Raw genomic sequence first — 54,772 nt, forward strand, 5'->3', positions numbered from 1 at the left:
CAATTTTTCAAAATATTGTTAAGCCTTTTCTGAGCATGGTATTTTTCATGGTATTACCAATTAGCAGGAAAATAAGCCATTGAATATAAAAGATAAAAATGTCTTGTTTACAATAGAGTGGGAGTGATTTGCGGTACGTCGCGTCCTTTCGGGCGCGATCCGAAACACAGCGAAAACCCCGGCACTGCCGGGGTTTTTCATTTGCGACGGGCGGCAGGTTGCGTGCAGTGGGTGTCGTGGGGCCCGCTCGGTTCGCTACGCCCTTGTTTTCATTTCATGCAATTAAGAGTCGGAAGCTCAACATTCGACACCTTCAAACCCGTTATCAGAAGGAGGGCGTAGAGCCGCCAGCGCAGATTACGTCTGCTCGCCGAGATGTGCAGCAGGTGGGTGTGGATTTGCAGAGACTGGAGCGCGCCAATCGTGATGCGGTCGAAATCCCTATGGAGGGGAGGCCGGGAGCCCCGCGCTGGGGACGCTCAGGACTACCGCTTCCCCGCTCTGCAGCCACGCCTGCTCAAGGGCTTGCAGGAGGTCACGGGCGGCGATGGTGCGCCAGTTGTCGGGCAATTGCTGCCCGCTCTCGGTGCGTGTCTCGGGCAGATCCGAAGGCTGGGCTGGAACCAGGACGTAGTGGGCGCGCAGTGGGTTGTCCTGTACCCGTCGGTTCCAGCAGGGCCAGGGATTGGGGTTCGGCGGTGTAAACCACGCCCCAGCCCTTCGGATTCCTGCGCCCGCCGTTAGAGCCGGGCACCTTCACCGCTGAAGGCGGTCCCGGCGACGCGGGCGATGGTGATCCGCGACACCCTTCCGCATCAGGCAAACACCCCTTGCTCGATACGCCCGAGGGTGTCCAACAGGGACGGCGGTGTAACACCGCCGAGGGACGCGTTGGGGCCCTGGAGCCACTTCAGGGCGCTATCGGCCTCCTCGAAGACCGTCTTCGCGCGCTCCACCACGCGGGCGAAGTGCAACAACTTGGCCGGCTCTTCGGGGGAGAGGGCTCCCTCGCGCTTGCGCCTCGTCAGGGTGCGCTCCGGAATGGCCAGTGCGTGGGCCCGATCACTCTGCGTGATGCGCGTGATGCGAACCACCGCATCGACGCAAGCCGCGCCTGACACACCAGGGGGATCCAGTCCATCTGGCGGTGCTCATGGGGCGCTCTCGCGGTGAGAAGCCATCTGGCAGCCAACATGGTCAAAAGTGGCCGGAAAGTCCAGCGGACCCGTATCGAGGGCGCTGATCTCCAGGCCCAGCCCCGGAGCGCCGTCATCACGGGGACGCCTCGACGGGCGCACCCGGCGTGCCGGAAAACGGCGGGCCCAGGTGCGGGGTTGCCGCTCGTTCCAACAAAAAAACTTTGTTTACAAGGGATTTTTTTGAGGCGGGGAGGGGCTCAGAAGGGCTCTGGGTTGCCGATTGCCGTGATGTTGAAGCCCGCATCCACGTACATGATCTCGCCGGTCACGCCGCTGGCGAGGTCGGAGCACAGGAAGGCCGCCGTGTTGCCCACTTCCTCGATGGTGACGTTGCGGCGGAGCGGGGCGTTGTGCTCGTTGAGGGCCAGCAGGCGGCCGAAGCTGCCGATGCCGGAGGCTGCGAGGGTCTTGATCGGGCCGGCCGAGATGGCGTTGACCCGGGTGCCTTCCGGCCCCACGCTGACCGCCGTATAGCGCACGGCGGCCTCCAGGCTGGCCTTGGCCAGCCCCATGAGGTTGTAGTTGGGCATGGTGCGATCGGCGCCGAGATAGGTCATCGTCAGCAGCGCGCCCTGGCAGCCCTTCATCAGGGGGCGGGCGGCCTTGGCGAGGGCCACGAAGCTGTAGGCGCTGATGTCCTGGGACACCCGGAAGGCCTCGCGGGAGGCGCCTTCGAGGAAATCGCCCTCGAGGGCTTCGCCGGGGGCGAAGGCGATGGAATGCACCAGGCCGTCGAGGCCGTCCCAGTGCTGGCCGAGCTTGGCAAACAGGGCGGTGATCTCGTCGTCGCTCTGCACATCACAGGGAAAGACCAGCGAGCTGCCGAACTCGGCGGCCATCTTGGTGACGCGCTCCTCGAAGCGATCGTTCTGATAGGTGAAGGCGAGCTCCGCGCCCTCGCGGTGCATCGCCTTGGCGACCCCATAAGAGATCGAGCGGTTGGACAGCAATCCGGTGATCAGGATGCGTTTGCCGGCGAGAAAGCCCATCAAGAAGTTCTCCGTTGAGATGAGCGCCTGATTATAGCGGATGGCCCGGAAATTGCGCCGTCCGCGGGCCGCGGGGCAGCCCAGGGTGACGCCTTTGGCATATTGTGACATCCATCTGACGACGAAGCCGCCCCACAGTGCTAACATCCGGGGCCTCGCAAGTTTCAGCCGACCGATAGATGGACACTACGACCCCCACCCCGACCGCCTCCACCGAGATCCGCAGCGCCAAGGAGATGCTCAAGGCCCTGCGCGCCGCCTTCCCGGTGTTTGCGGAATTCAAGCCGCTGGCCATCGGCATCGACAAGCAGGTGATGGCGGCCCGCCCCGAGTTCGCCAAGAAGCTGCTGCGGCCGGCGATGGGTTTCCATACCCGGTCGATTCCCTACCTCAAGGCCATGCAGGGCGCCTCGAACCGCTTCAACCTCGACGGCACGCCGTCCGACGCCGTAACGGACGAACAGCGCGACCACGCGGCCCAGCTGCTGCGCGAGCACTTCCGCGCCGGCGCCGAAAAGCGTCGCGCCGAGAAGGCCGCCGCCGAAGCCGCTGCGGCCGAGCAGGAGCGCGCCCGCAAGCTGGCCGCCCTGGCCGACAAGTTCGGCCGCAAATAAGTCCCTCCAGGCGCTCCGGGCGGACGACCCGGGCGCCGTTCGATCAGCTTTCGCCGTCGCCCTGCGGCCCCGTTGGTGCGGGTGCCGCCGGTGGAGCGGTCGAGGTGGCCTGCCGCAGCAGCGTGAGCAGGCGTTTTTCGGCCTCTTCCGCCCGTTTCGTTTCCCGTCCGAGCTGCTGCGCCAGCATCGCAAGCTGGGCCTCCCGGCTGCCGAGCTGGGCGGCGTCCGCCACCTGGCGGGTTTGCTGCCGTGCCACTTCTTCCTCCAGCCCGGCCGCCCGGCGGGTGAGTTTCTCCATTTCGCCTTCCAGCTGCTGACGGGCCGACGCCAGCGCCGCAGCGCGGGTTTCCAGCGCCTCGTTCTTCTGCCGCTGGCCGGCCAGCGCGCCCTCCAGCCTCACCAGCTTCTGCTTCAACTCTTCCACCACCACCACGTGATCCTGGCGTAGCTGGTCGGTCTGGCGCATCAGATGTTCCCGCTCGCCCGCGGCGCGTTCCTGTTCCAGGCGGATTTCGTCCAGCAGGCGCTGCCGTTCGGCCACTGCGGCGTCGGCCAGTTGCTGCACCTGCGCGGCGTGCTCGGCCCGCAGGGTGTCGAGCCGTGCGGCGGCCTCTGCCAGCCGGGCGGTCTGCTCGGCGCGCTGGGCGATGAGGTCGGCGATCATGGCCTGGCGGGCCTGATCGGCGGCGTGCAGGGATTTCAGCTCGGCCGTCAGGCGTTCGGTTTCGGCCTGTTCGCTGCGCAGGCGCGCGTGGGCGTCGGCGGTGCGCTGATCGGCGGCCTGTGTGGCAGCGGCGAGTTCCCGCTCGCGTTCTTCAAAGCGTTGGCGCTGGGTGTCGGCCGAGGCGTTGGCGGCTTCGGCGGAGAGGGCCAGCAGGGCGTCGAACAGGCTGCGGGCCTTGAGCTGCAGGGCCTCGGGCCATTCTCCGAACAGCGGGTCGCGCTCCAGCGCCTGGCTGAGGGCGTGGGCTTCCCGCCACTGGCGGATGTAGGCCGACACGATGCGCGTCGAGCCCTTGCCGAGGTGCTGATGCACCTTCAGGTAGGTCGGGCTTTGGCCAGTTGCGGCCAGGTGGTTGCAGACGGCCTCGACCATCTCGTAGGTGACGGCGCTCGCCATGGCGGTTCTTTCCTTGCTTTGTTTCCGGTTCTTGCCGGTTTGCGGGTGCTGCTGCAGCCCGGCTGAGTGGGTGTTCAGATCGTTTCATATATTGCGTTATTGCGCAATTTTATTGCGTATTTATTTTAATAGTGTCGAGTTTGTTTGTTATCGATACAATTAACCATCTCATCAAAACTGGCGCGCATGTCTGAAGAAAGCAGGGCTTCGATGAATCCGCTGACCCCCATCAACGCCACGGCAGACGATGTCAGGCCGGGATTGCTGCCGGTCCCGGCGCATCTGCAGGGCGTGCGGGGTGCCCAGCGGGCGGCGTTGTCCGCCAACGTGCTGGGCGCGGACAACGACCACGAGGCGATCGTCGTCTGGCTGAACACCCGGGCCAAGAACGGCCACACCCGCAAGGCTTACCTGCAGGAGCTGCGGCGCTTCATGGCCTTCATGCTGTATATCCGTGGCCGTCCGCTGTCGAGCGCCAGCGTGGGCGATCTGGAGGCCTTCCGGGTGTGGCTTGCGGTGCCTTACCTGCCGTCCGAGGGCTGGCCGGCGGGCTACATGCCCTTCAAGCTTGAGACCGCCTCCGCCAACGGGCAGGCGCCGCGTCTGCGCGGGCTCGCCATTGGCAGCCGCCGCCGGGCCGACACGACGATCCGCAGCTTCTTCCGCTTTCTGCACGAGGGCGGCTACCTGGCCGCCAACCCTTGCATGAAGCTGGGCCGGCTCACCGGCGAGGAGATCTCCCTCGACGAGCTGGAGAAGCGCCAGCTCAGCCCCGAAGCCTACGCGCGGCAACGCCGTCGGGAGGCCATCGCCCTGGACAACCAGGATGGCGGCAAGGCTTTTCCGGTTGGGCTTTGGCGCTGGCTGCGCGGCTTTCTGGATTCCGACGAAAACACCTGGCAGATTCCGGATTCACCGGTTGCCGAGCCGCCCGGGCCCGGCCCGGTGAAGCGCTGGCCGCAGGAGCGCCGGGAGCGGCTGCGCTGCATCCTGTTGTTCAGCTACGCGGCGGCCAGCCGCCGGGCGGAGCTGGCCGAGACGACGATGAACGCCATCGTCCGCAGCGGCCAGCGCTGGGTCTGGAAGGTGATCGGCAAGGGCCGGACGGCCAGCGACGGCCCCGACCGGGTCACCCTGGACGAGCAGGCCCTGGATGCGCTGCTCCGTTACCGCCTGGTCCGTGGCCTGCCGGCTTATCCGTCGCCGGGCGAAGGCGAAATCCCGCTGATCGTCAAGTTGACGCCCAAGCGCCTGCGCCGCGACCGGGCCCTGAAAACCGGCGCGGGCGTGACGCCGGGCTACCTCAACACCGAGCTGCAGCGTTTCTTCAATTACGCCGCGCCCTTTGCCGAGCGTCACGACCCCGACTGGGGGCCCGTCCTGCGCCAGGCCGCGTCCCACTGGCTGCGGCACACCCGGGGCAGCCACTTCGCGCTGGGTCGGGTGTCGCTGGCGATGACCGCCGAACATCTCCGCCACAAGGACCCGCGCACGACCAGCAAGTACTACGTGCACCTGGACGACGAAGCCCGCGGCGAGGCCATAGACTCGATCTCCCGGCTGTTTGACGAGTCCTGAGCGCCCCCAGGGCCGGGCTCCGTGCCCAGGGCAAGGAAACGTGCGGCGCCCCGGCGTTCCCTTGAGCGCCGCGCAGCCGGGAGGTGGCAACTCAGCCCAGCAGGGCGAGCAGGGCCCGGGCGGTGGCTTCGGACGAGGCCGGGTTCTGCCCGGTCACCAGGCGGCCGTCGGTGACCACGTGCTCCTGCCAGTCGGCGGCGCGGGTGTAGTCGGCGCCGTTGGCCTTGAGCATGTCCTCGACCAGGAAGGGCACCACGTTGGTGAGCTCGACGGCGGCTTCCTCGGTGTTGGAGAAGCCGGTGACCCGACGCCCGCTGACCAGCGGCCGGCCGTCCTGGCCGCGCACGTGGCGGAAGACCGCCGGGGCGTGGCACACCGCCGACACCGGCTTGCCGGCCGCCGCGAGGGCCTCGATCAGGGCGCGGGAGGCCGCATCTTCGGCCAGATCCCACAGCGGGCCGTGGCCGCCCGGGTAGAAGACGGCGTCGAAGTCGTCGGCGCGCACGGCGTCCAGGCGCAGGGTGGCAGCCAGCTGGGCCTGGGCTGCGGCGTCGGCGCGGAAGCGGCGGGTGGCGTCGGTCTGGAAGCCGGGGTCATCGCTCTTCGGGTCGAGGGGCGGCTGGCCGCCGAGGGGCGAGGCCAGCGTGATGTCGGCGCCGGCGTCCTTGAAAACGTAGTAAGGCGCCGCGAATTCCTCCAGCCAGAAGCCGGTCTTGTGGCCAGTGTCGCCGAGGCGGTAGTGGGAGGTCAGAACCATCAGGATCTTCATTGGAGTTCCTTTGCGTGGGGATGTGAGTTTTCAGTGAGCGCCGGAGTTCAGCGCACGGCGTAGCGTTCGAGCCAGTGGGCGTAGGGCGCGGGCAGCACCCAGGAGGCGCGATTCACCTCCAGCGTGCGGGCCGCGTGGTAAGTCCAGTGGGGGTTGGCGAGGTGGGCGCGGCCGACCATCACCAGGTCGAGCTGGCCCTTGGCCACGGTCTGCTCGGCCAGCTGCGGGGTGTCGATGCCCCAGGCCGACGCGACCGGAATCCCGGCTTCGCGGCGCACCCGCTCGGCGATCGGTGCCAGGAAGGCCGGCGCCCAGGGAATCGTCGCGCTCGGCGTCGAGAAGCCGACGCTGACGCTCAGCAGGTCGAGGCCCGTTTGCTTGAACTTACGGGTGAGTTCGATGGAGTCGGCCAGGGTTTCCGCGTCGTGGCCGTCGAATTCGAGCACGCCGAAGCGGGCGGTGAGCGGCAGATGCTCGGGCCACACTTCGCGCACGGCGGTCAGTGTTTCCAGCAGGAAGCGGCTGCGCCCGGCCACGTCGCCGCCGTATTCGTCGGTGCGCTGGTTGGCGTGGCGTGAATAGAAGCTCTGGCCCAGGTAGCCGTGGGCGAAGTGCAGCTCCAGCCACTCGAAGCCGGCGTCGCGGGCCCGGCGGGCGGCGGCGACGAAGTCGGCGCGCACCCGGGCGATGTCGTCCCGCGTCATCTCGCGCGGCACCTTGGGCAGATGGGCGCCGAAGGCCAGCGGCGAGGGCGACAGGGTCGGCCAGCCGCGCGGGTCGGTGTCGGCGATGTGGTCGTCGCCTTCCCACGGGCGGTTGGCGCTGGCCTTGCGGCCGGCGTGGCCGATCTGGATGCCCGGCACCGCGCCGGCGGCCTTGATGGCCGCGGCCATCGGCGCCAGCGCCTCGGCCTGGGTGTCGTTCCACAGGCCCAGGCAGCCCGGTGTGATGCGCCCCTCGGGGGAGACCGCGGTGGCCTCGACGATGACGAGGCCGGCGCCGCCGCGGGCGAGGCTGGCCAGATGGACGCGGTGCCAGTCGTTGGCGAGGCCGTCGGTGGCCATGTACTGGCACATCGGCGGGACGGCGATGCGGTTGCGCAGGGTGACGTCCTTCAGCGTGAAGGGCTGGAACAGGGCAGACATGGGGCAGGTCTCCGTAAAATTAGACTGGTCGTCTAGAGTCAATCGAAAAAACGGCCGTCAGGCCGACAGCAGCGTGAGGCTGCTTTCCCAGGCCTGGGCCAGGGGGCTGTCGTCACGGCTGAGCTTGGCGAGCAGGCTGGCGCCCAGCCAAAGCTGGTAGAGGGTGCGGGCCGTGGCCAGGGGTTCAAGGGCCGGCAGGGAGCCATCGACCGCGCCATCGGCGATGCAGCGGGCCAGGCGGTCGATGATGCGCGTGGTGCCGTCCCGCAGGGTCAGGCGCATGGCTTCGGAGAGGTCGGCCACTTCGGCGCCAAGCTTGACCACCAGGCATTTGGCGTCGTCGCTGGCGCCGGACTGGCTGTGCTGCCATTGCCGCAGGTAGGCCAGCAGGCGTTCCCGCGCGCTGAGGCCCGGCGTTGCGAAAAGCCGGTCGATCTGGCCGAGGTAGCCGTCGAAATACGCCTCGAGCACCGCCTGGCCGAACAGCTCCTTGGACTTGAAGTAATGGTAGAACGAACCCTTGGGCACTTCGGCGGCCTGCAACAGCTCGTTGAGCCCGACGCTGGAAAACCCCTTGCACGCGACGATGCGCTGGCCGGTTTCGAGGATGTGCTGGCGAGTGTCGGCGTGACGGGTGTTCATGGATGCAAGCGTAAAGTCAATTAGACCAGTCGTCTAGTGTGTAAGGCGAAAAATTCAAAGCTGGTGTGGCGGGGCAGCGTTCGACCATGCCTTTTAATTCGAAGCTGGTGTGGCGGGGCAGCGTTCGACCGTACCTTTTGTTTCTGAAAATAGAAAATTTCAGAACACCTTAAAATGGGAGGGGGAGCCCCTCTGGCCGTGTTCTGGGCCGCCGGAGCCCGGTTTGCCTGGTCTGGTGCCGGTTTGATGCATTTCCGGTTTGATGCATTTCCGCCTGGAGCACCCGTCGCCACGGACTCCGCGGCGCTCGGGCTGCGCGTGCCGTGGCCGGTGGCGCGCAGTGCGTGGATTTCGCGCCGGTTCCGTTGGCTGCGCGCCTGCGCCGGACGACGGCGATGCGCCGTCCGGCGGTCGAGCCGTCAGGCGTGAAGCTGGTTGAGCTGCTGGGCGATGATGTCGTGGTTGAGCCACAGCACCGGGCCCGTGGGCGCCGACGATTCGCGCAGGATCAGCGGCCCGGTGGCCTCGAGCACCAGGGTGCTGAGCAGATCGGTGATCAGGGCCTTGCGGTCCTTGTGCATCTCGGCGATGGCGTCCGAGGTGCCGATGGTCAGGTCGGCCTGGGCCGGGTTGTTGGGCATCGGCCAGGCGGCAAAATCGCGGAAGCCCTGCATCACGTCGCTGGCGTGGAAGTCGGCGACCTTCTGCAACACGTCCTCGAGGCTGTGGCCGTCGGCCAGCAGATCGCGGCAGGCCTGCCACTGGGCGTCGGCCCAGGCGCCGCCGCCTTCCTTCTTGAGGGCATGGAGCAGCGAGATCAGCGGCAGCTCGACGCCGGCGAAGACGTCGGTGGAGTTGGTGCGGATCTCCGGGCAGTTGTACACCGTGGCCTTGACGCCCTGAGCCCAGGCGTCCCGGGCGATGCGCTCGAGGCGCATCTTGGCGTAGCCCTGGGTGTAGTTGGTGTAGGTCTGCCACTGGTAGGTGCCGCCCTGCAGGATCTCGGTGCCGTGGTAGCCGTAGGCCGAATAGCGCACCTGGCCGCCGGCGGCCTCGATGCGGGCGCGGATCGCCGCGCTGCCTTCGATGAGGTACTGGAAGCTGTTAGCCGACACTTCGTCGAAGTTCTGCAGGATCAGCTTGCCCAGGTCGCTGTCGAGCAGGGTCTGGGACGACATGAAGCGGTCGCCGCGGCCCTTGTAGATGCGGTTGGCGATCACCATGAAGACCTTGGCCTTGGGGATGCCGCCGGCCATGGTGTGGGCGAAGAACACATTGCGGCCCTCGCCGATCAGGCCGTCGAGTTGGGCCATCACCTGGGCCACGCCGTCCTTGAAGCGCTGGATGCCGACCTGGCGGCACTTTTCGATGTGGTCCCAGTCGAGCTTGTCGGTCTCCCAGGTTTTGAGCGTGAGCTTGCCGAGCAGATCGGTGGGCGTGGGCTCGCCGGCCGGAGCGTCGAGGTCGAAGCCGGCCATCAGCGGCACGTTGATGATTCTGCCGCCCAGGTTGGCTTCGGCGGCGGCCAGCTCTTCGGCGTCGAGGGGGCGCAGTGCGTTGTTTTCGTCGCGGCGGCCGACCGTGATGCCGACGATCTCCATGCCGGCCTTCCGCGCTTCATTGACCAGGCCGCTGGCGTAGCCGCGCCCGAAGAGTTCGCCGAACAGCACGAACACGTCGCCCTTGCGGAAGATGTTGGTTTGCGGAAGTTGTTTCAGGGAGGTGATAGTCATGAGCGTGTCTGGCCAGGGTTGAACGGAAAACCAGCCGCGATTCTATCCAGTTCGGCCCGCCGCGCCCAAATCGTGCTGCGCGTGCCGCGGGGTGAACCGCCCTGCCCTGGCCCTCGCCCGCTTCATTCGAGCACTTCGACGGGCATCCCCAGCACCAGCTCGGTCGAACCCTCGGCGATCACGTTCTGGCCAAACAGCACGCCCTCCGGGGTCTTGCGGAACTTTGCCAGGGTGCGCAGGGGCTCCTGGTCGAGGGCCTTGCGGCCGCTGTCGGGGTCGACGGTGGTGAACACGCAGCGCTCGCAGGGCTTGGCGAGGCGGAAGGTGGTGCCGCCGATGCGGATGCGCTTCCAGCCGTCCTCGGCAAAGGGCGCGGCGCCGGCGACCACCAGATTGGGGCGGAAGCGCGCCATGCTGAGCGGCCGGCCAAGGCGGGCCGACAACTCGTCCAGCGAGGCCTGGCCGATCAGCAGCAGCGGAAAGCCGTCGGCAAAGGTGAGCGGGACGTCGGGGGCGGTTTTCACCCGGCGGGCGGTGTCCGCGCCGATCCACATGAAGCGCAGGCGGGTGCCCAGGTAGGCCGAGATCCAGGCGTCGGCCGCGGTGGCGCCGCGCCAGGCCGGAAACTCGCTGCCCCAGACGATCGTGGGACAGGGCTCGGTGAAGGCGTCGTCGGGGACGAACAGGTCGTCACGCCCGGGCGCGTTCAGGGTGACGCCGCCGGGGCCTGGCTTCGCCGTCACGAGCACCAGCTCGGGGTGGGTGCGGCCGGTCACGAAGCGGCCATTTTCGTCCGCCACCATCCAGGTGCGGTCGTAGGGCAGCCCGGCCGGGCCCACGGGGCTGGCGGCAAGGGATTCGCCGCGCATGGACTTGACCGGATAACGGTAGAGGGCGGACAGGACGGGAGTGGCGGACATGGGGGCCTCGCAGGTCGAACTCGATGGGGTGGGCAGCTGGGAAAGGGATTATCCTTCCACCCTTGAACACCGGGCAAACGCCCACGAACCTGGAACGACCATGAATTACGAACAACACCTGGACGAAGTCACCACCCTCATCTACGAACGCTTCGGCCTCAGCGAAGACGCCGCGGTGAAGCTGGTGATGCGCGCCCAGGCCGACGGCTATTTCAGCGGCCACGACGACGACCCCTCGATCTGCACCCAGCTCCGCGCCGAACAGGACGCCAAGCGTGTCTTCAAGCTGTATGCCAAGCCGCCCGCACCGGCCGCCAAGCCGGCCCGCCGGGGCCCGCCGCGCTGATGCGCTGATGTGCCGGAGGGGTGCGTGAGACGGCTCGGCCGCCTGCTGTTCCTCGTCACGGGCCTGGCGGGCTTGCAGGCCTGCGCCGCGCCGCCGGCAACCGAGCCGGTGACGCTCCGGGTCATCATCGGTTTCACCGGGCCCGTGGACGGCGCCGCGCCGGCCACCCTGGCCCGCCTCGCCGCGCTGAGTGGCGCCGAGGTCGACTTTGTATCGTCCCTGTCGCCCCGCAGCCACGCCTACCGCCTGCGCTGCCCGCCGGACGACCCCGCCTGCGGCCGCGCGCTGGCTGCCCTCAAGGCGGCCCCTTCGATCGACTCCCTGAGCTCCGACACCATCAAGGACTTGCGATGACCCTCCGCCATGCCCTGTGTGCCGCCCTCCTCGGCGCCGGCACCCTGCTCGCCTCCCCTGCCCCCGCCGCCGACCTGGAAGCCCGGGTGATCGTCAAACTCAAGGCCGCTTCGCCCCTCAAGCAGGCCCAGGCGGCCAGCCGGGTGCAGAGCCTCGGCGCCCGCCTGGGGGTCAGCGCCAGGCTGCTCGGCCAGCCGGCGCCCGACCTGCAGGTGATGCAGGCCTCCGGCATCAGCTCGGATGCCCTCGCCGCCCGCCTCGCCCGGCAGGCCGACGTGGAATACGCGGTGCCCGACCGCATCAAGACCATCCGCGCGCTGCCCAACGACCCGCTCTTCGGCAGCCAGTGGTATCTGCAGGCGCCTGGCGCCACCCGGCCCGCGGCGATCGACGCCGTCGGCGCCTGGAGCCTCGGCGGCGGCAGCGCCAGCGTGGTGGTCGCCGTGGTGGACACCGGCGTGCGCTTCGACCACGAAGACCTGGCCGCGTCGCTGCTCCCGGGCTACGACTTCATCGCGGACGCCCTCAACTCCGGCGACGGCGACGGCAGCCGCGACGCCGACGCCTCCGATCCGGGCGACTACCTCTCCGCTGCCGATCTGGCCAACGCCGACCTGCGCAGCATGTGCGGCACATCGACGACCCGCAGCAGCTCCTGGCACGGCACCCAGGTGGCCGGCATCGTGGCGGCCCAGGCCAACAATGGCCTCGGCATCGCCGGTGCCGGCGGTGCCACCCGCGTGCTGCCGGTGCGCGTGCTCGGCAAGTGCGGCGGCTACGACTCGGACATCATCGCCGGCATGCGCTGGGCGGCCGGGCTCGCGGTGCCCGGGGTGCCCGCCAACCCGAACCCGGCCAAGGTCATCAACCTGAGCCTGGCCGGTGGCAACGGCTGCAGCAGCGCCTACGCCAGCGCGATTGCCGAAGTCCGCCAGGCTGGCGCCCTGATCGTGGCCGCCGCCGGCAACGAGACGAGCCCGGTCGAAGAGCCCGCCAGTTGCGCCGGGGTGCTGGCCGTCGCCGGCATCCGCCACGCGGGTACCAAGGTCGGCTATTCGAGCTACGGCCCGGAGGTCGGCATCAGCGCACCGGCGGGCAACTGCATCAATATCCTGCAGGGTGAGCCCTGCCTGTTCCCCTTCGTGAATGCCATCAACCTCGGCACCACCACGCCGGCGGCCAACGGCTACACGGGCATCTACGACGTCACCAGGGGCACCAGCTTCTCGGTGCCCCTGGTGGCCGGCACCGCCGCGCTGATGATCGCTGCCAACCCCGCCCTGGGCGAGGCGGAGGTCGCCAACCGCATCAAGCGCACGGCCCGCGTCTTCCCCGGCGACAGCAGTTTGCCGACCTGCCCCGAGACCACCAGCGATGGCCAGTGCAACTGCACCACCACCAGCTGCGGTGCCGGAATGCTCAACGCCGCCGCTGCGGTGGCCGCAGCGATCGACGCGGGGGCGCAGAATCCGTCGGTCGTCATCAGCGTGCCCGCCTCGCCCCGGGCCGGCAGCGCCTTCACCCTCGGTTCCGAACAAAGCCAGGCGGCCCCTGGCGCGGCCCTGAGCACCTGGGCGTGGTCCCAGTTGAGCGGCCCCGCCGGCATCCTGGGATCCAACACGCCCAGCACCACTTTCACGGCGCCGGTGGCTGGCACCTACATCCTGCGGCTCACGGTGACGGACGACGCCGGCCGCACCGGCGTGCAGGATGTCTCCATCGAGGTCGCGGCGGCGCCCAGCGGCTCGGGCGGCGGTGGTGGCGGTGCCAGCGACCCCGTCAGCCTGCTCGCCCTCTTCGCGCTGGCTGGGCTGGCAGCCCGCTGTCGCAGGGAGCGTTGATGCGCAACGCTGAACCGGAGGCAGGCTCCTGCCTCCCCGACGTGGCAAGCCGGCCTTGATCTGGGGGCTGTTTATTTATACAGTAAACGGATGCCCGATGGTGCTCCACCCGCCTTTGCCGAACTCTACTGCCGCTCCTGCTTCAGCTTCCTCACCGGCGCCTCGCACCCGGAAGAGCTGCTGAGCCAGGCGGCCAGCCTCGGCTACAGCGCGCTGGCGATCACCGACGAATGCTCGCTGGCAGGCATGGTGCGGGCCTACGCGGCCTGGCAACGGCAGCCGGAGGTGATCCAGCTCATCGTTGGCACCCGCCTGCAGCTGGCCGACGGGCCCCGGCTGGTCCTGCTGGCCACCGACCGCGCCGCCTACGGACGCCTCTCCAGCCTGATCACCCGCGGCCGCCGGTCCGCCGAAAAGGGTCGCTACCACCTCACCCGCGCCGACCTCAACGCCGGCCTGCCCGGTTGCCTGGCCCTGCTGCTGCCCCCCGACGATGCGGGCGACGACCCGCAGCAGCTGGCCCGCGACGCCCACTGGCTGGCCCGGCGCTTCCCCGGTGCTGCCTGGCTGGCCGCCCAGCGCCTGCTCGGCCCCGACGACGACGCCCGCAATGTCTGGATTGCCGATGCCGCCGCCAGTGCGGGCCTGCCGGTGGTTGCCACTGGCGCACCCCTGATGCACGACGCCTCCCGCCGCCGCCTCGCCGACGTGCTCACCGCCCTGCGGCACCGGGTCAGCCTCGACGAAGCCGGCACCCTGCTCGCCGCCAACGCCGAGCAGCGCCTCCAGCCCCGCGCCGTGCTGGCCCGCCGCCATCCGCCCGCCTGGCTGGCCGAGAGCCTGGCCATCGCCGCCCGTTGTCACTTCTCGCCCGGCGAGCTGCGCTACGAATACCCCGAAGAGATCGTCCCGCCCGGCCTCACCCCCAGCGCCCACCTGCGCGCCCTGGTCGGCCAGGGCCTGCGCCGGCGCTACCCGCCGGGGGGCGACGGCGGCGGGCGCATTCCGCCCGAGGTTCGCGAGCAGGCCCTCAAGGAGCTCGCGCTGATCGCCGAGCTGCGCTACGAAGCCTTCTTCCTCACGGTTGAAGACATCGTGCGCTTCGCCCGCAGCCGCGGCATCCTGTGCCAGGGGCGCGGCTCCGCGGCCAACTCGGTGGTGTGCTACGCGCTGGGGATCACCGAGGTCGAGCCGGGCCAGGCCAGCCTGCTCTTCGAGCGCTTCATCTCCCGGGAGCGGAACGAGCCGCCCGACATCGACGTCGATTTCGAGCACGACCGCCGCGAGGAGGTGATCCAGTACATCTACGCCAAGTACGGCCGCGACCGGGCCGCGCTGGCCGCCACCGTCATCCGCTACCGCCCGCGCAGCGCCCTGCGCGACGTGGGCCGGGCGCTCGGCTTCGACCCCGGCCAGCTCGAGCACATCAGCCGCCGGCTGGCCTGGTGGGACGGCGGCCAGGTGTCCCCCGAGCGGGTGCGGGAAGCCGGCCTCGACCCGGCCAGCCCGCGGGTGCGGATGCTCCTCGAACTCGCCAACCAGCTGGTCGGCTTTCCCCGCCACCTGTCCCAGCACGTGGGCGGCTTCATCATCTCCCGCGGGCCGCTGGCCGAGCTGGTGCCCGTCGAGAACGCGGCAATGGCCGACCGCACCGTCATCCAGTGGGACAAGGACGACCTCGAAACCCTCGGCCTGCTCAAGGTGGACGTGCTGGCCCTGGGCATGCTGTCGGCGATCCGCCGCAGCCTGGCCCTGGTGGCGCAGCGGCGCGGGCAGCCCTTCACGCTGGCCGACATCCCCCGCGAGCGCCCGGAGGTTTACGACATGCTCTGCCGGGCCGACGCGATGGGCGTGTTCCAGGTCGAATCCCGCGCCCAGCTGAGCATGCTGCCGCGGCTCAAGCCCCGCTGCTACTACGACCTGGTGGTGGAGGTGGCCATCGTGCGGCCCGGGCCGATCCAGGGCGGCATGGTCCATCCCTACCTGCAGGCCCGGGAGCGCATCGCCCGCCACGAGCCCATCCCCTACCCCCGGCCCGAGATCGAGCCGGTGCTGCGGCGCACCCACGGCGTGCCGATCTTCCAGGAGCAGGTGATGCAGCTGGCCATGGTGGCCGCCGGCTTCACGCCCGGCGAAGCCGACCAGCTGCGCCGCAGCATGGGCGCCTGGAGCCGCAAGGGCGACCTCCAGCGCTACCAGCAGAAGCTGATGGACGGCATGCTGGCCCGTGGCTACGCCCGCGAGTTTGCCGCGGCCCTCTGCCAGCAGATCCAGGGCTTCGGCAGCTACGGCTTTCCGGAGTCCCACGCGGCCAGCTTCGCACTGCTGGTGTATGTGTCGGCCTGGCTCAAGTGCTTCGAGCCGGCGGCCTTCCTGTGCGGCCTGCTCAACAGCCAGCCGATGGGCTTCTACGGCCCGTCCCAGCTGATCCAGGACGCCCGCCGCCACGGGGTTGAGGTGCGGCCGGCCGATGCCGCGGCCAGCGACTGGGAATGCACCCTCGAGCCCGGCCCCGACGGCCATCCGCCGGCCGCTCGCCTCGGCCTGTGCCTCGTCCGGGGCTTCAACGCCACCGCCGCCGGGCGTATCGGCCAGGCCCGTCGCGACGGCCCCTTCGAGTCGGTGGACGACCTCACCCGCCGCGCCGCCCTCTCCAGCGTCGAGCTGCGCACCCTCGCCGCGGCCGGCGCGCTGGCCAGCCTGGCCGGGCACCGGCGCCAGGCCCTGTGGGCCGCCGCCGGCAGCCAGGCGCCGCCCGGTGTCCTCCACGACGCGCCGGTCGTCGACCCGCCACCCCTCTTGCCCGCGCCCGCCGAAACCCACGACCTCGTCGCCGATTACGCCCGCCTGGGCTTCAGCCTCGGTCGTCATCCGCTGGCCTTTCTGCGCGCGCGGCTGGGGGCCGAACGCTTCTTGCCGGCCGCCGAGATCGCCGCCGCGCCCGACCGCAAGCTGGCCCGGGCGGCCGGCATCGTCACCTGCCGGCAGCGCCCCGGCACCGCAAGGGGTACGATGTTCGTCACCCTCGAAGACGAGACCGGCTGGGTGAATGTGGTGGTGCGGCCGGAGCTCCTCGAGGCCGAGCGGCGCATCCTGCTCGGCGCCCGCCTGCTGGGCGTGTATGGGCAGGTCACCCGCCAGGGCAGCGTGGTGCATCTGCACGCCAAGCGGGTCGTCGACCGCAGCCCCCTGCTCGGGGCGCTGGCCACCCACAGCCGGGATTTCCACTGACGGCGGGAATCCCGGGCCGCTCCGGGCGTCCAACCGAACAACCCGTCCAAGGAGCACTCCGATGAGACATCGCCTGGCCCTGCTGCTGCTTGCCACCCTCTTCGTGCTCGCCGGCTGCGGCGGCATGACGACCATCAAGACGAGCTGGCGCGACGGCGGCGACACGGCCGGCGCCCCGCGCAGGCTCGCCGTCTTCGTGGCGGTGAGCGACGAAAACCTGCGCAAGATGGCCGAAAACCGGGTCGTCCAGAGCCTGCAGCCGGCCCTCCCGGCCCAGGCGGCCCATCAGCTGGGGCTCGCGCCGCAGCTTGAGCAGGCCGAGGTGCGCGGCCGTCTCGTCGAGGCGGGCTTCGACGCCGTGCTGATGGCCCGCCTGGTGTCCGTGGACAAGACCCAGCGCCTGCTGCCGGCCCAGGACCCCCTGTTGTATCAACCGCTGTTCTGGGGTCGCCACCCCTACTTCTACCCCTTCAGCCCCCTTTACCCCTCCTACGCGACCAAGCCCCAGGTGGTCGAAGACACCCGGGTCATCGTCGAAACCCTGCTCTACCGCCTGCCCGAGGGCAGGCCGGTGTGGACCGCGGTGAGCGAATCCTTCAACCCCGCCTCGTCGAGCGAGGTGGTCGAAGACCTGATCCGGGTCATCGGCAGGCGCCTGCGCAGCGAGGGCCTGCTGCCCGGGCCGTGAAGCCGGGCCCCGGCGCGAACGGTGCGGCCCGGCGGGCAGGGTTCAGGCGCCGTCGGCCCCGGCCTGCTCCCGGCGCCGGTAGTGCGTCACCGCCGGCGCCACGATGAGGGCGCCGAGCAGGCCGACCACGAGCAGCGGCCACAGGATCGGCCGGTTCCATTCGGCGCGCAGCCGCTCCCGCGCGGCCACGTCGATGCGCTGGTACTTGAGGGTGTTGCGGACGATCTTGCCTGGCTTGCGGTTGTACAGCCAGCCGTGCTGCAGCGTGTAGGCCTTCTCGTAGAACCCCCACACCCATGGCGCGTCGTGCTGCAGGATCGCCAGCATGCGGGTGATGATGGCCTGCCGCGCGGGGCCGTCGGGCATCGCCTTCATGCGCTCGAAGAGCCGGTCGTATTCAGCGTTCTCGTAGTTGGCGGCGTTCTCGCCCTGGCTCTTCACCTTGCCCTGGGCGCCGTAGAGCAGGAACAGGAAGTTCTCGGGATCGGGGTAGTCGGCGTTCCAGCCCCAGTAGAAGAGCTGGGCATTGCCCTTGCGGATCTTGTCCTGGAAGCGGTTGTAGTCGGTGGCCCGCACCACCAGCTGCACGTCGAGCTTGCGGAACTGCTTGGCGAGCCAATCCACCGTCGATTTGTCGCCCATGCCCGAGCCCGTGGTGTCGAGGTACACCACCAGCGGTTCGCCGCTCTTCGCGTCGCGCCCGCCCGGGTAGCCCGCCTCGGCCAGCAGGCGGCGGGCTTCGTCCACCGACTTGCGCTGGGGCTTGCCGTCCACCCAGTCGTACACAAACGGGTTGATCCCCGCCTGCCCGGCCTGGTAGCCGGCAATGCCCGGCGGGATCGGGTGCATCGCCGGCACGCCGCGGCCGTTCTGGAACACCGAGATGAACTCCTCCTGGTCGATGGCGATCGAGATCGCCTGCCGCAGCTTGCGTGCCCGTTCGCTGCTGCCGCCGACCACCGGGTCGAGCATGTTGAAGCCCATGTACATCACCGTCGGCGCCACCGAGGTGTTGAGGCGGATGCCCTTGTCGGCCATCTCGTCGCTGAGGCTCACGTCGCCCTGCCCGCCCATCTGCACGGCTTGGTCAAAGTTGTCGGACGACACGCCGGAGGCGTCGTAGTAGCCCTGCAGAAACTTGTTCCAGGCCGGGATGCTTTCCTTCTCGCGGCTGAACACCACCTTGTCGATGAAGGGGATGGGCTTGCCGCAGTCGGCCAGCAGCCCGGCCCCGGAGTCGTCGGGCTCGCCCTCGCAGGGGTAGCTCTCGCCCCGGAAGTTGGGGTTGCGGGCCAGCACCATGCGGGCGTTGGGGTTGTTCTCGACCAGCATGTAGGGGCCGGTGCCGATGGGCCACCAGTCGAGGGTCAGGTTGCGCTCGGCCATGCCCGGCTGGGCGAAGAAGCGCTCGGCCTCGACGGGCATCGGCGCAAAGAAGGGCATCGCCAGCCAGTAGGGAAACTGCGGGTAGGTGCCCTTGATGTGCACCCGGTAGGTGTAGCGGTCGACGAGCTCGACGCCCGCCATCGGGTAGTTGCGCAGATCGATCCAGCCGCCGCCCTCGCCCTTGGCGCCGCGGGCCTTCTCGTCGGCCACCAGGCGGGCGTGGAGATCCTTGAGCCCGACGATGTAGTCGCCCATAAGTTCCAGCACCGGCGAGTGCAGGCGCGGGTGGGCGAGGCGCTTGATCTGGTAGATGTAGTCCTCGGCGGTGAGCTCGCGGGTACCGGTTTGGGGGAAGTCGGCGAGGCTGCGCTTGGTGGCGACCACCTCGGGCGGCAGGTCGAGGTAGAGCGGCTTGCCGGCCGCGTCCACCGCGAAGGCCGGGTGGGGCTGGTAGCGGATGCCGGGCTGGATGCGGATCTCGTATTCGCTGCGGGCGATGCTGGCCGGGTCGGCACCGGCGGGCAGCAGCCTGCCGGCGGCGTCGAACTGGCGCAGCGTGGGCATCTGGGCCGCGGCGGCCACCTGGAGCTGGAAGGGGCGTTTCAGGTAGTGGTACTGGAGCGGCGGCTCGTAGATCTGGTACAGGAAGGTCGCCTCGTCCTCGCTGTAGGACTGCACCGGGTCGAGGTGCTTGGGGCGCTGGCTGAAGGCGGTGTACAGGATGTTGCCGCCCCGCTCGGCCGCCGGATAGGGGTCGTTCCAGACCTGGCCGCAGCCGCTCAGCAGGGCCGCGGCCAGCACGGCGGCGAGCCGCCGGATCGGGGAAGAAGTGATTGCGCGCATGGCGCCCAGTCTACCGGATAGGCTCCGCCGGTGAAGGCGTTCGGGGCGCGAGTTTGGCGTGGGAGTGCGGAGCCGGACGCGGCCGGTCCCGTCCGGCAAGCTCAGGCGCTCTGCTTGCGGCGGGCCGCCAGTTCGGCCTGCATCTCGGCCACCAGGGCCTCGGCGCGCTGGGCGCGGGCGGTTTCGACGAGGCGGAGCTCTTCGACGGCGCGGGCGCGGGCCTCGGCGGCGGCCACCGCCGACTCCTTGCCGTGGGCGGCATCGCTGGCGATCTTGAGCTGGGCCTGCAGGCGCTCGATGCGGCCCTCGGCCGCGGCGAGGGAGGTTTCGATCTGGCGGGCCTTGGAGACGGCCTCCCGCAGTGCGGCGCGGGCCTCCTCGGTCTGCTCGCGCTGGCGGGCCTCCCTTTCTTCCCGGTTGGCGACCTGCTGGCGCAGGGCGAGCATCTCGGCGACCTTGTCCTGGCGGGCCTGCTCGATCTGCTTGAGCAGGGCCTCGCGCTCGCCGGCGCTGCGCTCCTGTTCTTCCTTGAGGGCCGTGGTGTAGCGCTCCCGGTCGTTCTGCAGCAGGCGGGTCAGGCGTTCGGTTTCGGCGGCGAACTTCTGGTCGCGTCCTTCGGCGGCTTCTTCCAGCAGCTTGACGCGGACCTCGAGGGCCTCCCGCTGGCGCTGGCTGTCCTGCAGCTGGCCGCGCAGCTCGGCGATCGTGGCGTCCCGCTCCTGGATGAGCTGTTCGCGGCCGGCGATCTGCTGGGCCGCCCCGTTGGCCGCGGCTTCGAGTTGCTGGATGCGGTCGTGGGCGGCCTGCAGCTGCACATTCACCGCCTCCCGTTCGGCCTCGAGGGCCTGGCGCTGGCTGGCCAGCACCTGGTCGGCCTGCTGCAGCGAAAGGGACCACACGTTGGCCATGAAGGCGTCGGCGGCCGACACCAGCTCGTCGGGCATGCCCGGAATGCTGCGCTGACGGAAGTAGGCGGCTCCGGTCTCCCGGCGCCACTGGTCGATGTAGCGCTGCACGACCTCGCTCGAGCCCTTGTTGCCGAGCTCGGAATAGACGAGGTTGAAGGAGGGGTTCTCGCCCTGGGAGAGCAACTGGAAACAGATCTGCTCGACAGCCTCGAAATTGACACTGCTGCTACGCGCCACGGACATCTCCCCGCCTCGGAAAAAATGCAAAAAACTGATACGAGGCATACCTTAGCATACGTATCCGGCCGGATAGCGTAATAGTCATGACGAAAGGTGAATTCGACACACTTTGACCCAACGCGCCGGGCGAGGTTCAGGCGGGTTCAGTCTTCCCGCTTCTCGCCGACCCAACGCAGGCGCTGTTTCTGTGCCTCGTCGTGCCAGCGCTCTTCCTCTTCGTGGATGTAGCGCTGGGTCGTGCGCGCGTCGGTGTGGCGGGCGTCCTTCTGCACGAAGCGTTCGTCGATCCCGCTGTCGAGCTTGGCGGTGATGCCCGTGTGGCGGCCCCAGTGGGCCGAGGCGGCGCGCAGCTTCTCCTTCTTGTGCTCGGCTTCCGGCGGCAGCAGGTCGGCCGCGGCCGCGAAGATCTTCTTGAGGATCTGGTTGAGGCGCCGGGCGGTGATCGGGCTGCCGTCCTTTACCGACACCAGCAGCGGTGTGGTGTCGTCCCGTCGCGGCACGGCGGAGAGGCCCAGGTGCTTGCGGTAGCGGATCAGGGCCTGCAGCATGTCGTCCGCCACCGGCACCTTGGCCTTCTTGCCACCCTTCCCCACCACGTGCCACCACCACAGGCCGCGCTCCTCGCGGAAGCTGTTCATGCGGTGGCTCTCGAGTTCGCCGGCCCGGGGCGCCAGCATGTAGAGGGTGGCCGCGATGAAGCGGGCCCGCTCGTATTCGTCGCGCCCGCGCTCCGCGTCCCGGGGCATGGCCTCGATGGCCGCCGTGACGGCCTGCCACATCTGCTCGTCGAGAAAGCGCTCGATCTTCTCCACCTCCTCGGTGCTGACCACCGCCCGCGGGCCACCGCCCGCGTCGGCGGACATCTTGCGGCGGCGCTGGCGGATCAGGCCCAGCGGGTTGCCCAGCAGATAGCCGGCGTCCACCAGGTAGCGCATCAGGGAGTTGATCGCGGCCATCGCGGTGAGCACGGCGCTCTCGCTGAGCGGGCCGACGAAGGGCCGCCACTTTTCGGACACCCGTTCGGTCTTCGGCCCACACCACAGGGCGGCCGGCTGCGGGTCGGCGAGAAAGTTGAGGTAGGCCTCGAAATCCTGCCGGTTGAGGCTGGACAAAGGCTTGCCCCGCTCGACCAGCGACCACAGCAACAGCCGCTCGCACTCCCGCTGGTAGATGCGCAGCGTGCCGGGCGAGCGGTCGTACTCCACGAGAAAGCAACGGATGGCCTCGGCGTCGCTGGCCGCGCTGATCTGCAGGCGGGCCGGATCGGCGCGGTTGTCGCCGGTGCGCCCGTCGAGCTCGGGAGGGATCGCGAGTTCGTCGAGGGGGCGCAGCGGAATGGCGGGGGCTGGGGAAGATTCGGCCTGGGGCCGGGCAGAGAAATTCGCGTCCATGGCCCCGAGTTTACCTCGCTGTAAAACCATGCGGAGGGCTGACCTCAGGGCTTGAACTTGCGATAGCTCGAATGCTGTATATAATTACACTATCGAGTGCACATGCACCGCAAGGGTCCTGAGCCGTGCAAGCCACTGGCTGGGTAGCCCTGTGGAGTCCCAATTCCCTTCCAAGGAGTCGATGATGGAAACCTTGATTTGCCGGATCCTGATGGTGAGCGGCGTGTTCGCCGGTGTCCTGCTGGCGGGCGGGAGCAGCGGTGCCCTGGTGCCCGCGATCCTGGCCGTGGTGTGTGCCGCGCTGTTGCGCCGCGTTGCACCGGCGCTGCCCTGGCGTTTCAGCCGCAGCCGTTGTCGAAGTACCCCGCTCGCCGGCTGGCGTTGAGCGCCGGCAGGCGGGCCTGCCGCCACGCTGCGGCCCGGCGCCGCCCTCCGCGATCCGCCGGGGGCATGGGTTCGGAGACGCGCAGGCGGCGGGTGGGCGTTCTGCCAGGGGCCGTCTCCCCGTCTTTTTGGGGGGCAGAAAACGCACGTGGGCGAGTGTCGATGCGAGCCTTGGGCGCTGGGCTGCCACCGCGGCGTTTTCGGCCCCAGGGTTCTGCAGCCCCGCGAGCCAAAAAACACCGGCACGTGGACGAAGCCAGGTGCCGGCGTGATCCGCCGCGCAGGCTGCGGGCGGTAGGTGTGGAGCGGGAAGCCCCCGTGTGTTACTTGCCCCGGGCTGCGCGGGCCTTGCGTTCGGCGCCGATCAGCTCGGCGATGTCGGTGTTGCGGTGCTTCAGCGCCCAGCTTTCGGCGGTCTCGCCCTGGTCGTTTTTAAGGTCGAGCCTGGCACCGGCCTTGAGCAGCCGGGTGACGACCTCCTCGTGGCCGTTGCGGGCGGCGAACATCAGCGCCGAGCTCTGGTTGGGCGCCAGCGCATCGGGGTTGGCGCCCTTGGCCAGCAGCAGGTCAACGATCGCGCTGCGGCCCTCGAAGGCGGCGTAGAGCAAGGGGTTCCAGCCGCCGTGGTCGAAAGGGGCCCTGGCGCTGACCAGTTGTTCGGCGACGCCGGTGTAGCCGCGCAGCGAGGCCAGCATCAGCGCGCTGTCGCCGGCCGCGTTGCGGGCGTCGAGCTTCACGCCGCGGGTCTTGAGGAGTTCAGCCACCACCGCGGGCTGGTCTTCGCGGGCCGCCAGGATCAGCAGGGTGTTGCCGCCGGCGTCGGTCGAGTTCGGATCCATGCCCTTGGCCACCAGCTGGGCTACTTCGCGGGCGTCGCCCAGCTTGGCGGCATTCAGCAGGTCGTCGAGGGACGCGGCCGATACCGGCAGGGCGAGTTGCATGCAGACGAGCAGCGCCGCGAGCCTGGCCGGCCGGGGGGAGAAGATGCGGAAACTGGGTTTCATCACGGTCTGGCGTCCTTGAAGAGTTGGAAAAAATTGCGGGTGGTAACTTCGGCCACCGCTTCCAGGGTTTCGCCGCGGGCTGCCGCCACGGCTTCGGCCACGTGGCGCACGTAGGCCGGCTGGTTGGTCTTGCCGCGGAAAGGCACTGGTGCGAGGTAAGGCGCGTCGGTCTCGACGAGCAGGCGGTCGGCCGGCACGTAGCGGGCCACGTCCCGCAGGGATTCGGCGTTCTTGAAGCTGACGATTCCCGAGAACGAGATGTAGAAGCCGAGGTCGAGGGCGCCCTTGGCCACCTCGAGGGTCTCGGTGAAGCAGTGCATGACGCCTCCTGCTTCGCCGGCGCCTTCCTCGTGCATCAGCCGGAGGGTGTCGGCCGCCGAGTCGCGGGTGTGGATGATCAGCGGTTTGGCGCAGCGGCGGGCTGCGCGGATGTGGGTGCGGAAGCGGTCACGCTGCCACTCGGGCGCATCCTTGTGCCAGTAGTAGTCGAGGCCGGTCTCGCCGATGGCGACCACCTTGGGGTGGGCGGCGAGCGCGAGCAGGCGGGCTTCGTCGGGCTCTTCGCAGTCGGCGTTGTCGGGGTGCACGCCCACCGAGGCGAACACGTTGGGGTGGCGCTCGGCCACGCCGATCACCCCGGGGAGGGTCTCAAGCTTTACCGCCACGCACAGGGCGTGGGTGACGCCGTTGTCGGCCATGCGGGCCAGCATGGCGGTTTCGTCTTGGATGAGGTCGGGGAAATCCAGGTGGCAGTGGGAATCTACAAGCATGAAGAACTTTGAAAGGGTCAGATCGTGTGGGTCGGGCGGGATGAGCCCAGGTGGCCCGCCAGGATCTGCTCGATGCGGTTGCGCAATACCTGGCCGGCCTCGTCGCCAGCAAACCTGACCCCGATGCCCTGGGTTTTGTTCCCCTGGGCGCCGGCCGGGGTGATCCAGGCGATGTTGCCGGCCACCGGGTGCTTGGTCGGATCGTCCATCAGCTGCAGCAGCATGAAGATCTCGTCGCCGAGCTTGTAGTCGCGGGTGGTGGGGACGAAGATCCCCCCGTTTTTTATGAACGGCATGTAGGCCGCGTACAGGGCCGACTTCGACGAGATGTTCAGCGACAGGACACTGGGCCGGGCCGGAGCCGGACGCTTGAAGGAATCGTTCATTTGCGCACCGCGGGAGCGGCCGCCCGGGCAAAGTGACGGGCGTACCGCAAGAGCATGTCTTCCAGGAAAAGCCGGGCATTGAGCGGATGCTGGGCTACCCGCCGGGCCTGATTGATCTCATTGTAACAGGCCAGTGCGCTGTCAATCGTCATGCGATCGGCCAGCCTGTGAAGGATATCGTGCTCGGCCGGAAAGAAACGCAGCGGCCCCCCCAGGCGCAGGCTGGAGAGGTCGGCGATCCAGCGCTGCATCCAGCTCACCAGGGTGTTCATGTCGAAGCCCGCGGCGAGGGACTCCTTGCCCTTCAGCCAGGCCTCCCACTCGCCGGCGAGGCGCAGCGGGGCCTTGCCCGGAATGGCCGCTATGTCGGTGACGAAGCGCTTGCGGCCGGCGGCCCCGCCGCCTTCAGCGAGGGCTGCGGCGGCCAGCGGCATGCCGCCTGCGAAGGCCAGCAGCGATGCGGCGTCGGGCGTCTTGCGCTCGACCAGCCAGCGTGCCGCCTGCTCGCCGGCCGGGCGCGGAAAGGCCCAGGTCTGGCAGCGGCTGCGGATGGTCGGCAGCAGCCGCTTCGGCGACGACGAGATCAGGATGAACAGCACGTTGGTGGTCGGCTCTTCGAGGAGCTTGAGCAGCGCGTTGGCGGTGTAGAGGTTCATCGCCTCGGCCGGGTCGACGATCGCCACCCGCTGGCTGCCCCGGTGCCCGCCGGTGGTCAGGGCCTGCTGGAGGTCGCGGATCTGCTCGATGACGATCTGCCGGCTGGCGGCCTTGCCGCCTTCGGGTTTTTCGGGGGCGTCGTCGGGAGTCTCCCGGTCGGCTTCGGGGATGACCCGGATCAGGTCGGGGTGATTGCCGGCGATGCGCCACAGGCAGTCTTCGCAGCCGCCGCAGGCGTGGCCGTCCGAGCCGGGCCGGGCGCACAGCACCCGGGCCGCCAGGGCTTCGGCGAAATCCCGCTTGCCGCCGCCGGCCGGGCCCGCGAAGAGCAGCGCGTGGGGCATCCGGCCGGCGCTGTCGAGCACCCGCCGCCAGAGGCCGGCCTGCCACTCGAAGATCATCGGAAGCACACCGCGGTGACGATCGCCTCGACCTCGGCGCGGATCTCGTCGGGGCTGCGGCTCGCGTCGATCAGGCGGACCCGCCGCGGGTCGGCCGCGGCCCGGCGCAGGTAGGCGGCACGGACGCGCTGGAAGAAGTCGGCCTGCTCGCGCTCGAAGCGGTCCGGGGCCTGGCCGGTGCCGGCGAGGCGGCGTGCGGCGACGGCCGGGTCGAGGTCGAAGATCAGGGTCAGGTCGGGCTGGAGATCGGGGTGCACCCAGCGCTCCAGCGCCGCGAAGCGCCCTTCGTCGAGGCCGCGCCCGCCCACCTGGTAGGCGTAGGTGGCGTCGGTGAAGCGGTCGGACACCACCCACTTGCCTGCCGCCAGGGAGGGCTCGATGAGGGCCGCCAGGTGCTCGCGCCGGGCGGCGAACATCAGCATGGCTTCGGTCTCGAGGTGCATCGGCTCGTGGAGCAGGATCTCGCGCAGCTTCTCGCCGAGGGGGGTGCCGCCCGGTTCGCGGGTCTGCACGACCGGGATGCCGCGGGATTCGATGAGCGCCACGGCCGCGGCGATCTGGCTGCTCTTGCCGGCGCCGTCGATGCCTTCAAAGGTGATGAAGCGGGATTTCACGGGTTGCGTTTCCGGATGTACTGGGCGACCGCCCGGTTGTGTTCTTCGAGGGTGCGGGAGAACTCGCTGGAGCCGTCGCCGCGGGCGACGAAATACAGGTAGTCGGTGGCCGGCGGGTTGAGCGCCGCGCGCAGGGCCGCCACGCCGGGCATGGCGATCGGCGTGGGCGGCAGGCCGGGCCGGGTGTAGGTGTTGTAGGCGGTGTCGGTGAGCAGGTCGCGCTTGCGCAGGTTGCCGTCGAAGGCCTCGCCGAGCCCATAGATCACCGTCGGGTCGGTCTGCAGCAGCATGCCGCTCTTCAGGCGGTTGACGAACACCGAGGCCACCATTGGGCGGTCGGCGGCCTGGCCGGTTTCCTTCTCGACGATGGAGGCCATCGTGAGGGCCTGGTAGGGGTTCTGGTAGGGAAGCCCCCGGGCGCGCTGGGCCCATTCCCGGTCGAGCACGGCCAGCATGTGGCGATGGGCGCGGCGCAGCACGTCGAGGTCGCTGCTGCGCCGCGAGAAGAGATAGGTGTCGGGGAAGAACAGGCCCTCCGGGTGGCGCGCAGTGCTGCCGATGCGGGCGAGCAGCTCGGCGTCGCTGAGGCCGGCGCTGTCGTGGCGCAGATCCGGGTGGCGGTCGAGGGCGGCGCGCAGCTGGCGGAAGTTCCAGCCCTCGATGATCGCCAGCTCCGCCTGGCTCACGTCGCCGCGGGTCAGCTTGGCGAGCAGCGCGAGGGGGGTGAGGCCGGCCTCGACTTCGTAGCTGCCGGCCTTGATGGCGTGCGCCTGGCGGGTGATCCGCGCCAGCGCCACCAGCACCGCCGGCTGCACGTCGATGCCGGCCTCGACGAGCTGGCGGGCCACCTGGCGCATCGACGAACCCGGCTCGATGGTGAAATCCAGCGGGCTGGCAGCCAGCCGCAGCGGCCGGTGGGCGTACCAGGCCAGCGCCCCCGCGACACAGGCGGCCACGGCCAGCAGGACGGCCAGCAGGCGAAACAATACTGACTTCATCAGGGAACCAGCGGCGTCGGAAACGAACGAAGGGAGTGTAAAAAGAAAGCAGGCGCAGCCCTGGATTCACGCTGCAGCCGGCCGCATATAATAGCGCAAAGCGCTTTGAGGCTCCGGCGGAGCCGTTTACCCAACAGGACACCGAACACAGATGAACGCAAGCTGGCAAAACCACCTCGCCGCCCAGGGCGCGAGCTTCCCGGATGACTTCTCGGTCTGCTTTGGCGCCGACGAACGGCAGGGCGCGAGCCTGGCTGCCCGGGGCACCGTCGTCGTGCCCCTCGAACACCTGCGGGTGATCCGCGCCACCGGCGAGGACGCCAGCGGCTTCCTGCACAACCTGTTCTCCAACGACGTCAAGAAGCTGGGCGCCAACGAGGCCCAGCTCAACAGCTTCAACAGCCCCAAGGGCCGCATGCTGGCGAGCATGCTGGTGTGGCGCCAGGGGGCCGACTACCTGCTGGCCCTGTCCGCCGACATCCACGCCGCGATGCTCAAGAAGCTGTCGATGTACGTGCTGCGCTCCAAGGTGCGCCTGCTCGACGACGGCTCCGACAGCGTGCTGATCGGCCTGGCGGGCCCCCAGGCCGGCGCCGCCCTCGAAGCCGCCGGCCTCGGCATTCCCGGCGCGCCGCGCACCACCGCCTCCGGCATCGCCAGCGTGGTGCGCCTCGACGGCGCCCGCTTCGTGGTGTCGGCGCCGGTCTCCGAGGCGGCTGCCCTGTGGGGCAAGTTCGTCGCCGCCGGCGCCGCGCCCGCCGGCACCCAGGCCTGGCAGTGGCTCGACATCCGCGAGGGCCTGCCCACCGTTACCCTGCCGGTGCAGGAGGAGTTCGTGGCGCAGATGCTCAACTTCGACCTGATCGGTGGCGTCAGCTTCAACAAGGGCTGCTACCCGGGCCAGGAGATCGTCGCCCGCACCCACTACCTCGGCAAGCTCAAGAAGCGCATGTACCGCGTGCATGCCGCCGTCGCCACCCTGCCCGCCGCGGGCACCGATGTCTACGCCCCCGATTTCGGCGACCAGTCCGCCGGCAAGGTGGTGAGCGCCGCCCCCGCGCCGGAGGGTGGCTACGAGGCCCTCGTGGTGCTGCAGACCTCCAGCGCCGAAGCCGGCCAGGCACACCTCGGCGCCCCGGACGGCCCGGCCCTCGCCTTCCTGCCGCTGCCTTACAACCTGGGCTGAGGACACGGTTTGAGCCCTTCCCACTATTACATCTACTACCCGGTCCGGATCGGCCTCGAAGCCGACCTGGCCCGGGTGCTCTACAACGCCCAGTCCGACCTGCAGGCTCGCACCGGCGTCGTCGGGCGTTTCCTGCGCCGGGCCGACGACCCGTGGACCTGGATGGAGATCTACGAGAACGTCGCCGACGTGCCCGCCTTCGACACGGCCCTCGAAGAGGCCATCGAGCGCCACGGCTTGCTGCGTTTCGTGGACGAGGGTGGACGGCGCCACACCGAGCGCTTCGTTCCATGTGCCTGATCCTGGTCGCCTGGCAGGCGCACCCCGACTATCCGCTGGTGGTGGCCGCCAACCGGGACGAGTTCTTCGCCCGCCCGGCGGCGGCGGCCGGCTGGTGGCCGGACCTGCCGGGGGTGTTCGCCGGCCGCGACCTCGAAGCCGGCGGCACCTGGCTGGGGCTCGGCCGCGCGGGGCGCTTCGCCGGCCTCACCAACTTCCGCGACCCCCAGCGCAACCGGGCGGGCATGCCGTCCCGCGGCGCCCTGGTGGCGGATTTTCTCGGTGGCCATGAAACCACCGCCGAGGCCCTGGCCCGGCTGCAGCACGAAGGCCCGCGCTACAACGCCTTCAACCTGTTTGTCTCCGACGGCGACACGCTGGGCATCTACGAGAGCGAGAGCGGTGCCGCGCGGCTGCTCGAACCCGGCGTGCACGCCCTCTCCAACCACCTGCTCGACACGCCGTGGCCCAAGGTCCGGGCCGGCAAGGCGCGCCTGTTCCGGGCCCTCGAGGCCCTGCCCGACGACACGCCACTTCTCGAGCTGCTACGGGACGATCGCCCCGCACCCGACGCCGAGCTGCCCCGCACCGGCGTCAGCCTGGCCTGGGAGCGGATGCTGTCGAGCGCCTTCATCCGCGCGCCCGGCTACGGCACCCGCTGCTCCACCGTGATCCGCCGCGACCGCCACGGCCAGACCCATGTCCAGGAGACCACCTGGAACGAGGTCGGCCGCGAAACCGGCCGGGTGATCGAGACCTTCCCGCCCACCCGGCCCTGACCGCACCCCCGTCTGCCGCACTTACCTTCACGCAGCACACCCGCATGACCGCCTCTGCCAGTTCCGCTCCGCTCCTGCTTCCGTCCCTCGCCGCCCTCGCCCAGGCCAAGCCTGGCCAGCGCCTCGACCTGCCCGCCCTCGCCGGCTCCGCCGACGCGCTGGCGATCGCCCAGCTGGCGCGCCAGGCCGGTGGTGGGCGGATGCTGGTCGTCGTCACCGCCAATCCGCTGGACGCCCAGCGCCTCTCGGACGAGATCGCCTGGCTGGCCCCGGGCCTGCGCACCCACCTGCTGCCCGACTGGGAGACCCTGCCCTACGACAGCTTTTCACCCCACCAGGACCTCATCTCCGAGCGCCTGTCGTCCCTCTACGCGATCAGCCGCGGCGAGGCCGACATCGCCCTGGTGCCGGCCTCCACGGCGCTGTACCGGCTGGCGCCGCCGGCCTTCCTGGCCGCCTACACCTTCTTCCTCAAGCAGGGCAGCAAGCTGGACGTGGACGGCCTGCGCCGCCAGATGACCGTGGCGGGCTACGCCCACGTCACCCAGGTGATGTCGCCGGGCGAGTACAGCGTGCGCGGCGGGCTGGTGGACCTCTACCCGATGGGCGCCGCCCTGCCCTACCGCATCGACCTCTTCGACGACGAGATCGAGAGCATCAAGACCTTCGACCCGGACACCCAGCGCACGGTGTTTCCGGTGCGCGACGTGCGCCTGCTGCCGGCCCGGGAGTTCCCGATGGACGAGGCCGGCCGCACCCGCTTCCGCGGCCGCTTCCGCGAGACCTTCGAGGGCGACCCGTCCCGCTGCACGGTGTACAAGGACGTCTCCAACGGCATCGCGCCGGCGGGCATCGAGTACTACCTGCCGCTGTTCTTCGACGAAACCGCGACCCTCTTCGACTACCTGCCCGACAGCAGCGCGATCCTGCTGCACCGCGACGTGCCGGCCGCCATCGAGGCCTTCTGGAAGGACGCCCGCAGCCGCCACCAGCTGCTTGGCGGCGACAAGACCCGGCCGATCATGGCGCCGGACCAGCTCTTTTTGTCGGAGGAAGCCTTCTTTGTCGCCCTCAAGGCGCGCGTCCGCCTGGCCCTGCCCGCCGGCGCCAGCGGCGGCCCCGCCGAGGCGCTGCCCGACGTCTCCGTCGAGCGCAAGGCCACCGACCCGCTGCATCGCCTGAAGGCTTTCTGCGCCGGTTTCCCGGGCCGTGTGCTGGTGCTCGCCGAATCCGCCGGCCGGCAGCAGACCATCGCCGAATACTTCGCCGAATACGCCCTCAAGCCAGTCCCGAGCGCCGACTTTGACGCCTTCGTGGCGGGCGATGGCCGGCTCGCGCTGGGCACCGGCCCCCTCGCCGCCGGCTTCATGCTGCCCGAGGCCGGCCTCGCCGTCGTCACCGAATCCGAGCTCTACGCCGCCACCGCCCGCAGCCGCACCCGCCGCGACAGCCGCAAGGCCGCCACCATGGAAGGCTGGCTGCGGGATCTGTCCGAACTCAAGCCCGGCGACCCGGTGGTGCACTCCAGCCACGGCATCGGCCGCTACATGGGCCTGGTGCACATGGACCTGGGCGAAGGCCAGACCGAGTTCCTGCACCTCGAATACGCCAACGGTGACAAGCTCTACGTACCGGTGTCGCAACTGCACGTGATCACCCGCTACGCTGGCGCCGACCCGGAGGCGGTCAACCTGCACACCCTGGGCTCCGGCCAGTGGGAAAAGGCCAAGAAGAAGGCCGCCCAGCAGGTCCGCGACACCGCCGCCGAGCTGCTCGCCCTCTACGCCCAGCGCGCCGCGCGCAAGGGCCACCAGTTCGACTTCAAGCAGCACGACCTGGAGGCCTTCGCCGACGGCTTCGGCTTCGAGGAAACCCCCGACCAGCTGGCCGCCATCGAGGCCGTGGTGGCCGACATGAAGTCCGGCCGGCCGATGGACCGCCTGGTGTGCGGCGACGTGGGCTTCGGCAAGACCGAGGTCGCCCTGCGGGCCGCCTTCATCGCCGTGGCCGACGGCAAGCAGGTGGTCGTGCTGTGCCCCACCACGCTGCTCGCCGAGCAGCATTACCAGACCTTCGCCGACCGCTTCGCCGACTGGCCGATCAAGGTGGCCGAGCTGTCCCGCTTCAAGAGCGCCAAGGAACAGGCCGAGGCCATCAAGCAGCTCGGCGAGGGCAAGGTGGACATCCTGATCGGCACCCACCGGCTGCTGCAGAAGGACGTCACCTTCAAGCGCCTGGGCCTCGTGATCATCGACGAGGAACACCGTTTTGGCGTGCGCCAGAAGGAAGCCCTCAAGGCCCTGCGCAGCGAGGTGGACATCCTCACCCTCACCGCCACGCCGATCCCGCGCACGCTGGGCCTGGCGCTGGAGGGGCTGCGCGAGTTCTCGGTGATCGCCACTGCGCCGCAGAAGCGCCTCGCCATCAAGACCTTCGTGCAGCGCTACAGCAAGGGCATCGTCCGCGAAGCGGTGATCCGCGAGTTCAAGCGTGGCGGGCAGGTGTACTTTTTGCACAACGAGGTCGAGACCATCGAGAACATGCGCGAGGCCCTCGAGGAGCTGCTGCCCGAGGCCCGCATCGTGATCGGCCACGGCCAGCTGCCGGAGCGCGAGCTGGAGCGCGTGATGCGCGACTTCACCACGCAGAAGGCCAACCTGCTGCTGTGCACCACCATCATCGAGACCGGCATCAACATCCCGAGCGCCAACACCATCATCATCAACCGGGCCGACCGCTTCGGCCTCGCCCAGCTGCACCAGTTGCGCGGCCGGGTCGGGCGCTCCCACCACCAGGCCTACGCCTACCTCCTCACCGACGCCCACGCCAAGCCCACCGCCCAGGCCCAGAAGCGCCTCGAGGCAATCACCATGATGGAAGAGCTCGGCTCCGGCTTCTACCTGGCGATGCAGGATCTGGAGATCCGCGGCGCCGGCGAGGTGCTGGGTGAAAACCAGTCCGGCGAGATCCAGCAGGTCGGCGTCAGCCTTTACACCGAGATGCTCAAGCGCGCGGTGCGCGACCTGCAGCGCGGCAAGGAGCCCGACCTCAGCCAGCCCCTCGAGGTCGTCTCGGAGATCAAGCTCCACGCCCCGGCCCTGCTCCCCAACGACTACTGCAGCGACGTGCAGGAGCGCCTGACCCTCTACAAGCGCCTGGCCAACTGCGAGAGCGAGGACGAACTCCAGGCCCTGCAGGAAGAGCTCATCGACCGCTTCGGCGAGATGCCCCCGCAGACGCGCACGCTGCTCGAAACCCACCGCCTGCGCATGCTGGTCAAGCCCTACGGCGTCGCCAAGATGGAAGCCTCCGAGAGCCAGATCAGCGTGCAGTTCGACGCCAGCGCCCCGATCGACCCGATGAAGATCATCACGCTGATCCAGAAGGACAAGCAGACCAAGATGTCCGGCCCCGACAAGCTCGTCCGCAAGATCGCCACTCCCGACCTCAAGGCTCGGGTGGCAGCGGTGAAGGCCCTGCTGGACGCCGTCAAGGCTTGAGGGGCGCTAGGAGGCGCTTATCTCCAGGGACCACCGGGGATTCACACGAAAGAAGACCCGTGGGCCACCCTTTGGGGTGGGCTCCTCCTTGATGTCGAAGAGCCCGGTGGCGAGGACGAGTGATTTCAAGGTCTTGTGGCCGTAGCGCTCCTTTAGGGCTGCGAACTCCGCCGCCGCATGCAGACGCAACAGGTGCCCGGCCAAGTCCAGCGGAACAAAGCCGTCGTCGCGACCCAGCTGTCGGGCAATGTCGCCGAGCATCATCACCAGCGGGCTGTGCCTCAGCAATTCCAGTTCAAACGCCCCTGAGCCGAGGTGCTCGGCGAGTTGCCGTCGCCCCTCCTGTAATGCGCTGACCGTCGTGCGCAGATGTTCGAACTCAGGGAGCGCCTTTGCACGCTGGCTGTCCAGCCAGACATCGGCTTCGGACGTGCTCTTGAGCGATTCGGGATTCCAGCGTGGCAGCAGGTGATGGACGAGTTCGTTGCGCTCCAGAACAATTTCCGCCAAGTGAGCGCCATGTTGTTCGGCTGAAGCCGCATCGAGGCCTGTGGTGAAGTGAAATGAAAACCATCCCTCGTGCACTTCATCCGGTACAGGCGCCGCGGAGTCAGCCTCCCGGAGGCTGGACTCAAGGTAGTCGCCGATGAGTTGGCCCATGGTGCGCTTGCTCACCGCTTCCGCACGCTTCGCCAGAAGTTCCGGAAACTCGCTCTGAAACCCGGCCACCTTGCAGTGCCCAACCAAGAACTTGAGCATCCCCTCCATCTGCTGAAACAGGAGCAGGTTTCGCCCAATCTTGCGCAGGACTTCGTTGCGCATGCTTTCCAGCGCTGCGGAAGCTGGCTCGTCGGTGTGTTTGCCGTCGTTGCCAGCTTGTCTGGCATTGTGCTGATCTGCCGTCATGTTGGGACCGCATCAATTCGGCGCCAGTCCGGTCATCAAGGTGGGAGGGATAGCCGGTAGAAGTCGCTGAAACAAACTCATCGGGCAGGCAACCCTGGAAAAGCAAAAAGCCCTGATTTCTCAGGGCTTTGCGCTTGAAACTAGGTCTTGGCGGAGAGTGAGGGATTCGAACCCTCGATGCAGGTTTGTGCCCGCATGCTCCCTTAGCAGGGGAGTGCCTTCGACCTCTCGGCCAACTCTCCGCAAGAGCTGCGCATTATAGATAAGGCGCAGCGGCTACGCAAGAACTATTTGATCAGGCTGCGGCCTGATCCAGGCCGAAGGCGCGGTGCAGCACGCGGACGGCCAGCTCAAGGTACTTTTCGTCGATGGCGACGGAGATCTTGATCTCGGAGGTGGAGATCATCTGGATGTTGATGCCCTCTTCCGCCAGGGTGCGGAACATGCGGGACGCGACGCCCGGGTGGGAGCGCATGCCGACGCCGACGATGGACACCTTGGCCATGGTGCGGTCGCCCTTGATCTCGCGGGCACCGGTGTGGGCCTTGACGCTCTCGAGGATGCCGAGGGTCTTGTCGTAGTCGGGGCGGTTCACCGTGAAGGAGAAGTCGGTGGTGCCGTCATGGCCGACGTTCTGGATGATCATGTCCACATCGACGTTGGCTTCGGCCACCGGGCCGAGGATCTGGTAGGCGATGCCCGGCTTGTCGGGAACACCCAGCACGGTGATCTTGGCTTCGTCGCGATTGAAAGCAATGCCGGAGATGATCGGCTGTTCCATGTTTTTGTCTTCCTCAACGGTAATCAGGGTGCCTTCGCCTTCCTCCTGGAAGCTCGAGAGGACCCGCAGCTTGACTTTGTACTTGCCGGCGAATTCCACGGAGCGGATCTGCAGCACCTTGGAGCCGAGGCTGGCCATCTCAAGCATTTCCTCGAAGGTGATGGTGTCCAGCTTGCGGGCTTCGGGCACGACGCGGGGGTCGGTGGTGTACACACCGTCCACGTCGGTGTAGATCTGGCACTCGTCGGCCTTGATCGCTGCGGCCAGCGCGACGCCGGTGGTGTCGGAGCCGCCGCGGCCGAGGGTGGTGATGTTGCCTGCCTCATCGACACCCTGGAAGCCAGCCACGACGACGACCGAGCCGGCATCGAGATCGCGGCGGATGTTGTCGCCGTCGATGTCGAGGATGCGGGCCTTGGTGAAGGCGTCGTCGGTCAGGATGCGCACCTGGCCGCCGGTGTAGCTGCGGGCGGGGATGCCGAGCTCCTGGAGGGCCATGCAGAGCAGACCGATGGTGACCTGCTCGCCGGTGGAGATCACCACGTCGAGCTCGCGGGGGCTGGGGCTGGGGCTGATTTCCTTGGCCAGGGCAATCAGGCGGTTGGTCTCGCCGCTCATCGCGGAGAGGACGATAACCATCTTGTGCCCCTGGGCATGGAACTTCGCGACCCGCTTGGCCACGTTCTTGATCCGTTCGGGGTTGCCGACGGAAGTGCCGCCATATTTCTGAACTATGAGCGCCATCTTGACTTCTAAAGATGTGGATGTGGAAAGCCCGTGATAGTAGCGGATAACACGAAGTCTTGCAGCTTCCCGTTGGGGTGACCATTTTGGGGCTTACGCGTGTATCACATCACGGGAATTTCGTGTGGAAAACCCCAATCAATGCAAGTAGGGCATTGTATGTCCCCCGCTTAGTGATCTATACTTTTTCACATATAACGAAAGTTATAGGCATCGACGGTTAGCCCGTTGTTATGACTGACAGACGAAAACCCCTTGAGGACTGCAAAATGAAGACCACCGAAAAAGTTGATGTGCGTGAGATCCGTCGTAAGCTTGGCATGAACCAGTCTCAGTTCTGGTCCAAGATCGGCGTCACCCAGAGCGGCGGTTCCCGCTACGAGAGCGGCCGCAACATCCCGCGCCCGGTTCAGGCCCTGCTGCGCCTCGTGCATATCGAGCAGGTCGATATCAACAAGATCAAGAAGGACGACGTGGAAGTGGTCGAGTACCTGAAGGCCACCAACCCGGAGCTCTTCAAGACCCTGAAGAAGGAAGCCCGCGCCAAGCGCAAGGAGCGCGTGTCCCACTAAGCAGCAGGACGCGTCGTTTTCTCAGGGGCTGACCACCACGGTCAGCCCCTTTTGTTTTATGCGGCGGGCGATCCGTTCGAGTTCGTCCGGGCTCAGGCGCTGCAGGTGCGCCGCCTCGGGCTGCAGCGAGGGGCGCGCGAGGCCATAGAGGTGCACGCCGCGCAGGGCCGCAGTGCCGGCCTGTTCGAGCCGGGCCAGGTAGGCGTCGAGCATGGCGTCCGAGGGCGGCTCGCCGTCCCAGCCGACCATGCAGGTCTGCACCCAGGTCGGGCAGAGGGAGGCGCACAGCGCCAGCCGGCGGGCGTGGGCCTCCGGGTTGATGTCGATGCCGTTGATGCGGGCGATGTCCTCCGCCCGGCCCCCGTCCAGCTTGAACCACACCTCGCCGCCGGCCGCGCCCAGGCGCCGCAGCGCGGTCTGCACGTAGGGCCGCTCGATGAGGCTGCCGTTGGTGATCAGGCGGATCGGCACCGCCGACAGCCCCGCCTGGTCGCGGATCGCCGCCACGCGCTCGACGATCTCGGCGAAGGCCTTGCTGCTGGTGGGTTCGCCATTGCCCGAGAAGGCGATGTCGCGGATCACCTGCGCCTCGGGCGGCACGTGCTCGGCCATGAAGTTGCCGTGGAGCAGCTCGTCGAGAAACGCCCGCAGCTCCTTCTCGAGCAACTCGAGATCTATCTCCGGCGCCGCGCCGCGGACGAGGTCCGGCACCTGGCAGTAGGCGCAATGCCAGTTGCAGGCGTTGTTGGGGTTGAGGTTGATGCCCACCGAGACCCCGCCGGCGCGGCGGGAGACCACCGGGTAAACATAGGTCATCGAGATGAAGCTGCGGTTGTGGTCGCTCACCGAGAGCATCTGCTGGCTGGAGTTCATGCCGCGGGTCCGGGTGTTGAAACGAGGCTGCGTATAATATCGGCTCTTTTATTGATTATCCGGTGTTCCCATGCGTATCACACGTCGCCTGGAATTCGACGCGGGCCACCGCATCCCCGATCACGCCAGCCAGTGCCGCCACCTGCACGGCCATCGCTACGTCCTCGAGATCACCCTGTCCGGCGACACCATCCGCCGCGACGGCTCGCCGGTGAACGGCATGGTGATGGACTTCGGCGACGTCAAGGCGATCGCCAAGCAGCGGGTCGTGGACCTCTGGGACCATGCCTTCCTCGCCTACCGGGGCGACACCGCGGTGGTGGCCTTCCTCGACAGCATGCCCGGCCACAAGACGGTGCTCCTGGACGTGGTGCCCACCGCCGAGAACCTCGCCGCCGAGGCTTTTCGCATCCTCGACCCGGCCTACCGCGACATCTATGGCAACCACCTGCGCCTCGAACGGGTGCGCCTGTACGAAACCCCCAACTGCTGGGCCGACGCCCTGCGCAGCGAGATGGCCTGAGGCCCGCTCCCGCGCCAGCCCCCCGACGAGACTGCCATGATCGACCTTTATTACTGGACCACCCCCAACGGCCACAAGGTCACCCTGTTCCTCGAGGAAACCGACCTGCCCTACCGCATCCTGCCGATCAACATCGGCAAGGGCGAGCAGTTCCAGCCCGATTTCCTCAAAATCGCGCCGAACAACCGCATTCCAGCCATCGTCGACACCGCGCCGGCGGGCGGTGGCGAGCCGATCCCGGTGTTCGAGTCGGGGGCGATCCTGCTCTACCTGGCCGAAAAGACCGGCCGCTTCCTGTCCGCCGACCCGCGGGTGCGCATCGACACCCTGCAGTGGCTGTTCTGGCAGATGGGCGGCCTCGGGCCGATGGCCGGGCAGAACCACCACTTCACCCAGTACGCCCCCGAGGTCGTGCCCTACGCCATCGACCGCTACGTCAAGGAAACCGCGCGCCTGTACTCGGTGCTCGACAGGCGCCTCGCCGACCGGCCCTTCATCGCGGGGGATGACTACTCCATCGCCGACATGGCCTGCTACCCGTGGATCGTGCCCCACGCCCGGCAGCGCCAGAGCCTCGACGACTTCCCTCACCTCAAGCGCTGGTTCGACGCCATCGCAGCCCGGCCGGCCACCGCCCGCGCCTACGCCCTCGCCGAGCAGATCAACCCGGCGCCGGTGCTGGACGAAGCCGCCAGAAAAATCCTTTTCGGCCAGGACGCCGGCGCCGTCAAGCGCCCCTGAGCAGGCGCCCGTGATTCACCCGGCGGGACGGCGAGGCGCGCTTCCGGTAAAATTATTATTCATTTGAAGCCGCTTCTTCCTCCGGGCCCAAGACCGCTTCACCCTTCACCCGGCCCGCGTCCCGCTCCCATGACCGCTACCATCGAACGCTTCGACCAGCTCGATCTCCAGGCGCCCATCCTTGCCGCCCTGGCCGAGATCGGCTACGAAACCCCGTCGCCCATCCAGGCCGCCTGCATCCCGCACCTCCTTGCCGGCCACGACATCCTGGGCGAGGCCCAGACCGGCACCGGCAAGACCGCCGCCTTCGCCCTGCCCGCCCTCGACCAGGTCGACATCAACCAGCGCAACCCGCAGGTGCTCGTCCTCACCCCCACCCGCGAGCTCGCCATCCAGGTGGCCGAAGCCTTCCAGCGCTACGCCAGCAAGATGCCCGGCTTTCACGTGCTGCCCATCTACGGCGGCCAGAGCATGGTCGTCCAGCTGCGCCAGCTGCAGCGCGGCGCCCATGTGGTGGTCGGCACCCCCGGCCGGGTCATGGACCACCTCGAGCGCAAGAGCCTCAACCTCGACGGCCTTGCCACGCTGGTCCTCGACGAGGCCGACGAGATGCTGCGCATGGGCTTCATCGACGACGTCGAGTGGATCCTCGAACACACGCCCACCGCCCGTCAGACCGCGCTGTTCTCGGCGACCATGCCCGACGCCATCCGCCGGGTCGCCCACCGCTATCTGCGCGACCCGAAAGAGGTCAAGATCAAGGCCGCCACGGCCACAGTCTCCACCATTCGTCAGCGTTTCCTGCAGATCGCCGGTCCCCACAAGCTCGACGCCCTCACCCGCATCCTCGAGGTCGAGGACGACTTCGACGCGGCCATCGTCTTCGTGCGCACCAAGACCGCCACCGTCGAGCTCGCCGAGAAGCTCGAGGCCCGCGGCTACGCCGCCGCCTGCCTCAACGGCGACATGACCCAGCAGCTCCGCGAGCGGGTCATCGAGCAGCTCAAGAACGAAACCCTCGACATCGTCGTCGCCACCGACGTGGCCGCCCGCGGCATCGACGTGCCCCGCGTCAGCCACGTCATCAACTACGACATCCCCTACGACACCGAAGCCTACGTGCACCGCATCGGCCGCACCGGCCGGGCCGGCCGCAGCGGCAACGCGATCCTCTTTGTCGCCCCGCGCGAGAACCACCTGCTGCGCCAGATCGAGCGCGCCACCAAGCAGCCCATCGAACTCCTCAAGCTGCCCAGCCGCGAGGCCGTCGCCGACAAGCGGGTCGCCGCCTTCCGGCAGCAGGTCTCCGAGGTCATCGAGTCCCAGGACCTGAGCTTCTTCCTCGACGTGGTCGCCGGCATCGAGGAGCGCTTCGACGTGGACGTCCACGAGGTCGCCGCGGCGCTCGCCTACCTGGCCCAGAAAGACCGGCCGCTGCAGATGCCCGACACCGGCAAGCCCGACATCGCCCAGCTCGCCGCCGGCAAGCCCGAGCGTCCGGCCCGCGAGCCCCGCGAAAACCGCGCCGAGATCCTCGAGCGCCGCCGCGACTACGCCGAAGGCCGCCTGGCGCGCTACCGCATCGACGTGGGCCGCGAGCACATGGCCAGCCCCAAGGACATCGTCGGTGCGATCGCCAACGAGGCCGGCATCGAGAGCCGCTTCATCGGCCAGATCAACCTCTTCGAGGACTACAGCACCGTCGAGCTGCCCGCCGACCTGGCCGCCGACACCCTCCAGATCCTGCGCCGGGCCCGGGTGCGCCAGCAGCCGCTGAACATCCGTCTCGCCAGCCCCGAGGAGGCCAGCCGTGAGCGCGGCAGCCGTCCGGGCGGCCGTGCCGCTCCGCCCAAGAAGCCCTTCCGCAAGGAGGGCGGCTTCGACAAGCCCGCCGGCGGCTTCAAGGCGCGCAAGCCCAAGCCCTGAGCACATCGCACCGGCCCCAAGGCCACCGACGATCCGCTGCAGCCCTGGCTGGCGGCGGTCGTCGGTGGCCTTTTTACTGGAGTCGTCCGGCGCCCCGGTCCGGCGCCGTGGGGCGTCTGCGGCGAGGGCGGCCGGTGTGCCGCCGGGATGTGCGACAAGTCACAGGTGGGAGGCGCTCTGGTAAAATGTAACGTTACATACATCACTGTGTAACTTTCAACGCCATGTTTGGACGCCTGTTGCCCCAAGAGGGCCGTTTTTTTGATCTCTTCAACGACCACGCCGAGCAGATCGTGCTCGGGGCCCATCAGCTGGTTGCCCTGATGGAAGACCTCTCCGTGGCCGAGCAGCACATCGCCGCCATCGAGACCATCGAGCAGGCCGCCGACAAGATCACCCACGAGACCGTCGCCCAGGCTCACAAGAGCTTCATCACCCCCCTCGACCGCGACGAGATCCACAGCCTCATCAACGCCATGGACGACATCCTCGACACGGTCCAGGACGTCGCCGAGTGCATCACCCTCTACCACATCCAGCGCATCACCCCCGAAGCCACCCAGCTCGCCAACGTGAGCCTGTCCTGCTGCAACCGGGTCAAGATCGTCGTCGGGCTGCTGTCCAACATGGACAACGCCAGCGCCATCCTGCAAACCTGCCAGGAGATCGACCAGCTCGAGACCGACGCCGACCGCATCATGCGCGGCGCCATGTCGCGGCTGTTCCGCGACGAGCGGGATGCGCTCCAGGTCATGAAGCTCAAGGCCATCTACGAGCAGCTCGAGTCCATCACGGACCGCTGCGAGGACGTCGCCAAGATCGTCGAAGGCATCGTTCTGGAAAACGCCTGAGCATCGCCATGGAACACCTACAGATCGGGTTCTGGGTCATCGCCGGACTGGTCGTCGTGGCCCTGCTGTTCGACTTCATGAACGGCTTCCACGACGCCGCCAACGCCATCGCCACCGTCGTCTCCACCGGGGTTCTCAAACCTCACCAGGCGGTGGCCTGGGCGGCCTTCTTCAACTTCGTCGCGCTCTTCGTCTTCCAGCTCAAGGTGGCCAGCACCGTCGGCAAGGGCATCATCGACCCCACGGTGGTCGACCACTACCTCGTCTTCGGGGCGCTGCTGGGGGCCATCGCCTGGAACGTGGTCACCTGGTACTACGGCATCCCGTCGAGCTCCTCCCATGCGCTGATCGGCGGCATCGTCGGCGCGGCGATCGCCAAGGCCGGCACCGACCCGCTGATCGGCGCCGGCATCATGAAGACCGTCGCCTTCATCGTGATCTCGCCGCTGTTCGGCTACGTGCTGGGCTCGCTGATCCTGGTCCTCGTGAGCTGGATCTGCCGGGACAAGGCCCAGCGGCGCGTCGACAAGTGGTTCCGCCGCCTCCAGCTGGTCTCGGCGGCCCTCTACAGCCTCGGCCACGGCGGCAACGACGCCCAGAAGACGGTGGGCATCATCTGGATGCTGCTCCTCGCGGCCGGCGTCACCGCCGCCGGTGATCCCGTCCCCACCTGGGTCGTGGTGCTGTGCTACATGGCGATCGGCCTCGGCACGCTGTTCGGCGGCTGGCGCATCGTCAAGACCATGGGCCAGCGCATCACCAAGCTGAAGCCGGTGGGGGGCTTCTGTGCTGAAACCGGCGGTGCGATCACCCTGTTCCTGGCCACCTCCCTCGGCATCCCGGTGTCCACCACCCACACCATCACCGGCGCCATCGTCGGCGTGGGGTCGGTGCGGCGCACCGCGGCCGTCCGCTGGGGCGTCGCCGGCAGCATCGTGTGGGCCTGGATCCTCACCATCCCCTGTTCGGCCCTGATCGCCGCCGGGGGCTACTGGCTGGGCCGCAGCATCCTCTGATCCGCTGACGCTCACGCCCGCCGGGCGATGTGGGAGAATCGCCGCTCGATTCACCCGCATCGCCCTTTTCACGTCCAACCCTCCCCGCTCGCACGCTCCCGATCCAATGGCCAGCCCGACTCCAAAGCAACTCAAGACCTTTGCGCTGATCCGCATCATCGGCGGCCTTGCCGCTGCCTTCGTCCTCGGCTACTCCTTCGTCGTCAACGTGTTTGCCGGCCAGCCCGTCCAGGGCGCGCTGCTGGCGACCGGCCTGATGGCCTTCGTCGGCTTGGCCTATGCGGCCTTCTACACCCGCAGCCTGAGCCGCCTGGCCAAGGCCGAGCAGGACGCCGGCAAATCTTGACCCCGCCGCGTCAGCCTCGGGCGGGTTGGGCCCTGGCCACCGTCCTGGCCGGGCTGCTGACCGCCTGCGCGAGCCCCGGCCCGGTGGAGTCGCGCCGCTCGCCGAGCCTGCCCGACCAGCCGCCGACGCAGATCCCGCCGCGGCAACAGCCCGCGCTGCCCGCACCGGGCCTGCCCCCGCCGCCTGCGTCGCCGGCGCGACCGCCGGTGGTCGTGGCGCCGGCTCCGGCGCCAAAGCCGGCCGTGGTGCCTCCCTTGGTGGTGCCCTATCTCTCCGAGCGCGATGGCCGGGCGCTGGTGGCGCGCTTCCTGCCTTCCCAGGTCCGTGACCGGGACGGCTGGGCGGCCGACATCTTCTCCGCCTTCGCCGCCCTCAAGATTCCGCCCACTGCCGACAACATCTGCGCGGCGGTGGCGGTGATCGAGCAGGAGTCCACCTTCCAGGCCGACCCGCCGGTGCCCGGCCTGTCGCAGATCGTCTGGAAGGAGATCGAGGCCCGCCGCGAGCGCCTGCACCTGCCGCGCCTGCTGGTCGATACGGCGATGCTCAAGACCTCCCCCGACGGGCGCAGCTACAAGGCGCGCATCGACGCCCTGCGCACCGAGCGTCAGATGAGCGAGCTCTTCGACGAGATGATCTCCGAGTTCCCCAACGGCAAGGCGCTGCTCGGCGGCTACAACCCGGTGCGCACCGGCGGCCCGATGCAGGTCAGCGTGGCCTTCGCCGAGGAGCAGGTGCGCGAGAAGCCCTACCCCTATGCCCGCCGCGGCAGCATCCGCAACGAGGTGTTCACCCGGCGCGGCGGCCTGTACTTCGGCATTGCGATCCTGCTCGACTACCCGGCGCCCTACAGCCAGCCCCTGTACCGCTTCGCCGACTTCAACGCCGGCCGCTACAGCAGCCGCAACGTGGCCTTCCAGGCCGCGGTGGCGCGGCTCGGCGGGCGCGCCCTGACCCTCGACGGCGACCTGCTGCGCTACCGGGACGGCCAGCCCGCCGACGAGCCCAGCGAGACCCTCGGCGCGCTGCTGGCGATCGCTGGCCGGCTGGGCCTCGGCCGTGCCGAGATCAGCCGTGACCTGCGCCTCGAGAAAACCGCCGCCTTCGCCCAGACGCCCCTCTACAGCCGCGTCTTTGCCGCCGCCGATGCCCAGGCCGGTGGGCGCCTGCCCCGCGAAGCGCTGCCCCGGATCGACCTGAAGAGCCCCAAGATCCAGCGCAAGCTCACCACCGCCTGGTTCGCCGAGCGGGTCGACGCGCGCCACCGCACCTGCCTCGGCCGCGACCGCTCCGCGAGCCCGTGACAGGCGCAGGTTCCGGGGCCGCTTTCCTTGACCCAGACCAGACGACAGGGCTTGCCGAAACGATACAATTCAGTACTCACCATACAGTGGAAGTATGGTTTGATATTTATATAAGACAGCCACGAGGGAAAAAAACAGATGTCAGTTCACGCCCAGTACGCAGCCAAGCGCGTCACCCCCGCCGAAGCGATCCGCAACGTCCATAACGGCGACACCATCGTCGTGCCGACCGCCGTTGCCGAGCCGCCGGCGCTGCTCAACGCCCTGTCCGAACACCGCCGCGACTTCCGCGACGTCAAGGTCTCGCAGATCCTGGCAGTGCGCAAGTTCGGCTATCTCGACCCGGCCACCGCCGAGAACGTGCGCCACGTCGCCTACTTCTTCAGCGGCGCCACGCGCCCGGGCTTCAAGGAGGGCGTGGGTGACTTCTACCCCAGCTATTTCTCCGAGATGCCGCAGCTCATCGACCGCGGCCTGATGCCCGCCGAGGTGGTGTTCACCCAGGTCTCGCCGATGGACGAGCACGGCTACTTCTCGCTGGGCCTCGCCCCCGACTACACGATGGCCGCGATCCGCAAGGCGCGGGCCGTCATCGTCGAGGTGAACCCCAACGTGCCGTTCGCCTTCGGCAACTGCCACATCCACATCTCCCAGGTGACCGCGCTGGTCGAAAACGACGAGCCGGTGCTCGAGGTCGGCCTGCCCACCATCGGGCCCGTGCAGGAGGCCATCGGCAAGTACGTGGCCGACATGATCGACGACGGCTCCACCCTTCAGATCGGCTACGGCGGCATCCCCGACGCGGTGGTGATGCAGCTCACTCACAAGCACGACCTGGGCATCCACACCGAGATGGTCGGCGACGGCATCCTCACCCTGCTCGAGGCCGGCGCCGTCACCAACCGCCGCAAGAACTTCATGCCGGGCAAGATGGTGGCCACCTTCGCGCTGGGCTCCAAGAAGCTCTACAAGTTCCTGCACCGCAACCCGATGGTCGAGATGCATCCGGTCGACTTCACCAACGACCCGTACATCGCCGGTCAGAACGACAACCTGATGTGCATCAACGCCACCCTCGAGATCGACTTCCTGGGCCAGTGCGGCTCCGAGAGCCTGGGCCCGGTGCCCTACTCCGGCACCGGCGGCCAGTCCGACTTCGTGCGGGCGGCCAACCGCTCCAAGGGCGGCAAGGCCTTCATCGTGCTGCCGTCCACCGCCAAGGACAATACGATCTCGCGCATCGTCCCCACGCTTACCCCCGGCACCCACGTGTCCACCAGCAAGAACGACATCAACTACGTGGTGACCGAGTACGGCGTGGCCCAGCTGCGCGGCAAGAGCGCCAAGCAGCGCACCCAGGCCCTGATCGGCATCGCCCATCCGGACTTCCGCGGCCAGCTCACCGAAGCCGCCAAGAAGATGAACCTGCTGTAAGCCGGCGCGGCACGCGCCGCGACCCGTAAAACACGAGGGGCCTGCATCCAGCAGGCCCCTCGCACGTTCACGGCGCCCTGGCGCGCTCAGGCGATCTCGAACTCCAGCTTGAACGACGCCCCCTCGTCCTGGCCCAGCACCTCGACCAGCCAGGGCATCACCTTCTTCAGGGTGGCCGGCAGCGTCCACGGCGGGTTGATGATGAAGAGCCCGCTGCCGTGCATTCCGAAGCCGTCTTCCGACGGCGTGTGTACGTCCATGCTGACATGCAGCCAGCTGGTGATCGGCAGGCGCTTGAGCTTTTCGGGCAGCTCGCGGGAATGCATGCTGTGCAGCTTCGGGTACCACACCATGTAGGTGCCGGTCGGGAAGCGGCGCAGGCTCTCCTTGAGCATGGCCAGCACGGTGCGGTAGTCGGTCTTCACCTCGTAGGGCGGGTCGATCAGCACCAGCGCGCGGCGGGTGGGCGGCGGCAGGAAGGCGTTGATGCCGGTGAAGCCGTCCTGCTCCAGCACGATGGCCTTGCTGCCGTAGGGCTCGAAGGTCTTCTGCAGGAGCTGGCGGTCGGCCGGATGGAGCTCGAACAGGCGCATCCGGTCATCGGCGCGCAGCAGCGGCGCGGCGCAGCACGGCGAGCCCGGGTAGAGGCGCAGCTTGCCGCTGTTGTTGTTGAGGTCGCGCACCACCTTCAGGTAGCTCTTCACCTCGGCGGGCACGTCCTTGCGCCCGAGCAGGCGCGCCACGCCCTCCTCGAACTCGGCGTTCTTGCGGGCGAAGGCCTCGTCCAGCGCGTAGCAGCCTGCCCCGGCATGGGTGTCGATGTACCAGTAGGGCTTGTCCTTCTGGTTGAAGTATTCGAGCAACTGGACGAGCACGAAGTGCTTGAGCACGTCGGCGTGGTTGCCGGCGTGGAAGGCGTGGCGATAACTCAGCATGGCGTTGGCGCGTGGGCGCGGAAACGAAAGATCAGGGGCGCGATGCTAACACCTCGCCCGCCCGGCCGCCGGTTTTGCGTGGGCGGCCGGGGGTGGCCGTCAGCTGGCGGCGTTGTATTTGCGGCTGGAGCCGCGGAAAGCGTCGACCGGGTACTTGGCCTCGTTCTTGGCCAGCTTGGCCCGGGCCGCGGCGTCGAGGTCGATGCCGGCCCGCTCGGCGATCAGCAGCAGGTAGAGCAGCACGTCGGCGCATTCGTCCTCCAGCGCCTCGCGGCCGTGGAGGTCGGCCGGCAGTGCCTCGATCTCGTCGTCACGCTTCCACTGGGTGAGCTCCAGCAGCTCCCCGGCCTCGAGGTTGAGGGAGACGATCAGGCTGCGCAGCGAATGGAACTGGGCCCAGTCCCGCGCATCGCGAAAGGCCGTCACGAGGCGGGTGAGTTGGTCGAGCTGGCCGGCCATGGCTCAGCCCTTGCGGCGCTCGAGGAAGGCCGCCACCGCGCCCTCGTGTTCCGCCGAGCCGTGGGTCAGGGCCTGGTAGGCGGCGGAGAGCTCGAGGATGGCGTCGAGGCGGCTGGTCTGGGCCTCGCGCATCAGGCGCTTGGTCATGCGCAGGGCCTGGCCCGGGTTGGCGGCGATGCGCTCGGCCAGGGCGGTGGCCTCGGCGAGCAGCGTCTCGTGGGGCACCACCCGCGACACCAGCCCCATCGCCAGCGCCGCCTGGGCATCGACGGTCTCGCCGGTGAAGCTCATCTCGGCGGCGCGGGCGTAGCTGACCACCCGCTGCAGCAGCCACGCGCCGCCGTCGCCGGGGATCAGCCCCAGCTTCACGAAGCTCTCGGCGAAGCTGGCCTTCTCGGAGGCGATGCGGATGTCGGCCATGCAGGCGAGGTCGCAGCCGGCGCCGATCGCCGGGCCATTGACGGCGGCGATGGTCGGCACGTCGAGGCGGTGGAAGGCCAGCGGGATGCGCTGGATGCCGCGCCGGTAGTTGTCGCGGATCTCCATCCCGCTGCCGGCGGCAAGCCCGCGCTTGTCGCGGAAATCCTTGACGTTGCCGCCGGCGCAGAAGGCGCTGCCGGCACCGGTGACGATCACCACCTTCACCGCCGGGTCGGCCTGCACCCGCTCGCAGGCGGCCACCACGGCGTCCCACTGGGCCTGGCTGGTGAGGGCGTTGCGGGCCTCGGGGGCGTTGAGGGTGAGCGTGACGATGGCGTCACGCTGCTCGAAAAGCACGAAATCGTTGCTCACGGGTGTGTCTCCTTGTGATGTCCGGGTGGGCGGCGCGACCCTGCGAAAGCCTTCTTTCCGCCCGCTAAGCCTTTGGTTCCCTTGCGGAAAGGGGAAAAAGGGCGCTTTTTCCTTGCGCTCGATCGTTACCCTGATATTATGGCGCGCTCTTCGTCCGGCCATTCGGCGGCACGGGCGAAATTCAACCAAAAACAGGATAAAAAGATGCCGATCTACCGCCTCGGAGAGCTCAGCCCCCAACTTCAGGAGGGCGTCTGGGTTGCCGACAACGCCACCATCATTGGCGATGTGCACCTCGGACGCAACGTCAATGTGTGGTTCGGGGCCATCCTGCGGGGCGACAACGACCCGATCACCATCGGCGACAACACCAACGTCCAGGACGCCGCGGTGCTGCACACCGACGACGGCGTGCCCCTCGACATCGGCCGCGACGTGACCATCGGCCACAAGGCCATGCTGCACGGCTGCACGGTGGGCGAAGGCTCGCTGATCGGCATCAACGCGGTGGTGCTCAACCGCGCGGTGATCGGCAAGAACTGCCTGATCGGCGCCAATTCGCTGATTCCCGAGGGCAAGGTGATCCCCGACCGCTCGCTGGTGTGCGGTTCGCCCGGCCGCATCATCCGCGAGCTGACCGACCATGAGATCAGCCGCCTGAAGGCCAGCGCCGACAACTATGTGCGCCACGCCCTGCGCTACCAGGGCGATCTGGAACAGCTCTGATGCAGGGTTGAGGCAGCCTGTGGAGGCGCCTGCCCGGGCGCCTTCCCTGCCGGCGCCGCGGAGCGCCCCGCCGGCCCTCAGGCGAGGGTCAGGATGATCGGCTGGTGGTCCGACGCCGCGGTGTTCTGATCCACCGTGACCGCCTCGATCCGGTCCACCAGGTCGGCGCTCACGAAGAAGAAATCGCAGCAGTAGGCCCGATCCGGCCACTCGGCGCCGTTGAGCCCCACCGTGTTGAGGTGCGGGATCTCGCCGTAGCAGGCCCGCCAGGCGTCTTCCCAGCCCGACACGTCGGCGCTGATCGGCGCCGTCATGCGGTAGTACTCCGGGCTGCCCGGTTCGCAATTGAAGTCACCGCAAATCACCGCCGAGGCCGGCCGCGGCAGCACGGCGAAGGGTGAGTCGCGATCGGCGCTCTTGCCCGCAGCCGGCTGCATCGCGGCGAGGCGCACGGCGTCGCACTGCAGGCCGTGCAGCGCGGCGATCTGGGTCATGCGCTGGATGCGCGAGTAGTATTCCAGGTGGGTGTTCATGACCCGCAGCGGGCCTGCATCCCCATCGACGATCACCTCCAGGCACACCCGCGGCATGCTCGGCACCCCTTCTTCGGGTGGCCGCGGCAGGCTGTGCCTGAAAACCTGCCCCACCGGCAGGCGCGACAGGGTGAGGTTGCCGAACAGGCTCCGCCCTCCCCGGCCGTCGGGCATGTCGACGCCCTCGGCAAAATGGGCGCTGTAGCCCGGAAAGGCCGCGGCCAGCACGGCCACGCCGTCGACAGCCTGGCCGCCCTGCAGGCCGGCGAAGCCGACGGCCACTTCCTGCAGGCAGATCACGTCGAAATCGCCCAGCGTACGAATGGCGGAAACTGTGCGCTGCAGCGTGGTTTCCCCGTCAGCGCCCCGTCCCCACTGGATGTTCCAGCTCAGTAGTTTCATCAAGGACCCTTCTCTCCAAGTTCTCCGATTCCGGCAGGCAGGCCGCAACGGAAACGTCGCCGCGGAGCATAGCAAGGCCGGCGGGCGGACTCCTCCGCTATCGTCCGGCGGTCGTGTCCGATTGCCGAAATGGGCAGTGCACTTGCGGGTGAAAAGGATTTATGTCACGCCACCCGGCCGGGTGCCGGCCCGCCCTAAAGCAGTCTGCACGCCTGCCGTAAATGACCTTGTCACCCGCTGATTATAGCCATCATGTCCACACCCCAAGAGCTCGTCGCCTGCGTTGAAAAACTCGCCAGCCTGCCCGCCGTCTATCACCGCATCCGGGATCTGCTCGACGATCCCGACAGCTCCATGTTCGAACTGGCCGAAGCCGTCTCCAGTGACACGGCCATCACGGCTCGCGTGCTGCGGGTGGTCAACAGCGTGCTGTATGGTTTTCCGGGCAAGGTGGAGACGGTCTCCCGGGCGGTCAACCTGATGGGCATGCAGCAGGTCCACGACCTCGTGCTGAGCACCCTGGTGGTGGCGGCCTTCAGCGGCATCCGCCCGGCGCGGATGCACATGGGGCGCTTCTGGAGCGACTCGGTGTTGCGCGGCCTGGCCGCGCGGGCGGCGGCCCGTCAGCTCGGCATGGGCGACCCGGAGCGGATGTTCGTCGAAGGGCTGCTGGCCGACATCGGCCATCTGGTGATGTTCCAGGTGGCGCCCGAGCCGAGTGCGGCGGCCCTGGAGGCTGCGGCCCGCGACCGGGTGCCCGTCCACCAGGCCGAGGCCGAGATCGTCGGCTGCAATTTTGCCGAGGTCGGGGCCGCGCTGGCGGCGGCGTGGCGTCTGCCGGGCGGATTCGCCAACGCCATCGGCGCGCAGCTGCTGCCCGCCCTGGCCGGCCCCCACGTGATGGAGGCCGCCCTGCTCCACCTCGCCAATCAGATCGTCGCCACCCGGGACGCCGAGCAGCCCGACGAGGCGGCGATGGCCCTGCTGGATCCGATGAGCGCCTTGATGCTCGAGATCGACCCGGCGCGGATCGCCGCCGTCCGCGCCAAGGCCGAAGAGGAGCACGCGGTGGTGATCACCCTGTTCTTCCCGAACCAGGCGGGCGCCTGAGCCCGGCCTGACCGGACTGGAAGGGCCTCAGACCCGCCTGAGGCGCGTTTCCAGCTCCTGCCCCGGCTCGACGTTGCCGCGCCAGACCACGGTGGTGCTGGGCACGAGGCGGTCGTAGCCCCGGGATACCCAGCCCGCCAGGGGCGTGTCACTGCCGCGCAGCAGGCTGACCTCGCCGTTGGGCGGCAGGATGATCTCCAGGTTAACCGGCCCGTTGGCCACCAGCAGCCCCTCCGGCGTGCACGTCACGCTGCACTCCTCGCTGAAGTGCCAGTTGAGGCTGACCGGCTGGGCCCGGTTGCCGCTGATCTCGTCGCGCACCACCAGCGCGTCGCCGAGCTTGTCGAGCTCCCAGCTGCGCCGGTGGATCGGCTTGCCGGGCAGGCGCCGGTAGCCGTCGTGTTCGGCGACCAGCTTGTCGAGCACGCGGTTGGTGCTGCGCTCGATCACCGTGCTGCGGTATTTGCGCACCCACATGAACCTGCCGCCGGAGATGGCCTGGTCCTGGCCGTCGATGCACAGGGTGTTGTGCATTGCCGTGCCGCGGAAGCCATCGCGCCAGGCCTGGGGCCCGTGATAGGTGCCGGTGCCCGGGTCCACCAGAAACTCCCGTCCGGCCACCGACAGGGTGAACGACAGCGCGTCCGCGTGGCCGTGGGCGGCGCTGCCCCCCAGGCCCAGGGGGCCGGCGTCGGCCACCAGGCGGAATTCGTCCGGCGTGTCCAGGTTGGCCCCCAGCACGAAGACGCCGCCCTCGGGGAAATCCTTGCGTATCGTGGCCGGCGCCGCCTGCAGCAACAGGGCGTCGAACTGGGCGCAGGCTTCGCTGCCCAGCAGCCAGCGGGTGCGCAGGTCCACCATCCCCGCCTTGCGGGCCAGCGACGGGTTGCCGAAGAGCAGCGCCGCGGTGGCGAGCTGGCTCTGGAAGGGGCAGCCCCCGGCGCCCAGCGCCAGCCCGGAGACCCGCCCGTCACCGGCGTCGCCGAACATCGGCACGTTGCCGCCGTTGTCCATGATCGCCGCCACGTATTCGGCCATTGCCTCGAGGCGGCGCCGGTAGGTCTCCGAGAAGGGCTTGCCGGTGCCGCGGGCGGCCAGCTCGGCGATCAGCAGGAAGTCCCACACGAAGTGCTGGTAGGCGGTGGCCTGTTCGAGATTGACGCCGTCCTCGCCGTTCTGGGCGGCCACCTCCTCTTCCAGACCCTCGCGGGCGATGCGCCGCCACTGCTTGGCCTCTTCCCAGAAGGGCCAGGTGGCCCCGGCCACGTACAGCCCGGCCAGCTCGCCGATCAGGTGGTTGTTGGCCGAGGCGCGCCGGGAGAGGTCGCTGCGGATGAACTCCGCGTGGCGCCAGATCGAGTTGAGCCAGTCGGTGCGCAGCACCTTGCCCACCGGGTGGGCGAACAGCGGCGACTGCAGCCCGCCGATCAGCTGCCACACCGTCGCCCAGTTCACCAGGCGGATGCCGGCCTCCAGCGGGCTCGACCAGTTGGGCCCGAGGGGATACGGGCACTGCACGAACCAGCTGTCGAGGGCCGTGCCGATGGCATCGAGGTAGCGCGCGTCGTTGGTGATCTGCCAGGCCTGGGCGAGGCACACCAGCTCCAGGTGGCGGTTGGGCTCCCACAGATACTTGATGTCGCCGCTCTCGGCCGGGTCGAGGAAGGACATCGTCCGGCCGTAGCTCATGGGCAGCAACGCGCCGTTGTCGGGGTTGCGGTTCCAGCGCGGCGGAAAACCCAGGGGGATGGCGCCCCGGCCGAGGATGCGCCAGTGGCCGGCCAGCACCTCGTTGGCGCGCACCAGCACCTGCCCGGGGGTGTCCGGAATCTCCCGCGGCAGCCAGCGCACCCCGGCCAACTCGAAGCGGGCGTGGGGCACGCTGCCGGGGCTGCGGCGCCGCGCCATCGCATGGCTCGCCCGCCGGCCGGCCCGGTCGATCATCTCCGAGACGGACATGCAGCGCAGGCGGTTCCAGTACCACTCCACGTGGTTGAAGGTGGGCGTCGTTTTCATTGTTCACCACTCAGTCGGCTGACGATTTGTCGAAACTTTCCATTGCGTGTGCGCTCGATCCGGGCGACCCGCTCGATCCGGATGGTGACGCGCGGCCCCAGCCGCTCCAGCGCGCGGGCCAGCAGCTCCTGCTCGCCGGCGACGCCGAATTCGCTGCCGGCGACGATGCGGATGCGCACCTCGTTGAGCCGCTCCTGCACCACCTGGGCCTCCAGCAGCCCGAACAGCCCGGTGAAGAGCCAGTCGAGCATCACCACGTGGCGGCCGTCGGGGGTGCGGATCACGTCGTCGGCCCTGCCCAGCACCCGCTCGACGACCCGGAAGCTGCGCCTGCAGGGGCAGCGGTAGCCCGGGTCGGCGGGCACCACCACGTCGTCGGTGCGGTAGCGCAGCAGCGGCATGCTGCGATTGCCGAAGCCGGTGCCGATGAGGTTGGAGCTGCCGTCGCCGTTGGGCTCGAACTCCACGCAGCCGTAGTCCTCCAGCACGTGGTAGTTGCCGTGTTCGCAGGTGCCGATGGCGGCAACCCGCTCGAAGGCGCCGTACCAGTCGAAGACCCGGCAGCCGAAGCGTTCGGCGATCAGCTGGCGGTCCGCCGGGCTCAGGGTTTCCGACGAGGTCACGACACCGCGCAGGGACGCGCCCTGATAGACCCGGTCGTGCTCCTCCAGCCAGCGCGCCAGGTGGCTCACCGACGAGGGGTAGGCCTGCAGCAGCACCGGGTCGAAGCGCTCGAGGGCCTCGATGTAGGCGGCGCCGTTGGCCGGCGACAGGTGGTAGGACGAGAGCAGCAGCGTGTTTTCGGCCCGGTTCATGCGCCACAGCGCCCCGCCCGCCTGGTGCGCGGGCACCACCGGGTCGCCCCGCAGCCAGGCCCGGCGCTCGCCCGGGCGGTAGCCGGCCCAGGCGGCCTGGCGCTCCACGAAGGCCTGCTCGAAGGCGATCGAGGCCCGGTCGCGCCAGCCGGCCAGCGCGCGGCCGGTGGTGCCGCTCGTCGAGCCCCGGAAGCGCAGCAGCGGGCCGCCTTCGGCCAGCAGGCCGGTGCCGGCCTCGATCACGTCCTCGCGGGACAGCTCGGGGAGCGCGTGGAGGTCATCGAGGCTGCGCCAGGTGAGCGGATCGACCCCGAGCCGCCCGAACAGATCGCGGTAATAAGGCACCCGCCTGGCCGCATGCAGGGCGAGCCCCCGCGCCTCTTCGAGCTGCAGGGCCCGCCACCCCTCGGGGGGCAGCCACTGGTTGCGGGCGATGGCCTGGCGGATCCGCTGCAGGGTGCCGTGCTCGATGAAGAGGGCGCGCAGGCGGCTCTGCACTGTCAGCAGGTGCTCCTGCAGCCCGGGGGCGGCATGGCGGTAGAGGGCGGAATGGCTCGACAGCACGGTCCAGGTGTCCATGTCCCGGTGTTCAGCGGCGGACCCACTCGCGCGCAAGCAGCGCGACGAAGGCGAGGTCCTCGACGAGATGGCGACCCGGCTGCCGCCGCGATGCCAGCAGCAGATGGTGCAGCCCGCCGAGGCCGGTCCGCCGCATCCAGCGGGGCGGGCGCCGGGAGGCGCGGGGCGGCGTGTCGAAGCCGCTCGCCACGCCCATCGCGAAGGGCACCCTCATGACCGCCTGGTGGCGGGCCAGGAAGGCGCCCGCGGCGGAGGCGCCGAGGGCGACGCAGAGGATCTCGGGCCGCGCGGCGCAGATCTGCGCCACCACGTCGTCCTCTTCCGCCGGATGCCAGCCTCCCCTGCGGTGGCCGGCGACGGCAAGGCCCGGGTGGCGCCGGGCCACGCCGGCGGCCTCGTCCTCCCGGGTGCCGAGCAGGAAAACCTTCCAGCCCCGCTGGGCGGCCCGCGCGATCAGCGCCTCGAACAGCGCGCGGCGGGGGACGCGTGCCTTCAGCGGCCTGCCGAGCAGGCGCGAGCCCCACTGCAAAGGCCGGCCTTCGGCGTTGATCAGGTCGCAACCGTCGATGAGCCGGCGCAGGTCCGGGTCGCGGCGCGCCCTGACGATGTCGTTGCCGCTCAGCGCGCCGTGGCGGTGCGGCCGCCCGGAGCGGATGAAGCCCTCGATCAGCGCGAGGCTCTCAGCCAGGTCCAGGTTGTCGACGGCACAACCCATCAGCTGGATTCTCATGGGCCGGGCGCCCCTCAGCCACCGCGGCGGGCGAGGTGCAGCAGGGCCCGGCGCACCTCGCCCATCCCCCGGGCGATGTCGCGCCGTGGGTTGGAGGGGGTCGGGGCGTCGTGGCGGGCATCCTGCGCGCCGTCCACCGGCATGCCGTCGGGCACTGTCACCAGGGTGACCGCCGCCCCGTCGTCGCCCACCGGCACCAGGGTCCAGTGCCGGGCCGGGCCCTGGGGCAGTGGCGCCGGGGCCCGGCGCAGGTCGAGCAGCACCTCCACGCCCTGCCCGGACAGCCAGCGGGCGCTGTCCGCCGGGTTGGCGCCGGACCACTCCGCCACGCCGGGAGGCGCCGTCAGCGCCACCTGGCGCGGGGCCTCGCCGTCGGCCGGGGGCGTGCCCTCGTCCCGCAGCAGGGCGACCAGCGCCACGTCCGGCAGGCTGGCACAGTCGCCGGCCAGCCGCGCGACCCATGCGGGCACGGGCCCGACGGGCACGAAGATGGCGAGTCGCAGCGCGGGCGACGGTGCGCCTGAAACGGTCGAAGCGTTCATGCGGAAACCTCCGGGGCATGGCGCGGCAGGGCAGCCTGCGAGCAGGGCCTGCGCGCCGACGTGGCACAAAGAAGAATGGAAGGGAAACGGACGGCGCCCCGCGCCCGCCGCGGGCGATGGCGACCCGGCAGCGGAAGGTCGCAGGGCGAAAGGGTGGAAAAGGCAGTCGTGGGCATCAGAAATCCAGCAGCACGCCGCCGATCACGTTGACCCCGGCCTCG

General features: G+C 68.9%; 52 protein-coding genes and 1 tRNA gene (1 of these 53 cut by a window edge). 23 read left to right on the plus strand and 30 right to left on the minus strand.

What is annotated here, in order from left to right:
- Nucleotides 1-815: 815 nt before the first annotated feature.
- Complete coding sequence (locus tag ACE3OU_RS06120; protein ID WP_374240659.1) at nt 816-1,121, minus strand: antitoxin Xre-like helix-turn-helix domain-containing protein; 306 nt, start codon at nt 1,119-1,121, stop codon at nt 816-818.
- Between the two features lie 275 nt (nt 1,122-1,396).
- Complete coding sequence (gene fabI / locus ACE3OU_RS06125) at nt 1,397-2,188, minus strand: enoyl-ACP reductase FabI (protein ID WP_374240792.1); 792 nt, start codon at nt 2,186-2,188, stop codon at nt 1,397-1,399.
- 179 nt (nt 2,189-2,367) lie between these two features.
- Here fabI and ACE3OU_RS06130 point away from each other — a divergent pair, with 179 nt between their 5' ends.
- On the plus strand, nt 2,368-2,802 hold the full coding sequence (locus tag ACE3OU_RS06130; protein ID WP_374240660.1) for a ProQ/FINO family protein: 435 nt from the start codon (nt 2,368-2,370) through the stop codon (nt 2,800-2,802).
- A gap of 43 nt (nt 2,803-2,845) precedes the next feature.
- On the opposite strand, the gene ACE3OU_RS06135 is transcribed toward ACE3OU_RS06130, so the two are convergent.
- Nucleotides 2,846-3,922 (minus strand): DNA-binding protein, encoded by a 1,077-nt coding sequence (locus ACE3OU_RS06135; RefSeq protein WP_374240661.1) that lies wholly within the window; start codon nt 3,920-3,922, stop codon nt 2,846-2,848.
- A 210-nt stretch (nt 3,923-4,132) separates the two neighbouring features.
- Between ACE3OU_RS06135 and ACE3OU_RS06140 the strand changes: the two genes are divergently transcribed.
- The gene (locus ACE3OU_RS06140) at nt 4,133-5,500 is read left to right on the plus strand and encodes a tyrosine-type recombinase/integrase (protein WP_374240662.1); all 1,368 of its coding nucleotides are present in this window, start codon (nt 4,133-4,135) and stop codon (nt 5,498-5,500) included.
- A 91-nt stretch (nt 5,501-5,591) separates the two neighbouring features.
- On the opposite strand, the gene ACE3OU_RS06145 is transcribed toward ACE3OU_RS06140, so the two are convergent.
- The 5 genes from ACE3OU_RS06145 to ACE3OU_RS06165 all read right to left on the minus strand — a co-directional run bounded on the left by ACE3OU_RS06145 (nt 5,592) and on the right by ACE3OU_RS06165 (nt 10,709).
- The gene (locus ACE3OU_RS06145) at nt 5,592-6,269 is read right to left on the minus strand and encodes a type 1 glutamine amidotransferase domain-containing protein (protein ID WP_374240663.1); all 678 of its coding nucleotides are present in this window, start codon (nt 6,267-6,269) and stop codon (nt 5,592-5,594) included.
- A gap of 47 nt (nt 6,270-6,316) precedes the next feature.
- Complete coding sequence (locus ACE3OU_RS06150; RefSeq protein ID WP_374240664.1) at nt 6,317-7,414, minus strand: NADH:flavin oxidoreductase/NADH oxidase; 1,098 nt, start codon at nt 7,412-7,414, stop codon at nt 6,317-6,319.
- Nucleotides 7,415-7,471: 57 nt separating this feature from the next.
- Entirely contained in the window at nt 7,472-8,056 is a 585-nt protein-coding gene (locus tag ACE3OU_RS06155) for a TetR/AcrR family transcriptional regulator (RefSeq protein ID WP_374240665.1), read from the minus strand.
- 419 nt (nt 8,057-8,475) lie between these two features.
- Entirely contained in the window at nt 8,476-9,789 is a 1,314-nt protein-coding gene (locus ACE3OU_RS06160) for a hypothetical protein (RefSeq protein WP_374240666.1), read from the minus strand.
- 122 nt (nt 9,790-9,911) lie between these two features.
- Nucleotides 9,912-10,709, minus strand: coding sequence for an MOSC domain-containing protein (locus ACE3OU_RS06165; RefSeq protein ID WP_374240667.1), 798 nt, complete (start codon nt 10,707-10,709; stop codon nt 9,912-9,914).
- A 100-nt stretch (nt 10,710-10,809) separates the two neighbouring features.
- Here ACE3OU_RS06165 and ACE3OU_RS06170 point away from each other — a divergent pair, with 100 nt between their 5' ends.
- The 5 genes from ACE3OU_RS06170 to ACE3OU_RS06190 all read left to right on the plus strand — a co-directional run bounded on the left by ACE3OU_RS06170 (nt 10,810) and on the right by ACE3OU_RS06190 (nt 17,169).
- Nucleotides 10,810-11,055: a hypothetical protein gene (locus ACE3OU_RS06170; protein WP_374240668.1), complete on the plus strand. Its 246-nt coding sequence runs from the start codon at nt 10,810-10,812 to the stop codon at nt 11,053-11,055.
- A 24-nt stretch (nt 11,056-11,079) separates the two neighbouring features.
- Nucleotides 11,080-11,409, plus strand: a complete 330-nt coding sequence (locus ACE3OU_RS06175; RefSeq protein ID WP_374240669.1) for a hypothetical protein — start codon at nt 11,080-11,082, stop codon at nt 11,407-11,409.
- A complete protein-coding gene (locus ACE3OU_RS06180) occupies nt 11,406-13,250 on the plus strand; it encodes a S8 family serine peptidase (RefSeq protein WP_374240670.1) in 1,845 nt (614 codons plus the stop codon). Before ACE3OU_RS06175 ends, ACE3OU_RS06180 begins: the two co-directional genes overlap by 4 nt.
- 90 nt (nt 13,251-13,340) lie before the next feature.
- On the plus strand, nt 13,341-16,481 hold the full coding sequence (locus ACE3OU_RS06185; RefSeq protein WP_374240671.1) for an error-prone DNA polymerase: 3,141 nt from the start codon (nt 13,341-13,343) through the stop codon (nt 16,479-16,481).
- A gap of 61 nt (nt 16,482-16,542) precedes the next feature.
- Complete coding sequence (locus ACE3OU_RS06190; RefSeq protein ID WP_374240672.1) at nt 16,543-17,169, plus strand: hypothetical protein; 627 nt, start codon at nt 16,543-16,545, stop codon at nt 17,167-17,169.
- A 42-nt stretch (nt 17,170-17,211) separates the two neighbouring features.
- Here the strand turns inward: ACE3OU_RS06190 and ACE3OU_RS06195 are convergent, their stop codons facing one another.
- The 3 genes from ACE3OU_RS06195 to ACE3OU_RS06205 all read right to left on the minus strand — a co-directional run bounded on the left by ACE3OU_RS06195 (nt 17,212) and on the right by ACE3OU_RS06205 (nt 21,937).
- On the minus strand, nt 17,212-19,398 hold the full coding sequence (locus ACE3OU_RS06195) for an ABC transporter substrate-binding protein (protein ID WP_374240673.1): 2,187 nt from the start codon (nt 19,396-19,398) through the stop codon (nt 17,212-17,214).
- A 101-nt stretch (nt 19,399-19,499) separates the two neighbouring features.
- On the minus strand, nt 19,500-20,543 hold the full coding sequence (locus ACE3OU_RS06200) for a DNA-binding protein (RefSeq protein WP_374240674.1): 1,044 nt from the start codon (nt 20,541-20,543) through the stop codon (nt 19,500-19,502).
- A gap of 146 nt (nt 20,544-20,689) precedes the next feature.
- Nucleotides 20,690-21,937: a tyrosine-type recombinase/integrase gene (locus ACE3OU_RS06205; protein WP_374240675.1), complete on the minus strand. Its 1,248-nt coding sequence runs from the start codon at nt 21,935-21,937 to the stop codon at nt 20,690-20,692.
- Between the two features lie 184 nt (nt 21,938-22,121).
- Here ACE3OU_RS06205 and ACE3OU_RS06210 point away from each other — a divergent pair, with 184 nt between their 5' ends.
- Entirely contained in the window at nt 22,122-22,322 is a 201-nt protein-coding gene (locus ACE3OU_RS06210; RefSeq protein ID WP_374240676.1) for a hypothetical protein, read from the plus strand.
- A gap of 322 nt (nt 22,323-22,644) precedes the next feature.
- Here ACE3OU_RS06210 and ACE3OU_RS06215 read toward each other — a convergent pair whose 3' ends face one another.
- Genes ACE3OU_RS06215 through mltG form a run of 6 tightly spaced genes read right to left on the minus strand, consistent with a single transcriptional unit; the run spans nt 22,645 to nt 27,151 of the window.
- Complete coding sequence (locus tag ACE3OU_RS06215) at nt 22,645-23,325, minus strand: ankyrin repeat domain-containing protein (protein ID WP_374240677.1); 681 nt, start codon at nt 23,323-23,325, stop codon at nt 22,645-22,647.
- On the minus strand, nt 23,325-24,095 hold the full coding sequence (locus ACE3OU_RS06220; protein WP_374240678.1) for a TatD family hydrolase: 771 nt from the start codon (nt 24,093-24,095) through the stop codon (nt 23,325-23,327). Before ACE3OU_RS06220 ends, ACE3OU_RS06215 begins: the two co-directional genes overlap by 1 nt.
- Before the next feature lie 17 nt (nt 24,096-24,112).
- Nucleotides 24,113-24,481 carry a PilZ domain-containing protein gene (locus ACE3OU_RS06225; protein ID WP_374240679.1) on the minus strand — a complete coding sequence of 123 codons (369 nt, stop codon included), beginning with the start codon at nt 24,479-24,481 and terminating at the stop codon, nt 24,113-24,115.
- A complete protein-coding gene (gene holB / locus ACE3OU_RS06230; protein WP_374240680.1) occupies nt 24,478-25,539 on the minus strand; it encodes a DNA polymerase III subunit delta' in 1,062 nt (353 codons plus the stop codon). The genes ACE3OU_RS06225 and holB overlap by 4 nt, the downstream gene beginning before the upstream one ends.
- The gene (gene tmk / locus ACE3OU_RS06235) at nt 25,536-26,153 is read right to left on the minus strand and encodes a dTMP kinase (protein WP_374240681.1); all 618 of its coding nucleotides are present in this window, start codon (nt 26,151-26,153) and stop codon (nt 25,536-25,538) included. Before tmk ends, holB begins: the two co-directional genes overlap by 4 nt.
- Nucleotides 26,150-27,151 carry an endolytic transglycosylase MltG gene (gene mltG / locus ACE3OU_RS06240; protein ID WP_374240682.1) on the minus strand — a complete coding sequence of 334 codons (1,002 nt, stop codon included), beginning with the start codon at nt 27,149-27,151 and terminating at the stop codon, nt 26,150-26,152. The genes tmk and mltG overlap by 4 nt, the downstream gene beginning before the upstream one ends.
- A 151-nt stretch (nt 27,152-27,302) precedes the next feature.
- Here mltG and ACE3OU_RS06245 point away from each other — a divergent pair, with 151 nt between their 5' ends.
- Genes ACE3OU_RS06245 through mfd form a run of 4 tightly spaced genes read left to right on the plus strand, consistent with a single transcriptional unit; the run spans nt 27,303 to nt 32,895 of the window.
- Nucleotides 27,303-28,337, plus strand: coding sequence for a folate-binding protein YgfZ (locus ACE3OU_RS06245; RefSeq protein WP_374240683.1), 1,035 nt, complete (start codon nt 27,303-27,305; stop codon nt 28,335-28,337).
- Between the two features lie 9 nt (nt 28,338-28,346).
- Nucleotides 28,347-28,637: a DUF4936 family protein gene (locus ACE3OU_RS06250; RefSeq protein WP_374240684.1), complete on the plus strand. Its 291-nt coding sequence runs from the start codon at nt 28,347-28,349 to the stop codon at nt 28,635-28,637.
- Nucleotides 28,628-29,395, plus strand: coding sequence for an NRDE family protein (locus tag ACE3OU_RS06255; protein WP_374240685.1), 768 nt, complete (start codon nt 28,628-28,630; stop codon nt 29,393-29,395). Before ACE3OU_RS06250 ends, ACE3OU_RS06255 begins: the two co-directional genes overlap by 10 nt.
- A gap of 44 nt (nt 29,396-29,439) precedes the next feature.
- On the plus strand, nt 29,440-32,895 hold the full coding sequence (gene mfd, locus ACE3OU_RS06260; RefSeq protein ID WP_374240686.1) for a transcription-repair coupling factor: 3,456 nt from the start codon (nt 29,440-29,442) through the stop codon (nt 32,893-32,895).
- Between the two features lie 6 nt (nt 32,896-32,901).
- Here the strand turns inward: mfd and ACE3OU_RS06265 are convergent, their stop codons facing one another.
- From ACE3OU_RS06265 to ACE3OU_RS06275, 3 genes are all read right to left on the minus strand, one after another.
- The gene (locus ACE3OU_RS06265) at nt 32,902-33,801 is read right to left on the minus strand and encodes a hypothetical protein (RefSeq protein ID WP_374240687.1); all 900 of its coding nucleotides are present in this window, start codon (nt 33,799-33,801) and stop codon (nt 32,902-32,904) included.
- Nucleotides 33,802-33,949: 148 nt separating this feature from the next.
- Nucleotides 33,950-34,043 (minus strand) — tRNA-Ser (locus ACE3OU_RS06270).
- Nucleotides 34,044-34,096: 53 nt separating this feature from the next.
- A complete protein-coding gene (locus ACE3OU_RS06275) occupies nt 34,097-35,326 on the minus strand; it encodes an aspartate kinase (protein WP_374240688.1) in 1,230 nt (409 codons plus the stop codon).
- 269 nt (nt 35,327-35,595) lie between these two features.
- Between ACE3OU_RS06275 and ACE3OU_RS06280 the strand changes: the two genes are divergently transcribed.
- Nucleotides 35,596-35,898: a helix-turn-helix domain-containing protein gene (locus ACE3OU_RS06280; RefSeq protein ID WP_374240689.1), complete on the plus strand. Its 303-nt coding sequence runs from the start codon at nt 35,596-35,598 to the stop codon at nt 35,896-35,898.
- Nucleotides 35,899-35,919: 21 nt separating this feature from the next.
- Here ACE3OU_RS06280 and ACE3OU_RS06285 read toward each other — a convergent pair whose 3' ends face one another.
- Complete coding sequence (locus ACE3OU_RS06285; protein ID WP_374240690.1) at nt 35,920-36,771, minus strand: radical SAM protein; 852 nt, start codon at nt 36,769-36,771, stop codon at nt 35,920-35,922.
- A 70-nt stretch (nt 36,772-36,841) separates the two neighbouring features.
- On the opposite strand from ACE3OU_RS06285, the gene queD reads away from it, so the two are divergent.
- The 8 genes from queD to ACE3OU_RS06325 all read left to right on the plus strand — a co-directional run bounded on the left by queD (nt 36,842) and on the right by ACE3OU_RS06325 (nt 44,912).
- Nucleotides 36,842-37,294: a 6-carboxytetrahydropterin synthase QueD gene (queD, locus tag ACE3OU_RS06290; protein WP_374240691.1), complete on the plus strand. Its 453-nt coding sequence runs from the start codon at nt 36,842-36,844 to the stop codon at nt 37,292-37,294.
- Nucleotides 37,295-37,330: 36 nt separating this feature from the next.
- Entirely contained in the window at nt 37,331-38,035 is a 705-nt protein-coding gene (locus ACE3OU_RS06295) for a glutathione binding-like protein (protein WP_374240692.1), read from the plus strand.
- Nucleotides 38,036-38,164: 129 nt separating this feature from the next.
- Nucleotides 38,165-39,961, plus strand: coding sequence for a DEAD/DEAH box helicase (locus ACE3OU_RS06300; protein WP_374240693.1), 1,797 nt, complete (start codon nt 38,165-38,167; stop codon nt 39,959-39,961).
- Between the two features lie 239 nt (nt 39,962-40,200).
- Nucleotides 40,201-40,812 carry a DUF47 domain-containing protein gene (locus ACE3OU_RS06305; protein ID WP_374240694.1) on the plus strand — a complete coding sequence of 204 codons (612 nt, stop codon included), beginning with the start codon at nt 40,201-40,203 and terminating at the stop codon, nt 40,810-40,812.
- An 8-nt stretch (nt 40,813-40,820) separates the two neighbouring features.
- The gene (locus ACE3OU_RS06310) at nt 40,821-41,828 is read left to right on the plus strand and encodes an anion permease (protein WP_374240695.1); all 1,008 of its coding nucleotides are present in this window, start codon (nt 40,821-40,823) and stop codon (nt 41,826-41,828) included.
- Between the two features lie 106 nt (nt 41,829-41,934).
- On the plus strand, nt 41,935-42,174 hold the full coding sequence (locus tag ACE3OU_RS06315; protein ID WP_374240696.1) for a hypothetical protein: 240 nt from the start codon (nt 41,935-41,937) through the stop codon (nt 42,172-42,174).
- Nucleotides 42,171-43,478, plus strand: coding sequence for a DUF1615 domain-containing protein (locus ACE3OU_RS06320; RefSeq protein WP_374240697.1), 1,308 nt, complete (start codon nt 42,171-42,173; stop codon nt 43,476-43,478). Before ACE3OU_RS06315 ends, ACE3OU_RS06320 begins: the two co-directional genes overlap by 4 nt.
- Nucleotides 43,479-43,616: 138 nt before the next feature.
- The gene (locus tag ACE3OU_RS06325) at nt 43,617-44,912 is read left to right on the plus strand and encodes an acetyl-CoA hydrolase/transferase family protein (protein WP_374240698.1); all 1,296 of its coding nucleotides are present in this window, start codon (nt 43,617-43,619) and stop codon (nt 44,910-44,912) included.
- Nucleotides 44,913-44,998: 86 nt separating this feature from the next.
- Here the strand turns inward: ACE3OU_RS06325 and ACE3OU_RS06330 are convergent, their stop codons facing one another.
- The 3 genes from ACE3OU_RS06330 to ACE3OU_RS06340 form a co-directional block, all read right to left on the minus strand.
- Nucleotides 44,999-45,847 carry a 23S rRNA (adenine(2030)-N(6))-methyltransferase RlmJ gene (locus tag ACE3OU_RS06330; RefSeq protein ID WP_374240699.1) on the minus strand — a complete coding sequence of 283 codons (849 nt, stop codon included), beginning with the start codon at nt 45,845-45,847 and terminating at the stop codon, nt 44,999-45,001.
- A 99-nt stretch (nt 45,848-45,946) separates the two neighbouring features.
- Entirely contained in the window at nt 45,947-46,306 is a 360-nt protein-coding gene (locus tag ACE3OU_RS06335) for a nucleotide pyrophosphohydrolase (RefSeq protein ID WP_374240700.1), read from the minus strand.
- A 3-nt stretch (nt 46,307-46,309) separates the two neighbouring features.
- Nucleotides 46,310-47,098 carry a crotonase/enoyl-CoA hydratase family protein gene (locus ACE3OU_RS06340; protein ID WP_374240701.1) on the minus strand — a complete coding sequence of 263 codons (789 nt, stop codon included), beginning with the start codon at nt 47,096-47,098 and terminating at the stop codon, nt 46,310-46,312.
- Between the two features lie 204 nt (nt 47,099-47,302).
- On the opposite strand from ACE3OU_RS06340, the gene ACE3OU_RS06345 reads away from it, so the two are divergent.
- The gene (locus ACE3OU_RS06345; RefSeq protein ID WP_374240702.1) at nt 47,303-47,824 is read left to right on the plus strand and encodes a gamma carbonic anhydrase family protein; all 522 of its coding nucleotides are present in this window, start codon (nt 47,303-47,305) and stop codon (nt 47,822-47,824) included.
- Nucleotides 47,825-47,901: 77 nt separating this feature from the next.
- Here ACE3OU_RS06345 and ACE3OU_RS06350 read toward each other — a convergent pair whose 3' ends face one another.
- On the minus strand, nt 47,902-48,759 hold the full coding sequence (locus ACE3OU_RS06350) for an endonuclease/exonuclease/phosphatase family protein (RefSeq protein WP_374240703.1): 858 nt from the start codon (nt 48,757-48,759) through the stop codon (nt 47,902-47,904).
- 252 nt (nt 48,760-49,011) lie between these two features.
- Between ACE3OU_RS06350 and ACE3OU_RS06355 the strand changes: the two genes are divergently transcribed.
- A complete protein-coding gene (locus ACE3OU_RS06355; RefSeq protein WP_374240704.1) occupies nt 49,012-49,869 on the plus strand; it encodes an HDOD domain-containing protein in 858 nt (285 codons plus the stop codon).
- Between the two features lie 27 nt (nt 49,870-49,896).
- On the opposite strand, the gene ACE3OU_RS06360 is transcribed toward ACE3OU_RS06355, so the two are convergent.
- The 5 genes from ACE3OU_RS06360 to ACE3OU_RS06380 all read right to left on the minus strand — a co-directional run.
- On the minus strand, nt 49,897-51,885 hold the full coding sequence (locus ACE3OU_RS06360; protein WP_374240705.1) for an alginate lyase family protein: 1,989 nt from the start codon (nt 51,883-51,885) through the stop codon (nt 49,897-49,899).
- Nucleotides 51,882-53,279 carry a phenylacetate--CoA ligase family protein gene (locus ACE3OU_RS06365; RefSeq protein ID WP_374240706.1) on the minus strand — a complete coding sequence of 466 codons (1,398 nt, stop codon included), beginning with the start codon at nt 53,277-53,279 and terminating at the stop codon, nt 51,882-51,884. Before ACE3OU_RS06365 ends, ACE3OU_RS06360 begins: the two co-directional genes overlap by 4 nt.
- 10 nt (nt 53,280-53,289) lie before the next feature.
- Complete coding sequence (locus tag ACE3OU_RS06370; RefSeq protein ID WP_374240707.1) at nt 53,290-54,009, minus strand: WecB/TagA/CpsF family glycosyltransferase; 720 nt, start codon at nt 54,007-54,009, stop codon at nt 53,290-53,292.
- A gap of 14 nt (nt 54,010-54,023) precedes the next feature.
- Entirely contained in the window at nt 54,024-54,551 is a 528-nt protein-coding gene (locus ACE3OU_RS06375) for a hypothetical protein (protein WP_374240708.1), read from the minus strand.
- Nucleotides 54,552-54,726: 175 nt separating this feature from the next.
- Nucleotides 54,727-54,772: the final stretch of a polysaccharide biosynthesis tyrosine autokinase gene (locus tag ACE3OU_RS06380; protein ID WP_374240709.1), read on the minus strand. The gene runs 821 nt beyond the window's last position; the window shows 46 of its 867 coding nt (coding positions 822-867); the start codon falls outside the window, past its right edge — the gene reads right to left on this strand; the stop codon is at nt 54,727-54,729.

Origin of the sequence: Zoogloea sp., from assembly GCF_041908905.1 — a bacterium.
Lineage (GTDB): Bacteria > Pseudomonadota > Gammaproteobacteria > Burkholderiales > Rhodocyclaceae > Zoogloea.

Excerpts from the sequence above, each read along its gene's own strand:
- ACE3OU_RS06220 (WP_374240678.1), bottom strand. The coding sequence starts at position 24,095 with ATGCTTGTAGATTCCCACTGCCACCTGGATTTCCCCGACCTCATCCAA.
- mltG (WP_374240682.1), bottom strand. The coding sequence starts at position 27,151 with ATGAAGTCAGTATTGTTTCGCCTGCTGGCCGTCCTGCTGGCCGTGGCC.
- ACE3OU_RS06135 (WP_374240661.1), bottom strand. The coding sequence starts at position 3,922 with ATGGCGAGCGCCGTCACCTACGAGATGGTCGAGGCCGTCTGCAACCAC.
- fabI (WP_374240792.1), bottom strand. The coding sequence starts at position 2,188 with ATGGGCTTTCTCGCCGGCAAACGCATCCTGATCACCGGATTGCTGTCC.
- ACE3OU_RS06295 (WP_374240692.1), top strand. The coding sequence starts at position 37,331 with ATGATCGACCTTTATTACTGGACCACCCCCAACGGCCACAAGGTCACC.
- ACE3OU_RS06155 (WP_374240665.1), bottom strand. The coding sequence starts at position 8,056 with ATGAACACCCGTCACGCCGACACTCGCCAGCACATCCTCGAAACCGGC.
- ACE3OU_RS06365 (WP_374240706.1), bottom strand. The coding sequence starts at position 53,279 with ATGGACACCTGGACCGTGCTGTCGAGCCATTCCGCCCTCTACCGCCAT.
- ACE3OU_RS06170 (WP_374240668.1), top strand. The coding sequence starts at position 10,810 with ATGAATTACGAACAACACCTGGACGAAGTCACCACCCTCATCTACGAA.
- ACE3OU_RS06280 (WP_374240689.1), top strand. The coding sequence starts at position 35,596 with ATGAAGACCACCGAAAAAGTTGATGTGCGTGAGATCCGTCGTAAGCTT.
- ACE3OU_RS06205 (WP_374240675.1), bottom strand. The coding sequence starts at position 21,937 with ATGGACGCGAATTTCTCTGCCCGGCCCCAGGCCGAATCTTCCCCAGCC.
- ACE3OU_RS06245 (WP_374240683.1), top strand. The coding sequence starts at position 27,303 with ATGAACGCAAGCTGGCAAAACCACCTCGCCGCCCAGGGCGCGAGCTTC.
- ACE3OU_RS06325 (WP_374240698.1), top strand. The coding sequence starts at position 43,617 with ATGTCAGTTCACGCCCAGTACGCAGCCAAGCGCGTCACCCCCGCCGAA.
- ACE3OU_RS06330 (WP_374240699.1), bottom strand. The coding sequence starts at position 45,847 with ATGCTGAGTTATCGCCACGCCTTCCACGCCGGCAACCACGCCGACGTG.
- ACE3OU_RS06345 (WP_374240702.1), top strand. The coding sequence starts at position 47,303 with ATGCCGATCTACCGCCTCGGAGAGCTCAGCCCCCAACTTCAGGAGGGC.
- ACE3OU_RS06185 (WP_374240671.1), top strand. The coding sequence starts at position 13,341 with ATGCCCGATGGTGCTCCACCCGCCTTTGCCGAACTCTACTGCCGCTCC.
- ACE3OU_RS06315 (WP_374240696.1), top strand. The coding sequence starts at position 41,935 with ATGGCCAGCCCGACTCCAAAGCAACTCAAGACCTTTGCGCTGATCCGC.
- ACE3OU_RS06255 (WP_374240685.1), top strand. The coding sequence starts at position 28,628 with ATGTGCCTGATCCTGGTCGCCTGGCAGGCGCACCCCGACTATCCGCTG.
- ACE3OU_RS06195 (WP_374240673.1), bottom strand. The coding sequence starts at position 19,398 with ATGCGCGCAATCACTTCTTCCCCGATCCGGCGGCTCGCCGCCGTGCTG.
- ACE3OU_RS06180 (WP_374240670.1), top strand. The coding sequence starts at position 11,406 with ATGACCCTCCGCCATGCCCTGTGTGCCGCCCTCCTCGGCGCCGGCACC.
- ACE3OU_RS06215 (WP_374240677.1), bottom strand. The coding sequence starts at position 23,325 with ATGAAACCCAGTTTCCGCATCTTCTCCCCCCGGCCGGCCAGGCTCGCG.
- ACE3OU_RS06225 (WP_374240679.1), bottom strand. The coding sequence starts at position 24,481 with ATGAACGATTCCTTCAAGCGTCCGGCTCCGGCCCGGCCCAGTGTCCTG.
- ACE3OU_RS06190 (WP_374240672.1), top strand. The coding sequence starts at position 16,543 with ATGAGACATCGCCTGGCCCTGCTGCTGCTTGCCACCCTCTTCGTGCTC.
- ACE3OU_RS06300 (WP_374240693.1), top strand. The coding sequence starts at position 38,165 with ATGACCGCTACCATCGAACGCTTCGACCAGCTCGATCTCCAGGCGCCC.
- ACE3OU_RS06285 (WP_374240690.1), bottom strand. The coding sequence starts at position 36,771 with ATGAACTCCAGCCAGCAGATGCTCTCGGTGAGCGACCACAACCGCAGC.
- ACE3OU_RS06140 (WP_374240662.1), top strand. The coding sequence starts at position 4,133 with ATGAATCCGCTGACCCCCATCAACGCCACGGCAGACGATGTCAGGCCG.
- ACE3OU_RS06265 (WP_374240687.1), bottom strand. The coding sequence starts at position 33,801 with ATGACGGCAGATCAGCACAATGCCAGACAAGCTGGCAACGACGGCAAA.
- ACE3OU_RS06355 (WP_374240704.1), top strand. The coding sequence starts at position 49,012 with ATGTCCACACCCCAAGAGCTCGTCGCCTGCGTTGAAAAACTCGCCAGC.
- ACE3OU_RS06370 (WP_374240707.1), bottom strand. The coding sequence starts at position 54,009 with ATGAGAATCCAGCTGATGGGTTGTGCCGTCGACAACCTGGACCTGGCT.
- ACE3OU_RS06150 (WP_374240664.1), bottom strand. The coding sequence starts at position 7,414 with ATGTCTGCCCTGTTCCAGCCCTTCACGCTGAAGGACGTCACCCTGCGC.
- ACE3OU_RS06130 (WP_374240660.1), top strand. The coding sequence starts at position 2,368 with ATGGACACTACGACCCCCACCCCGACCGCCTCCACCGAGATCCGCAGC.
- ACE3OU_RS06360 (WP_374240705.1), bottom strand. The coding sequence starts at position 51,885 with ATGAAAACGACGCCCACCTTCAACCACGTGGAGTGGTACTGGAACCGC.
- queD (WP_374240691.1), top strand. The coding sequence starts at position 36,842 with ATGCGTATCACACGTCGCCTGGAATTCGACGCGGGCCACCGCATCCCC.
- ACE3OU_RS06145 (WP_374240663.1), bottom strand. The coding sequence starts at position 6,269 with ATGAAGATCCTGATGGTTCTGACCTCCCACTACCGCCTCGGCGACACT.
- ACE3OU_RS06335 (WP_374240700.1), bottom strand. The coding sequence starts at position 46,306 with ATGGCCGGCCAGCTCGACCAACTCACCCGCCTCGTGACGGCCTTTCGC.
- ACE3OU_RS06165 (WP_374240667.1), bottom strand. The coding sequence starts at position 10,709 with ATGTCCGCCACTCCCGTCCTGTCCGCCCTCTACCGTTATCCGGTCAAG.
- ACE3OU_RS06160 (WP_374240666.1), bottom strand. The coding sequence starts at position 9,789 with ATGACTATCACCTCCCTGAAACAACTTCCGCAAACCAACATCTTCCGC.
- ACE3OU_RS06210 (WP_374240676.1), top strand. The coding sequence starts at position 22,122 with ATGGAAACCTTGATTTGCCGGATCCTGATGGTGAGCGGCGTGTTCGCC.
- ACE3OU_RS06375 (WP_374240708.1), bottom strand. The coding sequence starts at position 54,551 with ATGAACGCTTCGACCGTTTCAGGCGCACCGTCGCCCGCGCTGCGACTC.
- ACE3OU_RS06350 (WP_374240703.1), bottom strand. The coding sequence starts at position 48,759 with ATGAAACTACTGAGCTGGAACATCCAGTGGGGACGGGGCGCTGACGGG.
- holB (WP_374240680.1), bottom strand. The coding sequence starts at position 25,539 with ATGATCTTCGAGTGGCAGGCCGGCCTCTGGCGGCGGGTGCTCGACAGC.
- ACE3OU_RS06310 (WP_374240695.1), top strand. The coding sequence starts at position 40,821 with ATGGAACACCTACAGATCGGGTTCTGGGTCATCGCCGGACTGGTCGTC.
- mfd (WP_374240686.1), top strand. The coding sequence starts at position 29,440 with ATGACCGCCTCTGCCAGTTCCGCTCCGCTCCTGCTTCCGTCCCTCGCC.
- ACE3OU_RS06275 (WP_374240688.1), bottom strand. The coding sequence starts at position 35,326 with ATGGCGCTCATAGTTCAGAAATATGGCGGCACTTCCGTCGGCAACCCC.